We start from the raw sequence: 40852 nt of genomic DNA, 5'->3' as shown, positions 1-40852 counted from the left end.
TATTATAGCCTACGAAGACTAACCGACTAGTTTGTCATGCTGTTAAGCATCTCTTGAACAAGTGATACTTTCTTTATTAGAAGATTATACCACATAGAAACATAGTTTTTTGCACAGAGTTTCACGGAGTTTTTTGGAAGTGGATTGTGTTGAGGGAGATACACAGAGCGTTTCACTTATTATAGCCTACGAAGACTAACCGACTAGTTTGTCATGCTGTTAAGCATCTCTTTAGTTACGATGCATATGAAAAGAAAACGATTCAAATGATAACTTTGTCTTTGTTCTTGCTTTTGTTCTTGATTTTTTCTTAAAATTTTGGTTTTATTTATTTACTGACATTCAAATGGTTGGAAATAGGGTATGGAGGAAAGTGTATTTTTTTTACTTTTTTCTTTTGAAAACGTTTGCAGAAATAAAAAATCGTTCTATATTTGCACTCGCAATACGGAAGTAGTGCACGACTTATTGGAGAAATGGCAGAGTGGTCGAATGCGGCAGTCTTGAAAACTGTTGACTGTAACAGGTCCGGGGGTTCGAATCCCTCTTTCTCCGCAGGATAAAACCGATTCAGAAATGAATCGGTTTTTTTTATGGGTTGGATTGAGGGTGTGAAAAATTTGTTCGCAGTTTGCGAACTCTTTTTTTTATTGCTATTTGTTCCTACTATGTACTCTTTATCTACTTAGTATGTAGGGGGGAAGTTACTTTAGTGATTTACTTTATGTAACTTTTAATTTCTTCTTCCTCTAAACCCAAATATTCGCAAAATTCTTTAATAGTAACGACTTGATGTTTGGCTTTACCAAAATAATCTTTAATGTCGTTAATAATGTTTCGCGATTGTCTTTCGCTTTTACCTGTAATAAACATCACGTCTGTTGTGTTGATGCAAATTCGCTTCATCTAAATGGCTCTTAAAAATTGTTACTAATTCATTTCGATTTTTTCATAATTATTTATTTGAATTAGTTACGGTTGTATTTCATGAATACGTAGCTAAAATAAGCATTTTTATTGTAGAAAAAAAGTGCAAAAACGGAAGTTTTTGACAGTTTTATTCACAATCGGAAGTATTGGTTTTACTGGGGTTTAGGGGTTGTTTATCTTTGTGTAAGTATAATTTTAAAACCATATAGTAATGGCAAGAAACAGTAGTTTATTTAAGATTGAAGGTACATTAGATAATGTGACTTTCTACAAGAGTGCTGATGGGTACTTTGTGCGTACCAAAGGGGGTGTTAGCAAAAACAGAATTATGAATGACCCAGCGTTTGTGAGAACAAGGGAAAATGGCAGTGAGTTTGGCAGAAGTGCTAGCTCTGGTAAGCTGTTGCGTGATGCTGTGAGTAGCTTTGTGTTTAAGGCGAAAGATAGTAAGTTATCGAGTCGCTTGATGAAGGTTATGTCGGATATTAAGAATCAAGACTTAGTTTCGGCAAGGGGAGAACGTAATGTGGTAGAAGGTTTGTCTACTGCCACTGGTAAAGCGTATTTAAAGGGCTTTGATTTTAATAATCGTGCTACTATGCGAAGTGTATTTTTTAGTCCTTTTACTGTGGATGCTGCCACTGGTGTTATTACTATTGCGGATTTGAAACCGACTGAGCAAATTCGTTTTCCTGAGGGTGCTACGCATTTTAGTTTGCAAAGTGGGTTTGTGAACTTGGATTTTGAAACGGGTGCTTCAGATATTACGTATAGTACTGTTTCTAATCTTCCGATTGATGGGACTGTATCAACAATAACTTTAACTCCAAGTGGTGTGCCAATTGGAACTGGTCTTGAGTTTATGGTTTTGTTGATTGAGTTTTTTCAAGAAGTGAATGGTCAACAATATGCTTTAAATAATGGTGCTTATAATGTGCTAAATATTGTTGAGGTGGTGTAGTTTTTCGTTGTCTTGATTTGATAAAACCTATCTGGTGTTCAAAAATGTATGGTTTTTCTCCCTGCCGTTGGTGGGGAGTTTTTTTTTGTTTTAAGTTTCAGGTTTCAAGTTTCAAGTTTCAGGTTTTGGAACACAGATTGAAGAAAATTTATAAATTTTTAAAATCTTTCTTTGTTTTTAAAACACATATACATATAGATTTTTACACCGAGCTACACGAAGTTTTTTGAAGTGGATTGTGTTGAGTGAGCTGCACAGAGTCCGAAGCTTCGGACGTTTCACTTGGTATAGTTCACTTAAGACTACACGTATAGTTTGTCATGCTGTTAAGCATCTTTTGAACAAGTGATATTTTCTTTATTAGAAGTTTTACCACATAGAAACATAGTTTTTTGCACCGAGCTTCACAGAGTTTTTTTGAAGTGGATTGTGTTGAGAGAGATACACAGAGTCCGAAGCTTCGGACGTTGCACTTGGATGGGGACGCGGATGAAACGGGTCCGACTAGGTGGAGCGCTGGTGGTGACGGATTTTTTTATTGCCTTTTGCCTTCGATACTTCGACTTGCTCAGTAACCGATTAGGCAACGGTTTTGTTGACCATTGCCTTCGAGTGCCTCAGGCAACGGTTGGAGTGGTTTTAATGAAATACTGAATGAAATAAATAAGGACAGTTTTGTTGAAAAGGTGTGTTTTTGTTGATAACTTATAATTGTTTTTCAGTAAGTTGGGTCTTATTTTTGTGAATATAGTAAAAGCCATTGAAGGTTATTTATTAATTAAACGCCATGTTATATGAAGTTGTTTCTCCCTACAGATTTGCCTTTGGATAGGCATTTAAAAGAAAATCCTCCTTTTAAGGGATTTAGTAAAGATAAATTGGTTTATCTGATTCATTTGATTGTTTCTATACCTCAGTATCGAAAGGATATTGATTTAATAGATGGTTTTGTTCCTTTGTCTTCGAAAGCGCTACAAGAGGCTATTACAGATTATAAACGTTATCTTACTTATGGTATTGATAGCGGTTTGTTTGCTTCGGATAATTCGTATTTGAAGGGTAAAAAATGTATGGGTTATAAACTTTTATACAAGACCTCTGGTGGTTTGAAAGAGTACACGGTTTCGGATTTTGTTTTGAAGAAGCATTATGGTAATCATATTATAGAACAAAAGAAATCGATTCGTGGTTATGAATTTTTGGAGCGCTGGTTTTCTAATGGACTTTCTATTGATCGTGAAGCTGCTTTGGCTTTTTTGAAGGAAGAATTGGAATTGAAAACTGGGTATTTTGATTTGCGAGATAGTAAACCGATATACAATCCTTTTGCGACTGCTTCTGATGGTTCGAAAGGAACTTATGAATTGCATTATAAAGACCCATTGCTTCAATTTCAGCAAGGGAATTTGAGTTTGTTGAAAATGCAAGAGCAACAGTTTTCTTGTACGATAAGTGAGAACGGTCGCTTTCATAGTGTTTTGACGAATATGCGCAGTGTGTTGCGTAATTTTTTGACATTTAATGGTGAACGATTGGTTTCGATTGACGTTAAAAATAGTCAGCCGTATTTGATTAGTTTGTTGTTGCAAGCTCATTTTTGGCGCGGTAAAAATGGGTTCAAAAATTCTGACAAATCGACCTTTTGTGTTTCTGAAAGCAAAAAAAAGCCTCGATTTTCTGCTGTTATTAATTTAGAAGATACTTCAACTACAATTTATAATTTCAATTCAATAACTCTAGATTCATTAGCTATACATAAAGAGGTTACTTACTTTATGTTATTAGAAATCTCTAATACCCTAGTAAATACAAGCTTTGACACGTACATAGAAAATGTTTTAAAAGGTGGTTTTTATGAAACTTTACAAGAAGCTTTTAAGGAACAATTAGGTTACACTATTAAAGATAGAAAAGAGGTAAAATCGGCTGTTTTTCAATTGTTGTTTACGCCTAATCGTTTTTATGGACAAAAACAGGCAGAACCCAAGCGGTTGTTTGCTCAAATTTATCCTGAAGTGTATGCGGTGTTGAAAGCTATTAAAAAAAAGGATTCTACTCTTTTGCCTCGTTTGTTGCAACAAATTGAGAGCCATGTGATTTTGAAAGTAGTAGCAAAGCGTATGCAAAAGTTGCACCCTAAAGTTCCGATTTTTACGATTCATGATAGTATTGTGACAACCGCCTCGAACCAACTTTTAGTGGAACAAGTGATGCGCGATGCTTTTACCACTACTGTAGGTTTTAGCCCTACATTAGCCACTGAGTTTTTAGAACCTGATAAGGCAGCCCGTTATTTACAAAACTTGAGAGCAAAAGCGCAACAGTTGAGTGCTTAAACTTTTTTAGTTTGTTTACGGTTTTCCTCATTTTTATCTCAAACCCTTTATTTACTCTAGCTGGCGAAGGTACCCCTGTATTTTTACCTGGTTTGAAAATCAGGTATTTTTACGGGTTGTATACCACCTTTTTTTTTCTTATGTTTGGGGGAAATAGAATTTAGCAAATAAAAATATATGCAAGCAAAACCATTTTTAAAATGGGCTGGAGGCAAAACCCAGTTAATCACAGATATAGAAAAAGCTTTACCTAAAGAGTTCATTTCTCAAAAGTTTACCTATGTGGAGCCTTTTGTGGGAAGTGGAGCGGTTTTATTTTGGATATTGAATAATTTTCCAAATGTTGAAAAAGCAATAATTAATGATATCAATAGTGATCTAACTAACACTTATAAAGTAATTGCTTCAAAGACTAAAAACTTGATTTCTGTATTAGAACAATTTCAAGGTGAATTTCATGCGTTAGAAGTATTAGCTGATAAAAAGAAAGAATACTTTCATGCCAAACGTGAGTTGTTTAACACACGAGAAACCGATAAAGTTACTCAAGCTGCTTTATTTATCTTTTTAAACCGCACTTGCTTTAATGGTTTGTTTCGTGTAAATAAAAACAATGGTTTTAATGTACCAATGGGAAGTTATAAAAAACCAACCATTTGTGATAAGGAAAATCTTTTAGCGGTTAGCGAAGTGTTGCAACGTGTAGAAATTTTAACTGGCGATTACCAACAAACATTACAACACGCTGAAAAACCTGCTTTATTTTATTTTGATCCACCCTACAAACCGTTGAGTAATACCTCAAGTTTTAATTCGTATGCCAAAGAGGATTTTGGAGATGCAGAACAAATACGTTTGCGTGACTTTTGCAAAACATTAGATAATTTAGACCACAAATGGATTTTAAGCAACTCTGATGTTAAAGGAAAAGACATTAACGATAATTTCTTTGACGATTTGTATAATGAATTTAATATCAATCGTGTGTTTGCTACCCGAATGATTAATGCAAACCCAGAAAAAAGAGGTAAATTAACCGAATTATTAATTACAAATTATCAGCATGAACAAGCTTTGTCAATTGCTTAATTTAGAAAGCGACGATATTTTATTTACCCAAATTACTAGTAGTTTCAAAGAGAAAGGAATTTTGCTTTGGGACTATTTTGTTAATTGGGAGAAAGTAAATAAAAACATTAAACCGGTTGAGAAGGAATTGAACCTTTTAAATGTTTTGATTGGGAAAGAGGATGTAGAAACAGAAGTTTATAATTTAATCAAAGAATACCCTCAAGTTGTTAAAGCTTTTCCTTTTTTGATAGCCTTTAGAGATACAAAAGTTTCTATGCTTTCAGATGTTACTGAGTTTTTGTATAAAGATTATGATTTTAAGCATAGAGTTATTACAGATGAAGATTGTGAAGACTTAACTATTTTTTTTATGCAGTCTGGTCTTGGTGAATTAGTTAAAGACAAACGAGTTAAAAACCTTGTAGATTATGTTACTGGTGTAGAAGTTGGTTTAGACAGCAACGGAAGAAAAAACCGTGGTGGCACCATGATGGAAAACATTGTAGAAACCTTTGTGAAAAGTGCTTGTGAAGAATTAGGTTATGAATATATGGCACAAGCCAATGCCAAAAAGATAAAAACTCATTGGAACCTTGACATACAAGTAGACAAATCATCTCGTAATTTAGATTTTGCTATCAATATAAATGGAAAATTGTATTTTATTGAATGTAATTTTTATGGTGGTGGTGGTTCTAAACTAAAATCTACTGCAACTGAATATGTAAAAATGAACGAATACTGGAACGCACAAGGTATTACTTTTATATGGGTTACAGATGGTGCGGGTTGGAAATCTACATTAAAACCTTTAAGAGAGTATTTTGATAAATCTGATTATTTGTTGAATTTAGAAATGTTAAAAGATAGTGTTCTATTCAAAATCCTAAATGATGAGTAAATTTAAAGTAGATTTAACCACTGGTGATAAATTTTGGACACCTAAAGGATTAGGAGCCCTTGGGATGGACCCAAATAGGGCTTTATCAGAATTAGTTGCAAATTCACTCGACTGGCGTGTAGAAGGAAATCAAAAATCAGTCATACATGTAATTATTGATAATGAATCAATTGAAATTATTGATAATGGTGTTGGAATGACTGAAGATGAATTGCAAAATGGAATTAAAGTTTCAGTCGCAAATGATGATTTAAGACCTAGTTTACGAGTTAGAAAAGGAATGTTTGGTATGGGGATGAAAGTAGCTTGTCTCACATTAGGTTGGAAAATTACCATACGTACAAGGTCAATTAATGAATTTAATCAAGAGCATTCATTAGTATTAGATACTCGAAAATTTGAAAATGGTGATAAGGATTATAGAGATCATATTTTTGGAGATACAACTCCTTTCGATAGTAATTTATCATTAAGAGATTATTCAAATGGGACTTCGATAAAAATAGAAGACTTAACTTATAAATCTTTAACAGGTATTTCAATACGTGATTCCTTACAAGAAATCTTCAAGCCTGAACTGAATATTGAAAATATTGAGATAAAAGTTATTGATAAGAAAAGAAATGAAGAGTTTATTTGTCAAAAGGTTGAAACAAAAATTATTAACGATACAAAAATAGACCTTGATGAACTGAATCTTTACGTAATCAATGAAATTTCAAAAGAGAAAGCACAAATTAAAGGGTGGATAGCGCTAATGGAAGTTAGTCGTCCTGGAGGTGATTGGGGATTACATATATATAAAAACAATCAAATAATTGAACGTTTTCATCAATTACCAATGAGATTGGGAGGTCTGATGACTAAAAATCCTCACGCTGAAGTTTCAAGAACTTATGGTGAAATTCAACTTGATATGTGTCCACCAGCTTTTCATAAAGTTGGGTTCGATCACTCTAGTTCTGAATGGCAACAAGTTCAAAGCTTATTAAAGGAGCATATTAGCAAAATAATGGAGGCTTCTGTTGATTATAAAAAAAGTGACAAAGAGAAATCCGCGGAAGTTATTAAAAAAATACAAAAACATAAAAGAGCTGCAAAAAATGCAGCTGATAGATTAAAATTTCATATTGAAGATGAAAATAAACCAGATGATGCTTTCACCTTGAATGATGGGAGGTGGTTTACGATTGTACCTCCAATTTTTAAAGAGTTGAATGATGTTAATACTCCTTGGATGTATAATTATTCAACAAATTCATCTGAACTATCCATTATTATTAATACTTTATCCGCAGTTTATAAAAATGTTGAAAATCGAGGATTAGATGAAAATCTTTTAGTTTATATAACAAATTGGGCTATATCCGATTGTGTTCTATTTCTTTTGATGGATGAATTTGGCTACCAAAAAGGAGAAGCACTTCTTATTCGTAATGAGCTTTTAAATAGACTTTTTAAATAATCTGGTATGGAGGATAAACTAAATTTATTAGACCCAAACATACCACTATCAGAAAGATATGATAGTTATTTAGAATGGGAGACACAGAATTCAACAATAAGTATTCAGGTTATAGCTCAAAACCTAGGTATTAGAGAAGCGCATGTTGAAGTATATTTTGATTTAGGAAAATTAGATGAAGAAGAATTTAATACAATAGATGATTCAAAAATTCCCATTGATCATTTGTTTTTGATTATTAAAGAGGATAAACAGAAAAGAATAGAATTATATAATAATTACAAAATTATAGTTAATGACACAAAAGAGCCTATAAAGGCAATTAGAAACTATATTGACGGAGATAATGAACCTTTGTTTAAAAAAATGTTACATAATGTCTCTCCAAATGCATATTATTCAGTTTCTAGTTATTTAAAACAAAGAGATATCCAGAGTGGCACAATTATAAAAGGCTTTAGAGGTTGTTTAATTAACGTTGGGAATCGAGTAAAAAATGGTGATGTAATTTCAGACAAACAAATAGATTGGATTGTAAAAGCGATTGCTCATTCTGAAGTTGAGAGTTTAAATGTATTTTCAAATGATATTTTGAAAAATGATTTACCAGATGATTACGAAATTTTTCGAAAAATCATTACTGAAATATCAAAAATAAAATGACAAACATAAGTTTAATAAATTCAGATATTTTAAATTTTCCATTTAGTAGAAATGGAGATGATTATTATAGTTCAATTTGCCGATTATTTGAACAGTATTTAGAAATAATTAACGGGTTTAACGATGAATTTGGTTCAAAAATCAAGATTAATTTGCCAATAATTGAAAATGAAATAAAGCTTATAAAAGAAGCTCTTGAATTTTATTTAGTTGGAAAAACTAATCATGCATACCAAAAAATAAATGAATGTTTAGAATTGCTAAAATCAAAAAATCTTTTAGAAATAGGAGATATTAATGGAGATTTCTATAGAATAAGGACTGGAAGTAACATAAATTATTCCAAAAAAGATTTATTTCACATCCCATTTCAAATGAGAGAAAAAGTTGCTACCCAAAGGTATTCTATACCAGGTCTTCCATGTATTTACATGGCAGATTCTTTGTATACTGCTTGGGAAGAAATGAATAGACCGGACTTTAATAATATTCACGTTACAAGATTAAGTTTTAATACTAAAAATACTAAGCTATTATTTTTAAATACAACAACTCAAGAAATTAGAAATAGGTGTATAGTTGATGATAAAATTACAAAAGAAAATATTTTAATAAAATATCTATCATATTGGCCACTACTTGCAAGTTGTTCATTTGTGGTTTATAAAAGAGAAGAAACTTTTAAGCCAGAATATATATTACCACAAATGGTTTTACAATGGGTAATAGAAAATGACAATATTGATGGAATTCAATTTAAGTCAAATAGGATTAAATATGATGTTTCTAATATTGGTAGTTTTAATAATGTGGCAATTCCAGTAGTTAAAAATAAAGAAAAAGGGTATTGTGAAATTTTATCTAATAAAATTGAATTTACTGAACCACTTTCATGGTCTTTGTTAGACATATCAGAACCAAATATTAAAAATTTTTTAAATAAAGAAGATATAAAAGTTGATGACATAAGATCAGCTTCATACATAGAATTAATAAATGGAGAAAAAAGTGATTATTTCACTACTAAATTTGGAATAATGGAAACTAAGCTTAAATCAATGCCTATAAAAAAATTAACAAATGCTTAAACCATATTTCAAATCCGAAGACAAAAACTTTTATCTTTTACAAGGTGATTGCAAAGAACTTTTACCTCAATTTGAGCATAAGTTTAATATGGTTTTTGCCGATCCTCCTTATTTTTTATCCAACAATGGTTTGTCTATACAAAGTGGACAAATTGTTTCAGTAAATAAAGGTAATTGGGATAAATCGGAGGGGTTTGATTTTATCAATGATTTTAATCGTACTTGGTTAAAATTGGTAAGAGAAAAACTAAAAGATAATGGCACGATTTGGATAAGTGGTACGTATCATAATATTTTTTCAATAGGTCAGTTATTACAAGAATTAGATTTTAAAATCTTAAATGTAATCACTTGGGAAAAGAACAATCCACCACCTAATTTTTCATGTCGTTTTTTCACGCATTCAGCTGAATTGATTATTTGGGCGCGTAAAAAAGAAAAGGTACCCCATTACTACAACTATGAGTTAATGAAGCAACTTAATGGTAACAAACAAATGAAAGATGTTTGGAAGTTGCCTGCGATTGCTAAATGGGAAAAATCATGTGGCAAACATCCTACACAAAAACCATTGTCTGTTTTAACGCGTATTATTTTAGCTTCAACTAAACCAGGGGCATGGATTTTAGATCCATTTGCAGGAAGTTCCACTACTGGAATTGCAGCCAATCTTGCTAATAGAAGATTTCTAGGTATAGATATGGAAACAGAATTTCTTGAAGTGAGTAAAAACAGAAAATTGGAAATTGAAAATCCTAAAATAGCTTTAGAATACAAACAAAAAATAAGTGGTTTTGAAACTAAAAAGCAATTGGAGTCATATTTATTAGAAGAACCTAAAACAGAATATTCATTAGATTTAGAATTATGAATTTATATCAAGTCAATAAAAGTCAATTAAATATTTTAAAAGAAAAACCTTTTAAATTAGAACGCGAAATTCAGAACGTTTTTGAACAAAACTTAAATTTATTAACAGGCTTGGAGTTTGTAAAAAGTGAGTTTACTATCAAAGGGAAACGTATTGATACTTTAGCGTATGACACTCAATCTAATGCTTTCATTATAATAGAATATAAAAGAGATAAAAATGTTAGTGTGGTTGACCAAGGGTTTACTTATTTGAGTTTAATGCTAGAAAACAAAGCTGATTTTGTTTTGACATATAATGAAACGTTGAATAAAAATTTACATAGTAGTAAAGTAGATTGGTCTCAAACTAGAGTTGTTTTTGTTTCGCCAAGTTTTACAGAAAATCAACGATTGGCTACTAACTTCAAAGACATTGCCATTGAGTTATGGGAAATTAAGCGTTTTGAAAATGATATTATTAGCATTAATCCAATAAAGAAAACTAGGTCGGCAGAAAGTATCAAACCAGTAACTCAACAAAATGAAAAAATAAAGTCAGTAACTTCTGAAATTAAAGTATATACAGAAGAAGACCATTTGAATGGCGCTTCTGATGAAATGGTTGAATTATATGAGTCTTATAAAAATGCCATTTTAAACTTATTTGATGAGGTAGAAATTGTTCCTAAAAAGTTATACATCGCTTTTAAGAAAGATAAAAACATATCGGATATAGTTTTATTGAAAAAAGGGTTAAAAATCTTTATTAACTTGAAAAAAGGACAATTAGACGACCCAAAAGGATTGACTAAAGATGTATCAGAAACTGGGCATTGGGGTAATGGGGATTATGAATTGATTGTTTCAAATACTGATAATTTAGAATATGTTATGAGTTTGATTAAGCAAGTTGTTTAGATGAAGTTGTTTGAAGATACAGTTTATATTAGTGAAATTGTTCTACAAGTTAAAATAGGACAAAAGGCATATGAACGTTTAAAGTTTTCTGAAGATACTTTAGATGTATGGGCTTCAATTCAATCTATTTTAATTTCATCAGCAAATATTTCAAGAATTCTTTGGCCAAATAAAGAATACAATGATAGAGGCGTTAGACTTCGTAAAATGTTAAATATATCAGACGACAACATATTGCGTGACCGTACTTTTCGTAATCATTTTGAGCATTATGACGAACGAATTACAAAATGGTTTGAGGGAGGGGCAAATGGTGTTTTTATTGATTTAGCTATGAATCCTGATTTAAGTTTCTCCTCTCAAAATACTAAAAGAGGTTATAATACAATTGATGAGACAGTAGTATTTTGTGGTCAAAAATTCGATTTAAATAAGTTAAATATAGCAATGTTAGAAATTCTTGAAAAATGTAAACCCTACACAATTGTTTAGTAAAGTTTCGATTCTGTCGAGTCTTTTAATTTTTTATATGAAATAAATAATAAAACTATCACTAATGCAACTCCTTCATTTTGAAATAACCGAATCTGATGATATAAATACATTTATAACTTTTTGGTCTCAATTGTATTCCTATTCAAATGAAGCTATTTATAAAAAGAATATATCCCAAAAGGTGTTTGATGCCGAGAGTGTACAAGAACTTTTTAAATGGAAAAACGGTATGCGATTAAGTGATTTAAAACAAATATCTCTCAATATTAAAATTATAGATAAACTTGAAGTCATTAACTATTTAAAGTCAAAAGATGAATTTGAATTAGATTTGTTTAAATATGAATTTAAAAGTTTATCAGCGGTTTGGAAAATCTTTTTGTTGCACATTATTCAACCTCAAAAGTTTCCTATTTATGACCAGCACATTCATAGAACATTTTTGTTTATTCATAAAAAAGAGTTTTCAAATCTTTCTAATAACTCAATAAAAAATAAACAAAAGGAAGCTTTTTATTTTAATGAATATCTTCCTTTTATAGATGAAAATGAAATAAAAGATTTAAAGAAATTAGATGAAGCATTTTTTGCTTTTGGTCAATTTTTGAATACTAAAGATTATAAGAATTTATTTAGATAAATATTATGAGATACGTTTTAGCATTTTTCTTTCCTTGGTTGAGTTTGATACTTCAAGGGAAAATAGGTTCGGGTATTATTTGTTTGCTATTGCAACTTACTATCATTGGTTGGATTCCTGCTTTTATATGGGCTGTTACTGCTTTGAATAGAATGTATACAGATAAAGAACCAATAAGATTATAAAAGAATTAAAGAAAAGATAATAATGAGTTTTTTCAACAAACTATTCGGCAAAAAAGAACCCGAGTTTACACCTGATAATTCGGTTTTACTGCAATTGATACAAGCGTATCATCAACATCCTAGCTCAGAAAGTTATAGTAAAGTAATAGAGGAATTATATGGACCTCGTGCTTTTTTAGTGGTTCCTACTGATGGCGAACAATCAAAGTCGGATGAATGGAAGACACTTGAAAAGCGGACTTCGGTTGCTTTTACAACTGTTTTTGATGTAGAAGGCATGTTGGTTTTTGGTGTGTTTACTTCGGAAACTACTTTGAGTAAATGGACAGATAGAGAAACGGCTTTTATGGCTATGCCTGCTCGTGCTGTGTTGGAATTGGCTGAAACGCATAGCTTTGGTCGTGTTGTAATTGATAGTGACCAAGAGACTATGTTTGTATTGGAACGCAACAGAGAAAATATTTCTACTACTACAATACAGGAAGAAACAAAAGTGCAAGTTGGGTTTCCGCAACATCCCATTGATGGTGCTAATAAGAGTCAATTGCTAGCCGCTTTTAGTAAGAATAGCAATATTAAAGAGGTGTATCATTTTGTGATGCTTCGTAACCAGGAGTCGATTTATATATTAGCTTTTGTGTTGGAAAATTATTCTGAAAATGCTCGATTGGCGGTTATGGATTGCGTTAGCGATGGTATGAAAGGGTTTTCTTTAGACTTGCCATTGGAATCGATGTATATTGAAGAGTCGGATAGTTGGTATGAAACGGTTCAGAATTTTGGGGTGTTTTATGAGAGGTGATGGGTGATGGATGATAGGGTGATAGGGTGATTGGGTGATTGGGTGATTGGGTGATTGGGTGATAGGCTAATAGGGTGATTGGGAGAATGGGTGAAAGGGAAAAGGGAGGGTTTTACTGCTTGAAGCAAGAGCCTACTTAGTAGAGATTCCTATTCTGCGGAATGACAGCTTGTACTTCGTAAAGCGATTGCCTACTTTGTAGGAGATGCTGAAACGAGTTCAGCACGACAAAAAATGATTGTATGTTGAATGATTATTAAAGAATTATGAATGTGGTCTTTACTTCGTAAAGCGATACCGACTGTGTAGGACATGCTAAAATCGGAGATTAAACAAAGTTAAACGAGATTAATATGAGATGATTAAGAGATGATTAATGTTGAAGTTTAAAATAGTGAAATGCTCTATTTTTTATTTGTTCAATGCAATCAAAAACATCCACTCATTCCTATAATTTTTTTACTTTATGAGAAAGTTGTTGTTTTAGTAATTTGATTTTTAGTTAATTGGTAGTTGTTAAACCGAAACTAAAGTAAATTTATTAATGTAACACATTTGGCATCAATTTTGTATTTTTAGCCTGAAATAATACATATAAATATGAAAAAAATTATACTACTCTTCAGTATGTCTGTGGTATTTGCTATGAATACGTGGGCTCAGACATCCAATTTGGTTGTGTTTTCAGAGGATTTGAATCCGTTTTATTTGGTGGTGAATGGCATCAAGCAAAATGCAACGCCACAAACTAATGTTAAAGTTACCCAATTAAAAACGACTGATAATGCGGTAATGGTCATTTTTCAAGATAAAGCATTAGGAACAGTAAAACAAAATTTTTACTTTCCAGAAATGGGGGTAGAAGTTACTGCTAAAATTACTAAAACTTCGAAAGGTTATAAGTTACGTCATTTTGGTGAAGTGCCTTTAGAGGAAGCTACACCAAGTGCGAATCAATATACAACTAGTTTTCAAAATGTAGATGCAGTGGCTTCTCCTGAAACTGCTGTGGCTACCACTCCTATAACAACGCCTGTTGTAGAAACGCCTAAGCCAAAAGAAAGCACTCCTGTTGTGAATTCAACTCCTAAGAGTACTTCAAGTTCATCTACTGTTTCTTCTGGAGCGGTAAATATGAATTACAAATGGGTAGCAGGGAAAAAATATACATTTGTTGCCAATCAAACCGATAATGTATCGACATCGATGATGGGGATGAGCATGAAAGATCAGTTCAAAGGCACAACTAAGTTTTTAATGGCTATTAATGCAGTGGATACGAAAGGTAATGCTTCGGGTACGTTATATTTGTTGGATTACAAAGTGGTAGATTCTAAAGGGAGAGTATTGGCTTCTTTAGCGAATCTTCCTGCTACGGCTATTAAAAGTGATTTTAAAGTGGATGCCAAAGGGAATTTTACTTTTGTAAAGAAAATCACGTTGGTAACTACTGCACAAGGAAATGCTTTGGTATATGCGAATGCAACTGATAGTTCGATATCGGTAGGAGGACAAGCGGAGAATGTAAACGTAAATGTATATGCCGAATTTGATCCTAAAACAGGGGCATTGAAAGCAGGATATACTATTAAAGAAGCCCAACCGGTTAAACAAATTACCATTAAAGTGGATGAAAATACGGATGAGGTGGATGTATTGCCTTATGATTATCTTTCGTTATTAGCCTTGCCAGAAGGAGAGGTGAGACAAGGTGATTCTTTTAAGGTTACTACGGGAATTTATACAATAGATATTTTGGCAAAGAATATCAGCAATGGGGTAGCCCAGTTGAATTATAAAATGGGTACGGATAAAACGAAAAGTATTGCGGGTTCTTCGGCTACTGCGCAATCTCAAAATGCTTCTATGACAATGGATATGCCAAATATGGACCAAATGATGAGCGAAATGAGTGATGAAGATAAACGCGATATGGAGCTAACGAAGCAAATGATGCCTACGATGACCATGGATTTTGATTCTTTCTTTGATGGTAATGCTGGGATGTTTTCTGCTGTAAAAGGTGTTTTAACTACTAGCTATAATGCTATGGGATTGAAAATGGAAGTGGTGTCGAACTTGGAGATGAAAAGGTTGTAGGAACGGGTTACGGGTTACGGGTTACGAGTTTAGAGTTACGAGTTAAAAGTTAAAAGTTATGGGTTTCACTTTGTGAAGTCTGTAACTTTTTTTTATTGTAAAAACTCTGTTTGTTAGTTAACGAAATAATGATTTTTTGAGTAATATTTAAATGTGGAATTAGGAGTTTTAACAATATTTATTTAACAAAATAACTTAATTTATAAATTTTTCTTTTTTTTTAACAAAAAAAAATATATATTTATTTTTTATTTTTATTTCCCCCAAAGAATACAAAAGCTAAAATTAGTATAATCCTAATAACTCTTTCTTTATGTTAGAAAGCCTTTTTGTGTCCTCGATTGGTGTGATTGGTTTGATTACTCTTTTTAAAGTATTAATGCTTTACAAACCAAATAGTATTCATAATAAATATTTAATTGTTATTTTATCGCTTATAGTGTTGCGATTTTTAGTAATTGGTTTGTTTGGTTTATTTTTTCCTGATCATTCCGTAGATGTTTTGCATAATTTTAATAATGTTTTAATCATTGTAGTACCTCTTATTTTTTTGTATTTAAAAAACTTATTTTTTAATTCAAAAGAATTTCAATATGACGATTTTTTTCATTTGATATTGCCTCTCTTTTTTGTTTTACTTGATATTTCTGATAAAAGTCAAATTGAAACAAATTCTTTTGAAACACCTTCTTTTTTAGCTTTTTTCTTAGTTTATGTTTTAGCCTATATTGCTTTAGATTATCAACTTTTGAAAGTTAATTTATGGAGTAAAAATAGCTTAATTGATACCTCAAAAAATCATAATAAATTACTTAAAAAGTGGAGTCTTTCGCTTTTTGTCTTTCTTTTTTTAGTGGCTTTACGCATTGTTTTTTCCTTGTATGGAAATATTAAAGACATTACTTTTACTTTTTCTATTACTAATGTGTTGGTTTCGGCAATTATCTGGCTATTTTTATTTGCTATATTGTTATTGAATACCAATATTTTGAAAGGATTTAAAATTTTAAAGGAACATTAATTTGATTCTATTTTTGTTATAAATAACGAAAAGTAAAATTTAAATATAAAAAAAGCTCAAGTTGTCTTGAGCTTTTTTCTTAGAGTTTTACTATGATATTAGTAGTTTACATATTCAGTAATTTCTAAACCGTAACCAATCATCCCCACACGCTTGGTAGGAGCGGTACTGTTAGATAAAAGTTTGATTTTTGTAATATCTAAGTCGTGTAAAATTTGGGCTCCAATTCCAAAATCTTTGCTGTCCATTTTGATTTGAGGAGCTCTCATTTCACCTTGACTTTGAAGGATTTTTAATTCGGCTATTCGATCAAGTAATTCTAATGATTTTACTTCTTGATTGATAAATACGATAGCGCCTTTTTCGGCTTCGTTTATCGAACGGAAGATATCATCTAATTTTTTGTCGTTATCATGTGTTAAAGTTCCTAGAATATCATTATTTACTTGTGTGGTATTGATGCGTGTTAAAATGGGTTCGCCTGCATTCCAAGTTCCTTTTGTCAAAGCAATATGTACTTGTTTATTGGTCGTTTGTAAATAGGCACGCATTCTGAACGTTCCAAAACGTGTTTGAATATCAAAATCTTCTTTCTTTTGAATAAGACTATCGTGTTGCATACGGTAGGCTACCAATGCTTCAATAGAAACCAATTTTAGGTCGAATTTCTTAGCTACTTCTACCAATTGTGGTAAACGTGCCATGGTTCCGTCTTCGTTCATGATTTCGACAATAACTCCGGCAGGTTTAAAGCCGGCTAATCTTGCAAAGTCAATAGCTGCTTCTGTGTGTCCTGTTCTTCTTAAAACACCGCCTTGTTTCGCAATTAGTGGGAAAATATGTCCTGGACGTGCTAAATCAAATGGTTTTGTTTCTGGATCAATTAAAGCCTGAATCGTTTTTGCTCTATCGGAAGCAGAAATTCCCGTTGATACCCCATTTCCTTTTAAATCCACAGAAACAGTAAAAGCGGTTTCCATATGATCGGTATTGTTACGAACCATAGCATGAAGATCTAATTCTTTACAACGTGATTCGGTAAGTGGTGCACATATAAGTCCTCTACCGTGTGTTGCCATGAAATTAATCATTTCGGGAGTTACCTTTTCGGCAGCAGCAAGAAAGTCGCCTTCGTTTTCTCTATCTTCATCATCTACAACTATGATTACTTTTCCTTGACGGATGTCTTCAATAGCTTCTTCAATTGTGTTGAGTTGTATGTTATTTGACATGGGATTAGTTGTTGTCGTCGTTATTTTGAGTTATTTTATTAAAAAGTTTTTTAAACGGATCTGTTATCCAATCAAAATTAACCATAATGCCAATATCGTTTGTTGCACGATAGGTTAATATAACCGCAAAAGGTGTCATTAAAATAGATGCCATCCAAGCGCCCAAAAAAGGAGAGATGCTATCTTGTTGTGCCACTTTACGCCCGAAGGTATTGATGAAATGGAAACTAATGAAAATAAGAATGGCAAATACAATGGGTAAACCTAAACCACCTTTACGAATAATAGCTCCAAGAGGCGCTCCAATAAAAAACATTAATAAACAAGAGTAGGCTATTACAAATTTTTCATGAATGGCTAGCCAATGATCGTTAATGTTTTTAATTTTGTCTTCTAAGTCTACTTTACTACTTTGGATACTAAACTCAGTACTTGCAGCATTACTTTTTGCCATTTCTACAATTTGTTTGCGTTCTGCAGTAGTAAAAATGGATAATAAATCTTTTTTAGGTTGTGCATTTGCTACAGGAGCCGTTGGAGAAGCAACAGTTACCGTTACTTGATTTCTTTTTCTAAAAATATTATCGCTGCGCATTACCACATTGTCTGCATAAGACATTACATCTTTATTATAGCTTTTTTGTAGTGAATCTATGGTGTATTTTAATTCAAGTGCTGTAAGCATTTTTTCTGATGTAATGTTGCCTTCATCTATTTCTGTTTGATTTAATTTGGTTAAATCAATATTGACAACATACTTTTGAAAACTACTTTTAGCAAAGGGTAAACGACTGCGGTCTTCATAATTTTTTGGATGAATGTCTTCGTAATAATATCCATCGTATAATTCTAATTGTAAATAATTTGAATCCTCTTCACTGGTTAAAATTCCTCTTTTAGCTTTGATGATAGTATTAGCTCCTAATCCCATATTGACGTTTTTAACGTGCATGGTAACATCTTCTAAAAACTCACCATTATCACCTGATTTTTTATCGACTTTAATGTTTGATGTTCCTATAGTGTTAAATTGTCCTTCAGTGATAGCCATTGCTGGTTTTTGTTGAACAATATTTTTACGCAAGTTGATAAAACGAAATTGCGCATCAGGAATAACGTTGTTGGCAAAAAAGAATGATACAAAAGCTAAAATTCCGATAGTAATGGTTAGCATTTTCATGGCGCGTTGCAAGGAAATACCTGAAGATTTCATTGCAGCAAATTCATAATTTTCGGCAAAGCTACCAAATGTCATGATAGAAGCTAGTAATACCGAAAGTGGTAATACCATAGGAACAATCGTAGGAGCATAAAAAGAAAGAAACTTGACAATGGTAATGAAGTCTAGATCTTTTCCAGCTAGTTCGGCAATAAAAAGCCAAATTCCTTGTAAAACGAATATAAAAAACAAGATTACAAATACCGAAGTAAATGTAATCATGAAGGATTTAATAATGTATTTATCTAAGATTTTCACCCGAACGAAATTAGTCTAATTTATTGATGTAATAATTAGGATATTTTGACTTTGTAAAGGTAAAATGATTTTTCGATAAAGGTTGATTTGTTTTAAAAGAATTAACAGTTAAAGTCGTTTTTGTTCCGTTTTTGCCTATTTCCATAACTGTGTAGATGTGTTTTGTTTGAACATCGATACCTACTAAGATTTCTTTTCGTTGATCTTTGCTACTGTTAGGAATTAATTTTATGTATTGGATTTTTCTTCCTCTTACATCTTGAAGTATATCCCATGCATATTTATAACCCGTATTAAAAAAGGTTAACATCTTATTTGGTGTAATGGCATTTTCATCATTTTCATCAAAATTGGCTACTGTAATTTCTTCATCTTCTGGTACAATCGTATACACTTTTTTTCCGTCGAAAATTTTGGTTATGCCCATGAAATTTAAGTTGTATAAATTTCCTTGAAGTGCCACATTACCTTTACTTTCTTGGTTAATATTTTCTTTTGGATTGTTTAAAGTGTATTTAAAATCAATCACAATATTGTCATACGATTTTACTTTTTCAGAGACATCATCTAACAACTCTTTAGCTTTTTTAGCATCTTGAGCATGTAGTGAAAAACTGAAAAGTAGTGCAATTGCAACTTGTAAAAAACGTGTCATTTTAATTTGGATTTTATTCATTGTTTAAAAAGTGTTCCAGTGCTACTAAATCAGGTATTAAAACGGAACGGGCTTTACTACCTTCAAATGGACCAACAATACCAGCAGCTTCTAATTGGTCAATTAAACGACCGGCTCTATTGTAACCTAATTTTAATTTTCTTTGGATTAAAGAAGCGCTTCCTTGTTGAGCTGTTACAATTACTTCGGCTGCTTCTCTAAATAAAGAATCTCTTTCGGATATGTCTATATCAAGTTTTATGCCACTTTCTTCTCCAACATATTCTGGAAGTAGATAAGCTTCTGGATATGCTTTTTGTGAACCAATAAAATCACATATTTTATCTACTTCTGGTGTGTCAACAAAAGCACACTGTACACGAGTGATATCGTTTCCTTGTGTGTATAATAAATCGCCTCGTCCTATTAATTGATCTGCTCCTTGGCTGTCTAGAATAGTACGTGAGTCGATTTTTGAAGTTACACGGAAAGCAATTCTAGCTGGGAAATTTGCTTTAATAATACCTGTAATTACGTTTACTGATGGACGTTGTGTTGCAATAATTAAGTGGATTCCAATAGCACGTGCTAGCTGAGCTAAACGAGCAATAGGTGTTTCTACTTCTTTACCTGCTGTCATGATTAAATCGGCAAACTCATCCACTACTAATACGATATAAGGTAAAAAGCGATGACCGTTTTCTGGATTTAGTTTGCGGTTTCTGAATTTCTCATTGTATTCTTTAATGTTACGAACCATCGCGTCTTTCAATAACGAATAACGATTGTCCATTTCAATACACAGCGAGTTTAATGTGTTGATTACTTTTGTATTATCAGTAATAATAGCATCACCACCATCAGGAAGTTTTGCTAAATAATGACGTTCAATTTTATTGAATAAAGTTAATTCTACTTTCTTTGGGTCCACCAAAACAAATTTTACTTCTGCCGGATGTTTTTTGTAAAGTAAAGAAGTTAACACCGCATTCAAACCTACTGATTTTCCTTGCCCTGTAGCACCTGCCATTAATAAGTGTGGCATTTTGGCTAAGTCAACTACAAAGGTTTCATTAGAAATGGTTTTTCCTAAAGCAATAGGTAATTCCATTTCGGCTGTTTGAAACTTGGGTGAAGCAATTACGCTTTTCATCGAAACCATCGTTGGATTGTTGTTTGGAACTTCAATACCAATGGTTCCTTTACCAGGAATTGGCGCAATAATACGAATTCCTAAAGCGGCTAAAGACAATGCAATATCGTCTTCTAAATTCTTGATTTTTGAAATACGAATACCAGCATCAGGTACAATTTCGTATAAGGTTACGGTTGGTCCAACAGTAGCTTTAATTTGCGAAATTCCGATACTGTAATTTTTTAACGTATCAACAATTTTATTTTTGTTTTCTTCTAATTCGGCTTGGTTAATCGTTATGCCACCTGAAGAATATTCTTTTAATAAATCAATAGGAGGGAATTGGTAATTAGATAATTCTAACGTTGGGTCAAATAACCCAAAATCTTGTACCAATTTTGCGGCTAGGTTTTCTTCTACCACTTCCTCTTCTTCCACTTTTTCAATTACAAAAGCATCTTCATTTACGAAGTCTTCTTGTGGAATACTTCTGTCTTCAATTGAAAAATTAGTTATTTCAGGAGATTCTACTTTTGGTTTTGGATCTAAAGTTAATTCAGAAGCTGTAGCGATGGTAGGTTTTAATGCTTCTTTATTTACTTCAAAGGAAGAAGGATAGGTTTTGAGTTCGAAATTACCCATTTCTTCTTCGTCTTCCGTTAAAATGAAATCATCTTTAGCATTAGATGGAGAAGTTATAGGTAAATCAGTATTCACTTCGTCTTCTTCCGTATCATTTTCGCTTACAGGAATAATGGTATTGGCAGTTGCAATATCTTCATTTAATTCGTCTTGTGGTTTTTCAAAAACTTTAGTAAAACTTTCAGGAGAAATCTTAATCTTAAAGACTAAAAACAGTATAATTCCAAATAAAAGCACTAACAAAGTTCCTGTTTTACCAATATAATCTTGAATGTAAAGATTCATTTCATATCCTACAGTTCCACCTAATTGCGGTATGTAATCCCAGAAAAAGCCTAAGATTACTGAGATAAAAATAATTAAGTAGAAATCCCAGAAAAAACTTTTCTTTAGTTTAGATAATGCCATATCTAATACAAAATAGGCTCCAACTAAAAAAATAACTCTTACGAAAATAAATGAAGCGACACCAAAACCTTTATAAAGGAAAAAGTCAGCAAGAAAGGCTCCAAATTTCCCTAACCAGTTTTCTGCTTTTGCATTTCTGTTGGCTAATTCCGATACAATATTTTGATCGTTATTTCCGGTAATGAAATAAGATATGAAGGATAGTAATAAAGCAATTGAAAAGAAAATCAATACAATACCAAAAATAAATTTCTGCTGACGACTTATACGCCAAGAGAATTTCTCTTTGGATTCAGTAGGGTTATTAACGGAATCTTTACTTGTTTTTTTGGCCATGTAAACAAATCAATTTTTACAAAAGTAGCTAAATTAAAACAAATATGGAAAATAAATAATACAACCTATAGCAATAGCGGTTAGGGCTGCAAAAAAAACAGCTCCGGCTGCAATATCTTTGATAAAACCAATACGTTCATGAAAATCGGGATGTACGAAATCTGCAATTTTTTCTACTGCGGTATTTAGTCCTTCAATTCCTAGAACGAGACCAAAAACTAAAATTTGCATCATCCATTCAAAACGGCTAATGCCAAAATAAAAGCCTGCGAATGTCATTAGTACAGCTAAAGAAGATTGTACCATAACACTATGTTCAGTAGTAATTAATTTTATTGCACCTTTAATGGCAAATCCGATACTTTTTAATCGACCAGTAAAAAGGGTTTCGTCTTTTTCGAATTTCATCTTATTCATTTGAATTAAAAAAAACTGTCCTAAAGAAGATAGTTTTATTTAGGACAGTTTTGTGTTTTTATAATACTGCTAATGCAGCTTCGTAATTTGGCTCGTCAGCAATTTCTTTTACTTGCTCAGTATGTAAAATAATTCCGTTTTCATCTAAAACTATTACAACACGTGAGTGTAAACCAGCTAAAGGGCCATCTAAAATTTCTAAGCCGTAGTTTTTTCCAAAACTTCCGTCTTTAAAATCAGAGAGATTAATAACATTATCCAAACCTTCTGCGCCACAAAAACGTTTTTGAGCAAAAGGTAAATCTCTTGAAATGCATAATACTTTTGTGTTTGCTAAAGCACTTGCTTTTTCATTGAATTTTCTAACAGAAGCTGCACAAGTTCCGGTATCAACACTTGGAAAAATGTTTAATACTACTTTTGAACCTGTAAAGTCAGCTAAAGTTGCTGTACCTAAATCGGTTTTTACTAAACTAAAATCAATAGCTTTTGAGCCAATTGCTGGCAATTCGCCATTTGTGTGAACTGGATTTCCTCCTAATGTAATTGATGCCATACCTGTTTTTTTTGAGAAACAAAAGTAAAGAATAATTGGTTAAAGTGTACCTTATTGTTTGCTTAATATTATTTTTTTCTTTTTCTAAAACCACGATTTTACTTTCTGCGTAAATGTCAATGTAAAACTTAAAAAAAATAATATGAAAACAAACAAATTTTTTGCTACAGCTTTAGTAGCTTTCGGATTATTAGTAGGTACCACATCGTTTGCTCAAACAAAAGAGAAAACAGTTGAAGTAGGAGGAGCTCCTATGTATCCAAGTAAGAATATAGTTGAAAATGCGGTTAATTCGAAAGATCACACCACATTAGTAGCTGCTGTTAAAGCTGCAGGATTAGTAGATGTTTTAATGTCTGATGGACCATTCACCGTTTTTGCCCCAACAAATGCTGCGTTTGCGAAATTACCTGCTGGAACAGTTGATACTTTATTGAAACCAGAAAATTTAAAAATGTTACAAACCATTTTAACTTATCATGTAGTTGCTGGTAAAATGAATGCTAAAGACATTGATGCAGCTATAAAGAAAGGAAATGGAAAAGCTACATTAAAAACAGTTAGCGGTGGAACGTTAACGGCTTGGATGAAAGGTAAAGATCTTTACCTTACTGACGAAAATGGGAATAGTGCTAAAGTGACTATTGCTGATGTAAACCAAAAAAATGGAGTTATTCACGTAATTGATACCGTTGTTACCCCTAAGTCATAATCTTTAAAGTTTAGTTTAATTGGTTAGATAAAAGCTCTGAATGAAAATTCAGAGCTTTTTTTAGTTTAATTTATTATTTTTGTATGTAATTGTTTTAGGATTTATAAATAAAATGTTTTCCATTTATGAAGGATATCAACTCTAGAAACTTTTTTAATCTCTTTTTTTATAATTCTTTAATTTTTGTGTTAATTTCTAATGCAATTTCAGGAATGGTTTTTATTTATTGCCTGCCATTTAGAGAGACAACAGAAAACTGGAAATTTATTTTTTCTTTGATTGGATTTTCAATGTTTTTTTTATTACTTATCATATTGATTGTTTTTAAATTTCTATTTAGAAATAGATAAATTAAGCCTCCAAGTTCTGGAGGCTTAATTGTTTAAAAAAATAACAATATATTTTCATTTTACTAGCCAATTCTTAAAATCAAAGAAGTTTTGTGGCGCTACACCATGACCCACAGGGTATTCATGATATTCGACTTCTAAACCTAAATTTTCTAAAGCAGGTTTAGCTTTTCTTGCCCATTCTACTGGAATGACCTGGTCAACCGAACCATGAGAAACAAAGAATTTTAAATGTGAAATAGCTTTCGTGTCGATAGTTTCTGGTAGGATTTCTTGATTTAAATACCCACTCAAAGCTACTACTTTAGCTACTTTTTCTGGATACGTTAGGGCAGTGGCATAACTTAAAATGGCACCCTGACTGAAACCAATTAACGTTACATTTTTTGTATCGATTGGATATTGTTTTACTACTTCCTCAATAAAACTAGCAATTAGTTCTACCGATTGTTTGGCTTGTACGTTATCCGAAAATTTATTCTCGTCTGCATCAAAATGAATCGCATACCAAGCGTGTCCGTAAGGTTGCAAATCATAAGGCGCACGAACTGAAATCACATAATGGTCCTTAGGTAATTCACTGGCGAATGAAAATAAATCTTCTTCGTTACTTCCATAACCATGAAGTAATATCAATAAAGGATTTTTATCGTGTTTGATTTTTGGTTCTTGAACTAAATAGTATAAATTCATTTCTAGTAAATAGGTTAAAAGTTTAAGTGTTTAAAAGGTTAAAAGGGTTTAGAAACTTTTAAAAAGTTTTTGATAAAACTCACCTAAAAAAGGAACTGGTTTTTGTTCTCCATTTAAAGCGTTCATAAAACCAAATAACCACAAAATGAAAATAAAAGTCCAAAAAGAAGCGGTAATCATCCAACTATCAAAATAACCTACAGGGTATCCCAATAAAAAGAAAGTTAGAAAAATTCCTAATGCCTGACGAATGTGGAAACTTGCAAAAGGATTCTTCGTTTCGTTGTTCATAAATATCGCTATTATGGTTCCAATGATGGTCAAATAGCTAACTATTGCCGTTTGTTTTCCTTGTTCGATTTCGTTCATGATGTAAAAGTTATGAGTTTAAAATCAATTGTCCGTTATTGTAAATTCCGATGGCTTTTCCTTTCATTTTTTGTCCTAAAAAAGCCGAATTTTTAGATTTTGACAAGATGTTTTCTTTTCCAAATATCCAATTATCTTCAGTAGTGAAAAGCGAAATATCAGCTTTATTTTTAGTTGCTATTGAAGAATTTTCTAATTTGAAAACTAGTTTATTAGCATTTAATTTTTCAACTACAACTTCAAGTGGTAAAATGGTTAACAAAGCACCAAAAGCACTCTCTAATCCGATGGTTCCGTCTTTAGCCAAATCAAATTCTAATTTTTTGTGTTCGATATCTAACGGGTTATGGTCTGAAGTGATGCAATCAATGGTTCCATCTAAAACTGCTTCTACTAATGCTTTTCTTGTAGCTTCTTCACGCAATGGAGGCAATACTTTGTATCTAGTGTCAAATCCCATTAACATTTCGTCGTTTAAGACTAAATTGTGAACGGCAACACTACAAGTTACTTGTAATCCTTTCGCTTTTGCTTCTTTGATTAATTTGATGCTTCCTTGAGTAGAAATGGTTGGGATATGTAATTTTCCGCCTGTGTATTCTAATAAAAATAAGTTACGTGCCACTTGCAATTCTTCTGCTAAAGCAGGGATTCCTTTCATACCTAATTTCGTACTTATTACGCCTTCATTTGCAATACCAACTCCTTTTAACGTGCTGTCTTGACAAAAAGCAAGCACCATACCGTCGAAATCTTGTACGTATTGCAAGGCAATTTTTTGAAGATTGGCATTTTGTAACGCTTTTTTATAATCCCCAAAAGCGATTGCTCCAGCGTTTTTCATATCGAATAATTCCGCTAAATCTGTGCCTTCGCTTCCTTTGGTTAAGGCTCCGATTGGATATAAAGTTGTTGCTTGATTTTTAGCTCTGTCCAATACAAATCGCACTTGCGCTTGATTGTCGATAGTTGGGTTTGAATTGGGTTGTAAGACTACCGCAGTAAATCCGCTTTTAGCAGCTACTTTTAATCCGTTTTCAATAGTTTCGCGGTCTTCGTACCCTGGCTCTCCGAAGGAAACTGAGCTGTCCATCCAACCTTTAGAAACGTGTAAATTCGGAATATTTACAACTTCAAAACCTGAAGTAGCAGTGATTTCTTTTTCTATTTGTGTTATCGTACCGTTTTCAATTTTAATGTCCATCACTTGGTTGTGAAACGGACTTGAAGCGTCGATGATTTTGGCTTGTTTTAGAATAACTTGCGTCATTTTACAAATTTTTGGATTAGTAGTTCTGTTATTAAAAATAGTAGTGTTGCGATGATAAACCATTTCCAAACTTCGTTGCTTGTGCGTTCGGATGCAATGTCGTTTAGAACGGTGGCTATGTTGTTTACTTTCGTGAAATTTTCAAAATTGGCAGTTGTAACATGCGTTAAATCGCTTTCTGTTCTTGGATAGTTGAAGCTAATTTTCTTTAGCGAATTGTTTGCTTTGATAACATCAAAATTTCCTGCTTCTTCTGGATAATCGCCAAATGACAGTTTGCATTTTGTATTCAAAATTTGTTGCATTGGAATGAAACTGTAGCCTTCTTTTTGAACCGAAACCACTTCGTCTTTTGCTAAAATAGTTTCTAAAATCAGGTTTTCGTTTTCACCAATAGTATAAGCGTTAATTCCTGTTTTTCCTTGATTTTGTCCCATATTGTAAAAGGTTGGAACAATTAATGGTGCATTTTGGAAGTTACTATTCTGTTTGTTTACGGGTGCTGAGAAAGCGTAAAAAGTTCCCAATCGATTCGTAGTCGAACCCACGAAAACAGAATTGTCTTCGTATTGTAAAATGTTCGTAATTCCTGATAAAGTGAAGCTTTCTTTCACATTTGGATATTGAAAATTGCTCACTTTTTTCTCAAAAACCGTTTGGTATAATGGATGATTAAAATTGATTTTTGTGATTTGTTTTCCTGAAGTTGAAAGTTGGGAATAGCTCAATCCACCAAAGTTTTTTACGAAAGCATTTAATAGAGATGGCGTGTTTTTTGCATTTGGAATCAAAACAATATTGCCGCCTTTTTCATAAAACGATTTTAAAGTTGTTCCTAAAGCCACTGGTAAATCTTCCAATTCATTCAATACAATTGCATCTTGATTTTCAATTTGATTGTAATCTAAAGTTGCTAATTCCGTGCTTTGAAAATTAAATTCATCAGCAGTAAAAATGCGACTTAAGAAATTGTTTTTATCTGAGTTTCCGATAGCGATTACATTTGCTTTTTCAGGTTTGGAAATGCTTAAATAGTAATCGTTATCGTAGCTTAAGCTATTATCTTCAATACTAATATTTCCGTGGAAATCGTTTTTTGGAATGGTGATTGCAATTTCTGTCTTTTGATTTTCAAATTTTGCGATGGTTTTTGCAATGGCTTTATTGTTACTGAAAACAGAAAGCGGCACTTCATTTTCGGTTTCTCCAAAAGCTTGAAGTGTGATTTTCAATTCATAAAATTGATCCAAAACTTGAGAAATCACTACTTTATCAATGCTGATGTTGGTTTTGTTTTGCGCTTCGGGTTGGATGAAATACACTACGTTATTTTCTGCTAATTCCAAGGCTTTTTTGCTTTCGGATTGAATTGCATCAGTAATGATAACGTAATCTTTTTTGGTGTTTTTCTTTTTGGTTTCTACTTGATTGATCAAATAATCCAATTGAAATGGCATTGCGGAATATTTCAAATTCTGTAATTCTTTTTGAATGGATTTGATATCGGTGTCCCAAAAAACTTCGGAATTCGTAAGTAATGAGAATTGTTGGTTTTCGGGTAATTCTTCTAATAAATCTTGAATGCTACGTTTGAGTAATTCGCCTTTAGCTCCTTTGGCTTGCATCGAAAACGAGTTGTCTAATAAAATAATGAGTTCGTTTCCTTTGTTTGTGGTGTCTTTGGCGTCAAAAAAAGGTTGGGCAAAAGCGATAATTAAGCAAGCTAACAGCAATAGGCGAGTAGCTAACAACAGCCATTTCTTGATTTTAGAACTTTTTCGGGTTTGAATTTGAAGTTCTTTAAGCAGCTTTACGTTGGTAAAATATTCTTTTTTAAAACGACGTAATTGAAATAAATGCACCAAAATTGGTATGACCAACAGAAAAAGGAAATAGAGAATTTCTGGATGTTTGAACTGCATTTATTATTAGAATTTGTCAAAAGTACGAAATTCCATTTAGATTACTATAGATATTGGAGTCATTTTTTTGGAACGCGGATGACACGGATTGAAGAAATTTACACGGATTTATTATGTGATATACTTTCTTCTAATTTTTTAATTTCTTGTATTTCAGATTTCAAATAAACAAATTTTGTTTTTATTTTTTTGTAATCAAATTCAATTCGATTGTTTTTTGTAAAAATGTTTTTCTTGATATTCATGAAGTTTGATATTTCATTACTGTCAAAAGAAATTTCACCTTTCTTCAGCATAGGATTAGTATGCTTAATTCTAATAGTTTCTTTACAAATTTCAATACTATCAATAAATAAAGGGTTTGCCCAAAACTTGTTTTTAATTTCTAGATAAATTAAAGCTAATGAAAATCCAAGAACACTGAATGTATGCCGAGCATCAAGTAAATAAAAGTATACCAATAAAAGTACTAATATGATTATTATAAATGATAAAGAATTAATAATAATTTTTATATTCCTATTCATAATTTATTTAAAAATTGATTGCCATACTTTGTTTTTTACTGCTTACTCAAAACTGAACACTGACCACTAAAATATTATCTCTTCTTTTTCTTCTCCGCGCGTTTTCTTTCCACAGCTCGGTTTCTGGATTCTGTTTTTCTTGGAGTTCGTTTTCCTGGACCGCCAAGGTTGACTTTTTTGTTTTTGTCTTTCTTTTGATGGAAAGCATCGCCTCCTTCTTTTTTAGGGGTTTTTAGTAAGAACTTCATTTTTTTCTTTTCCTTTTCAAAGTCTAAATAGCGTTCTTCTATTTTTAAATCTTCTGGAATAGGAAGTTCTTTAATTTCGGTATTCATTAATAATTCTACCTCAATTTTCGGTTCCACTTCGCTTGGCGAAATCAAACTTATGGCAACACCCGTTTTGTCAGCACGACCCGTTCTACCAATACGGTGCATGTATTTTTCAGGTTCTTCTGTAAATTGTAAGTTGATAACGTGTGTAATATCCGAAATATCCAAACCACGTGCCATGATATCCGTAGTAACCAAACCTCTTAATTCGCCTGCCTGAAATGCTGCCATCGTATTCAAACGATAGTTTTGTGATTTGTTTGAGTGAATTACTCCAAATTGCTCTGGAAATTCGCTTTCTAAGGTTTCAGAAACTAGTTCTACGATACGTTTGTTGTTCACGAAAATCAAAACACGATCCATTCCTTCCGTTTCGCCAATTAAGTGTTTTAGTAGATTTAATTTCGTTAAGAAATTTGGAACTTGATATACAATTTGCTCGATTTGTTCTAATGGTGTTCCGCTTGGCGCTAAGGAAACTTCTTCAGGAAAATCGAAGTATTCGTCTAACATTTCATCTACTTCCTCGGTCATGGTTGCCGAGAATAAGATGTTTTGTTTTTTGCCACGCATCATGGTTAAAATGGAAGTCAATTGCGCACGGAAACCTAAGTTTAAGATTTCATCGAACTCATCAATCACTAATTTTTGTAATGAATCGAAACGTAAAACACCGTCAAGCGCTAAATCCATAACACGACCTGGCGTTCCAACTAAAATATCGACACCTTCTGCTAATGCTTTTCTTTGTGTATTGATATTAACGCCACCATAAATGCCAAGCGTTCGCACACTCATATATTTGGTCAGTTTTTCAACTTCTTCTGCTACTTGAACTACTAATTCACGTGTTGGAACTAAAATAACCACTCTTGGTGATTCGTTATTTTGAAATTTCCATTGTTTTAGGATTGGTAACAAGTAAGCGAAGGTTTTACCTGTTCCGGTTTGTGCAATTCCCATTACGTCTCTTCCTGATAGAATTACAGAGTGCGATTTTTCTTGAATAGGCGTAGCGTGCACAAAACCTAGTTCGTCTAATGCTTTTTGTAGTGATTTTGGTAAATCGAATTCTAAGAAAGTTTTCATATGAGTAAATAAAATTGTTGACAAAGGTACATAAACTTTTTGGAATGGTATTTGTGACTTTAGTAAGCAAATAAATGGTATTGAAACCTTATTTTATTAGTACTTTCCATAATAAAGCAATAATTTAGCCCAAGTTTAGTTTTACATTCTTATGAAGCAGTATCTTACTTTTTTTTTAATTTTTAGTTGTTTGGTGATTTCCTGGAAAGGAAATGCACAGACTATTGAAAAAGAAGGTGATAGTATTTCAATTTATCAAAACATTAATGATTTTTCAAAACGAAATAAGTTTTCAAGATTTGTTTACAAGCTACTTTTTAGAGAATCTGCATTGCAACCCGTTTCTTTAACTCCTTTTGATCCAAAAAAGAAGGAAAAAGTGATAACCAAAACACAAGAAGGAAAAATTATTCGAAATATAATTATTGAAACCTTAGATCCTTTTGGTTATTCTGTAACTAACGAAAAGAAGGTGCCAAAGAAGAAGTTAGAAAACTTTGGAAATGCTGTTCATCTTAAAACGAAAGAAATTACTATTCGTAACTTAATGCTTTTCAAGAAGAACGATAAGTTAGATGCTAAACTTCTTCTTGAATCGGAACGTTTAATAAGAAGTCAACGCTACGTGCGAGAGGTTACTATTGTGCCAGTTGATATTCCAAATAGTAAAGATTCTATAGATGTAAAAATTCGTGTTTTAGATTCATGGACGTTGATTCCTACTGGAAGTTTATCGTCGAGTGAAAGTAGTGTTAAACTAACAGAGCGAAATATTTTTGGTTTTGGACATCAGATTAGTGGAAATATTAAGAATCGTTTTGATACAAAAGAAAGAGCGGTATATGCCCAATATTCTATAAATAACATTAAAAATACTTATATCCGTTTGGATTTAGATTATGCTAATGATTTTAATAATGACAGTAAAAGAAGTATTAATATCAATCGTCCTTTTTATTCGGTAATTGCAAAAAACGCGGGCGGTTTTTATTTTGAAAATCGATTACTTACCGAACAATTTCCTTATGACGACAATATAAGAGCTGAGAAAATCGCTTATAATTTTCAAGAATATTGGTATGGAAGAGCTTTTAAAATTTCAAGAAAAAGTAATCCAGAACGACATTTTACCAATTTAATTTTGGGAATTACTTACAATCAAAAGGATTTTAGTAAAACTCCTGAATTGTATTTAGACCCGACCTTCTATTTTTCTAATGAGAAGAATTGGATTGGAATGATTGGTGTTTCTAGACAGAAATTCTATCAAGATAAATTTGTTTTCAATTACAATATTATTGAGGATATTCCATATGGAGAAAATATTGCATTAATTGTGGGACATCAAGAAAAAAACAGCAATTCTCGAATGTACACAGGGGTAAGTGTTTCATATGGAAAGAAATGTGAATTTGGTTATGCAAGTGGATTTGCCGAATGGGGAAGTTTTTATGATGCTGGTTTTACAGAACAAACGACTTTTAAACTAGGATTTAATTATTTTAGTCCGCTTATGACATGGGGTAAATGGCATTTTAGACAATTTGTGAAACCCACTTATGTTTGGGGTAATAACAGAGATGAATCGTTTAAAGATCGATTGAGTTTATTAGAATCAGATGGATTGCCAGGATTTAATAATCGTTTAAATGGAACTCAAAAATGGACGCTTTCTTTTCAAACCCAGTCGTATATTCCGGGGAGTTGGTATGGTTTCCGTTTTAGTCCTTATTTTAATATGACACTTGGTTCATTGGCCAATGAAAAAGCTTTGTTCTCAAGTAAAGTATATTCGAAATTTAGTATTGGTGCTTTAATTAATAATGACTTTTTGGTATTTAATAGTTTTCAAATTTCGTTCTCGTATTATCCTACTATTCCTTTTGAAGGTGATGGTATTAATAAGTTTAATTCATTTGAAAATACTAATTTATCACTTTACGATTTCCAATTATCCAAACCAGCATATATTCGATATGAATAGTTTTTGGTTTGAGGTTTCGAGTTTCAAGTTTTTGGAACACAGATTTAAAAAATGTGAGTAATCTTTAAAATCTTTTATAATCTTGATTCAATTTAACGATTTATTTATTTTTCCTTATAAGGCTTATTTGTTTTAAATTTTGTTTCAATTTTCAATTTTCAGGTTGAACTTAAATCGTCATTGAGAATAGTTTGGTTTCTGGAGCTTTTCGGATTAAGCGTAAATCAAAAGCCATACAGATATTTCTAACAAAAGGTTTTCCTTTTTCGGTTACGGTAATGGTATCATCTTGAATTATTAATAGTCCGTCGTCTTGCATTTCTTCTAAACTAGCCAATACCGATGGTAATTCGGGGAAATTTAATGCTTCATCTTTCCAAGAAGTCGTAAATTGACACATTAAATTTAAAATATGTCTTCTGATAATTAAATCTTCAGGGGTTAAAATATGGCCTCTAAAAATTGGCAATTGATCTTCTGCTAAATGGGTGTAATAATCTTCAATAGTTTTTTCGTTTTGTGCAAAACTGTACCAACTATCACTAATAGATGAAACACCTAATCCAATCATCAATTGGGTTTTTGAAGCGGTATATCCCATAAAATTTCGATGTAAGGTTCCTTTTTTAAACGAATTGTACATGCTGTCATTTTCTAATGCAAAGTGATCCATTCCAATTTCGTGATATCCGTTTTTTGCCAATTGTTTTTTGCCTTCTTCATACAACATGCGTTTTTCATCGTCTTTAGGCAAATCTTCATCTTTAAAACCACGTTGACCGTTTCCTTTAATCCATGGTACGTGTGCATAACTGTAAAAAGCCAAACGGTCTGGGAATAATGATTTGGTTTTATCAATGGTATCTTTAACATCGGCCAATGTTTGAAATGGTAATCCGAAGATTAAATCGTGACCTATAGAAGTATATCCAATTTCTTTTGCCCAAAATGAAACTTTCGCCACATTATGAAACGGTTGTATTCTATGAATGGCTTCTTGTACTTTTGGTGAGTAATCTTGAACCCCAAAACTCACTCTTCTGAAACCTAAATCATATAATTTTTGAAGGTGTTGTTTAGTGGTATTATTTGGATGTCCTTCAAAACTAAATTCGTATTTCTCAGCTTTTGTAGCGTACTGAAAAATACCATTAATTAGGCGCTCTAAATTTTCGGGAGAAAAAAACGTTGGAGTTCCCCCGCCTAAGTGAATTTCTTTGATGATAGGTTTTCTTGGGAATAAATCGCAATACAACTTCCATTCTTTAATCACTGCAGTTATGTAAGGATCTTCTACTTCATGACGTTTTGTAATGCGCTTGTTACAGCCACAAAACGTACATAAACTTTCGCAAAACGGAAGGTGAATATACAAGCTTATACCTTCTGAAGTATTTGATTCTTTAAAAGATTGTAATAAGGTTCGTTTCCAATCTTCTATATGAAATTTTTCTTCTTCCCAGTAGGGAACAGTAGGGTAACTCGTATAGCGTGGTCCTGGAACGTTATATTTTTGGACAATTGAGACTGACATAACAATAGATTTTTAGCACAGTACAAACTTATAGCGCTAAAAAAAAATAAAAAATGATATTTGTCATATTTGATTTATGTAACAAATATTACAGATAAAAAATGGGGTGTTTTGTATCTTTGAAATAGAAAAAATGTTAGATTATGAATGCAAAATTTAATGATATTATAAATAGTAATGATTTGGTTTTAGTTGACTTCTATGCTGATTGGTGTGGGCCATGTAAAATGATGTCACCCATATTGCAAGAAGTAAAATTAAGTTTGAAAGATGCGGTTAAAATAATAAAAGTAAATGTAGATCAGCATCAAGATTTGGCTAATCATTTTATGGTGAGAGGAGTACCCACCTTAATGTTATTTAAAACGGGAAAAATGTTATGGCGACAATCGGGAGTGTTGAGCGCTAGAGATTTAACTACCATAATTAGTAATCATTTGAATTAATTTTTTTGTATATTTATGAACGAAAAACAAACAAAAACAGAAATAATGAAACTAAAAGTATTGAGTTTGGTAATCCTATTTTTCGGATTGACTTCTTGTTTGAAGAATCAAGCAGATGGTGTTCAAGTGTTAGATGTAGCCAAATATGAGAAAAAAATGGCTCAGCCCGATGTGCAATTGATTGATGTACGTACTCCAGAAGAATTTAACGAGGGTCATTTACAAAATGCTATAAATATTGATATTACTGCTGATGATTTTGATGCAAAAGTAGCAAGTTTAGATAAAGAAAAACCCGTTATGGTATATTGTAAATTAGGAGGAAGAAGTTCTAAAGCAGCTACGCGATTAAAAGAATTAGGATTTAAAAATATTTCCGATTTAGAAGGTGGAATTACCAATTGGACAAATGAGAACAAACCCACTGTAAAATAAACTTAATACTTTAAATTATGAAAAGAAATGTAGGTACAGGCGACCGCTTTTTACGTGTTATGATTGGAGTAATTGCTTTAATTTTAGGTCTTTCAGGTATGTTAGAAGGAACTATGAAATGGGTGGCATTAGGTGTTGGAGCTCTTATGGTTTTTACGGCTTCGGTTCAGTTTTGTCTACTATATACAATTCTTGGAGTTAATACTTGTAAAGTAAAAACTAAAAAATAATTTTAAAAACAAATCTATTTAAGTATGGTTTACTTCGGTGAATTATACTTTTTTTATTTTATAGTATATGATAACATGGCATGATTTTGAAAAGGTTGAAATGCGTGTGGGAACTATCTTAGAAGTGCAAGATTTTCCAAAAGCGAATAAACCTGCGTATCAATTAACAATTGATTTTGGTTCTGAATTAGGAATAAAAAAGTCTTCGGCACAAATAACTAAACGTTATAAAAAAGAAGAGTTACTAGGAAAACAAATTATTGCTGTAGTCAATTTTCCTAAAAAACAAATTGCCGATTTTATGAGCGAATGCTTAGTTTTAGGTTCTGTGGGTAAAGAGAACGATATTGTTTTGCTAACCTCTGATATTTTGGTTGAAAATGGGTTGCGAATAGGGTAAAAAAAAACCCAAACTCATAAGGAATTTGGGATTTATTTTCTTTTTGAAAATTAAATATCGTCGAAATCAATATTTGTAAAACTTTCAGCTGATTTTACTTCGTCTGAAGTGTCAGCATAATTTTCTCTTTTGAAATCTTTTTGGTGTCTTTCTGAAATTACTTCTTCCCCTTTTTGGTCTAATACAAAATCCGTCATTTCATCTAAAATTTCTCTGAAAGCAGCGAAATCTTCTTTGTACAAATAAATTTTGTGTTTTTTAAAGTGAAATGAACCATCTTCTTCTGTAAACTTTTTACTTTCAGTAATGGTAATGTAGTAATCATCTGCTTTTGTAGCTCTTACATCAAAGAAATACGTTCTTCTTCCTGCGCGCAATACTTTAGAAAAAATATCCTCTTTTTCTAACATGTCATTTTCTCTCATAATCCTACTGTCAATTAATTAGTGTTATAGCGTCTCAAAAATCTAAAAAAAAATCGGATTAAACAAAAGTTTAGTCAATTTCTTTTTCCGAAAGTTGTTTTAAATATAACTCTTTATAATAACCATCAAGCTCTAATAGTTGAGAATGAGTACCTTGCTCTTTGATTTTTCCTTCTTCTAAAATAATAATCCAATCTGCATTTTTGGCAGAAGAAACTCGGTGACTCACAATTATAGTTGTTTTGTCTTTGCAATAGTCTAATAAATTGTTCAAAATTGTTTCTTCGGTTTCGGTATCTACGGCGCTCAAACAATCATCTAAAAGTAGCACAGGTGCATTTTTAATTAAAGCACGAGCAATTGAAACACGTTGCTTTTGCCCACCCGATAATGTAATGCCTCGTTCGCCTAAAATGGTTTCGTATTGCTGATTGAAATTCATAATGTTATCATGAACTACGGCTTTTTTTGCCGCTTCCATTACTTCTTCATCAGTTGCATTTTCATTACCAAATTTAATGTTATTCTTTATGCTATCGGAAAACAAGAAAGCATCTTGTGGCACCACGCTAATTTGATCGCGTAAATCGAATAAATTCAAGTTTTTAATATCTTTATTATCAATAAAAATAGTTCCAGAAGTAGTATCATACAAACGACTAATTAAGGTTAAAAGTGTTGACTTTCCTGAACCTGTCTTTCCTAAAATAGCTAAAGTTTTCCCTTTCTTAACCTCAAACGAAATGTTATCTAAAGCTTTAATTTTTGTGTCTTCGTATTCAAAAGAAACTTTGTCAAACTTAATTGCACCTTCAATTGTTGTGTGACTACTAACTGTATTTTTAATTTCAGGTTCTTCTTTTAGGAATTCATTGATCCGCTTTTGCGATGCTTCTGCTTCTTGAACCAATGAAGAAACCCAACCCAATGAAGCTACTGGCCAAGTCAACATGTTGATGTATAAAATGAATTGGGCAATAACTCCAATACTTGCGATTTCGGGGTCGTTATTGATGTACATAGAACCTCCAACGTAAACCACAACCAAGTTACTCAATCCAATAAGCAAAATCATCAACGGACCAAAAAGGGAGTTTACTTTTGCTAAATCCATTGCTTTTGCTCTACTTTCATTACTTAAATCGGTGAATTCTTTTTGTTTTTTGCCCTCAATAGCATACGCTTTAATTACTCGAATTCCCGAAAAAATTTCTTGTGTAAAAGAAGAAAGTGTTGATAAATTCTTTTGAAATTCGCCACTTCTTTTATGAATCATCGAACTAATTTTGAAAATACTGTATGATAAAAGCGGTAAGGGTAATAGTGAATACAAAGTTAGCTTAGGCGAAATATTGTACATATAAATCACCACAATTGTAAAACGCATTAAAGTATTCAACGAATACATTACGGCTGGACCAACATACATTCTGACTTTTCCAACATCTTCGCTAATACGATTCATCAAATCTCCTGTACGATTGCGTTTGTAGAAACTTTGAGTTAAGGTTTGATAGTGATTGAAAATTTCGTTCTTCAAATCAAATTCTACATGGCGCGACATTACAATTAAGGTTTGACGCATCAAGAATGTGAAAAATCCAGCGATTATGGTGGTTCCTAAAATCAGTAAAATGTTGTGAAATAATGATTTTTGGAAGCTAAGTAGGTCACCATCAGGACTTTTAACATAATCTTCAATTACTTTAATTGAGTTTCCAATTAACTCTGGAGTGAATAAAGAGAAGATTTGGGCTACAATTGTAATAAATATTCCTAGTAGGAAACGATATTTGTATTTGACAAAGTATTTGTTTAAATATTGTAATTCTTTCATAGTATTCTTTGGTGTGATAACATTTCCTTATCAAATTAATTAAAAAGACAACTAATTGATAATGAACGATTATCGTATTTTTTAGCTTTTCATTGCTAAATTATTAAAATAAATATAATTTTTTGAATCATTTTAAAATTATTCGTAATATTGTAATTAAATATTGAATAATTTTCAACTCAACTCAAATCGCATGACAGCAGAATTATTAAAAGCAAATGAGCTTCATAAAGTAGATCCAGTTTTTGGTCAGGTATCTTTTGATGGTCATGAACAAGTTGTATTTTGTCACGACAAAGATACAGGATTAAAAGCAATTATTGGAATTCATAACACAGTTTTAGGACCTGCATTAGGAGGAACTAGAATGTGGAATTATACAAACGAATGGGAAGCGTTAAACGACGTTTTACGTTTGTCTCGTGGAATGACTTTCAAAAACTCAATTTCAGGATTAAATTTAGGTGGAGGTAAAGCCGTTATCATTGGTGATGCAAAAACTCAAAAAACACCTGAATTAATGCGTCGTTTTGGACAATTTGTAGATTCATTATCAGGAAAATATATTACTGCTGAAGACGTAGGAATGGAAACCAAAGACATGGATACAGTAAATGAAGTAACAAAACACGTTGCTGGTATTTCTGTTGAAAGAGGTGGTTCTGGAAATCCTTCTCCTGTAACAGCTTACGGAGTTTTCATGGGAATGAAAGCAGCTGCTAAATACAAATTTGGTTCTGATAATTTAGAAGGAAAAAGTGTTTTAGTACAAGGGATTGGTCACGTAGGTGAAGTATTAGTGCAACACTTAACTGAAAGCGGTGCAATCGTTACGATTACGGATATCAACGAAGATAGAGTACATCAAGTAGGAGCGAAGTATGGAGCTAAAATTTTTACAGGTGCTGATTTATACAGTGCTGATGTAGATATTTACGCACCTTGTGCTTTAGGAGCTACTATTAATGATGCTACTATCAACAATATTAAAGCTTCTATCATTGCTGGAGCAGCAAATAACCAATTAGCTAACGAAGCAGTTCACGGAAAAATGTTAAAAGAAAAAGGTATTTTATATGCTCCTGATTTCTTAATCAATGCTGGTGGTGTTATCAATGTGTATTCTGAATTAGTAAAATGGACGAATGCTCAGGTGATGGAAAAAACTGAAAACATCTATAACACAGCATTAGAGATTTTCAAATTTGCAGATGATAACAACATCACTACGCATCAAGCGGCTTTCTCAATGGCGCAAAAACGTATTGATGATGCAAAAAATGAATTAAAGAAGTAATTCGTTTTAAATAAAATTGTATTTTTGCAGAGCGAAAGAGGCAACTCTTTCGCTCTCTTAATTTTATAAAGTTCTTAATTAGTATGTTAAACAGAAGACATATCCGAGTAAAAGTGATGCAGAGTATTTATGCCATGCACCAACATCAATCTGATAATTTGGATAAAGAAGAAAAATTCCTTTTTCAAAGTATCGAAAATACCCAAAATTTGTATCTTTTATTACTTTCTGCCCTTATAGAAATTAAAAGGAAAGAAGAAGAATACATTGATTTGGCTTCTAAAAAACATTTAGCTACTAAAGAAGAGCGTAATCCTAATTTAAAATTCATCAACAATAAAGTTTTGGTTTTATTATCAGAATCGGAAGCATTGGAAACTGCTTTAGATGATAATAATATCAACAACTGGAAATTAAATGATGATATTATTTTAGGTTTGATTGATTCGATTAAAGAAAGTGAGTTGTATCAAAATTATATGCAAAAGCCTGTTGGCAGTTTTGAAGATGACAAAAATTTTATTGTTGATTTATATACCCAAGTAATTGCACCAAGCGATCGTTTATATGATTATTTAGAAGATTATAAATTAACTTGGTTAGACGATTTACCAGCAATAAATACTTTAATTGTAAAACAAATCAAACAATTAAAAGGGGCGCAAGATACTTTAGTAATTCCAAAAGTCTATAAAGACGAAGATGATAAAGATTTTGTAAAAGACTTGTTTAGAAAAACGGTTTTAAATGAAGTAGAATTATCTAAAGAATATATTGATAAAACGCCTAATTGGGATGTAGAACGTATTGCTGAAATCGATACGATTATCTTAAAAATGGCAATTTGTGAGTTGTTGAAATTCCCTTCAATTCCTACGAAAGTAACAATTAACGAATATTTAGAAATAGCAAAAGAATATTCTACACCAAAAAGTAGTATTTTTATCAACGGAATTTTAGATAACTTGGTAAAAGAATTTACTCAAGACGGAAAATTAAAAAAATCAGGTAGAGGTTTATTATAAATTTTAAAAATATGATAAGAAAATCAGTTAGTTTATTCGTTCTTTCATTAGCTGTATTATCAACGGCTTGTAAACAAGGAAGTGCAGCAGATAAAATTACAGATGCTGATATGAAAACCATTGAGGCTGAAAAAGCATTAATTGGTAAATTACCCATAGTTGAATTAGACAAAGAAATTCATGATTTTGGTACTATCAAAGAAGGAGATGTAGTAGAAACTGAATTTATAGTAAAAAATACAGGTGAATCAGATTTAATTATTGCTGATGCCAAAGGAAGTTGTGGTTGTACGGTTCCTCAACCGCCAAAAGATCCAATTAAACCAGGTGATTCTGCTCCTATAAAAGTGTCTTTTGATTCTAAAAATAAACCAGGAGAACAAGAAAAAACAGTGACTTTAACCACTAATACGGCTAATGGTCATGAAACGTTCAAAATTAAAGCAAATGTAACACCAGCTGCTAAATAGTAGCTAAATAATAAATAAATATGAATCCAAGTTTAGCGATACAAATCGTATTAATGATTGCAGTGTTTTATTTTTTATTAATAAGACCGCAACAGCAAAGAGCCAAAAAAGAAAAAGCATTTGAAACCGGATTAAAAGTGGGGGATAGAATTATCACCAAAGCTGGAATTCACGGTAAAATTGCAGAAATGAATGATGATACAGTTGTAGTGGAAACTA

At 32.0% G+C, this 40852-nt stretch carries 41 protein-coding genes and 1 tRNA gene (1 of these 42 running past the window's edge); 26 read left to right on the top strand and 16 right to left on the bottom strand.

Going from position 1 to position 40852, the window contains the following annotated elements; translation table 11 throughout:
- The first annotated feature begins 470 nt into the window (after positions 1-470).
- A tRNA-Ser gene (locus V7P59_RS10350) sits at positions 471-555 on the top strand.
- Positions 556-717: 162 nt separating this feature from the next.
- Here the strand turns inward: V7P59_RS10350 and V7P59_RS10345 are convergent.
- Positions 718-906 carry a hypothetical protein gene (locus tag V7P59_RS10345; RefSeq protein WP_333810087.1) on the bottom strand — a complete coding sequence of 63 codons (189 nt, stop codon included), beginning with the start codon at positions 904-906 and terminating at the stop codon, positions 718-720.
- Between the two features lie 235 nt (positions 907-1141).
- On the opposite strand from V7P59_RS10345, the gene V7P59_RS10340 reads away from it, so the two are divergent.
- From V7P59_RS10340 to V7P59_RS10270, 15 genes are all read left to right on the top strand, one after another.
- Entirely contained in the window at positions 1142-1891 is a 750-nt protein-coding gene (locus tag V7P59_RS10340; protein WP_333810086.1) for a hypothetical protein, read from the top strand.
- 794 nt (positions 1892-2685) lie between these two features.
- Entirely contained in the window at positions 2686-4227 is a 1542-nt protein-coding gene (locus V7P59_RS10335; protein WP_333810085.1) for a hypothetical protein, read from the top strand.
- A gap of 177 nt (positions 4228-4404) precedes the next feature.
- Positions 4405-5316 carry a DNA adenine methylase gene (locus V7P59_RS10330; RefSeq protein ID WP_333810084.1) on the top strand — a complete coding sequence of 304 codons (912 nt, stop codon included), beginning with the start codon at positions 4405-4407 and terminating at the stop codon, positions 5314-5316.
- The gene (locus V7P59_RS10325; RefSeq protein ID WP_333810083.1) at positions 5291-6199 is read left to right on the top strand and encodes a type II restriction endonuclease; all 909 of its coding nucleotides are present in this window, start codon (positions 5291-5293) and stop codon (positions 6197-6199) included. Before V7P59_RS10330 ends, V7P59_RS10325 begins: the two co-directional genes overlap by 26 nt.
- A complete protein-coding gene (locus tag V7P59_RS10320) occupies positions 6192-7664 on the top strand; it encodes an ATP-binding protein (RefSeq protein WP_333810082.1) in 1473 nt (490 codons plus the stop codon). Before V7P59_RS10325 ends, V7P59_RS10320 begins: the two co-directional genes overlap by 8 nt.
- A 6-nt stretch (positions 7665-7670) precedes the next feature.
- Positions 7671-8327: a hypothetical protein gene (locus V7P59_RS10315; RefSeq protein WP_333810081.1), complete on the top strand. Its 657-nt coding sequence runs from the start codon at positions 7671-7673 to the stop codon at positions 8325-8327.
- Complete coding sequence (locus V7P59_RS10310; RefSeq protein WP_333810080.1) at positions 8324-9415, top strand: hypothetical protein; 1092 nt, start codon at positions 8324-8326, stop codon at positions 9413-9415. The genes V7P59_RS10315 and V7P59_RS10310 overlap by 4 nt, the downstream gene beginning before the upstream one ends.
- The gene (locus tag V7P59_RS10305; RefSeq protein ID WP_333810079.1) at positions 9408-10286 is read left to right on the top strand and encodes a DNA-methyltransferase; all 879 of its coding nucleotides are present in this window, start codon (positions 9408-9410) and stop codon (positions 10284-10286) included. Before V7P59_RS10310 ends, V7P59_RS10305 begins: the two co-directional genes overlap by 8 nt.
- On the top strand, positions 10283-11185 hold the full coding sequence (locus V7P59_RS10300; RefSeq protein WP_333810078.1) for a DUF5655 domain-containing protein: 903 nt from the start codon (positions 10283-10285) through the stop codon (positions 11183-11185). The genes V7P59_RS10305 and V7P59_RS10300 overlap by 4 nt, the downstream gene beginning before the upstream one ends.
- Positions 11186-11677, top strand: a complete 492-nt coding sequence (locus V7P59_RS10295; RefSeq protein WP_333810077.1) for a hypothetical protein — start codon at positions 11186-11188, stop codon at positions 11675-11677.
- 64 nt (positions 11678-11741) lie between these two features.
- Entirely contained in the window at positions 11742-12320 is a 579-nt protein-coding gene (locus V7P59_RS10290) for a hypothetical protein (protein WP_333810076.1), read from the top strand.
- Positions 12321-12325: 5 nt separating this feature from the next.
- Complete coding sequence (locus tag V7P59_RS10285) at positions 12326-12505, top strand: YqaE/Pmp3 family membrane protein (protein WP_333810075.1); 180 nt, start codon at positions 12326-12328, stop codon at positions 12503-12505.
- Positions 12506-12527: 22 nt separating this feature from the next.
- Positions 12528-13307: an SseB family protein gene (locus V7P59_RS10280; protein WP_333810074.1), complete on the top strand. Its 780-nt coding sequence runs from the start codon at positions 12528-12530 to the stop codon at positions 13305-13307.
- A 600-nt stretch (positions 13308-13907) separates the two neighbouring features.
- Positions 13908-15407 (top strand): hypothetical protein, encoded by a 1500-nt coding sequence (locus V7P59_RS10275; RefSeq protein WP_333810073.1) that lies wholly within the window; start codon positions 13908-13910, stop codon positions 15405-15407.
- A 313-nt stretch (positions 15408-15720) separates the two neighbouring features.
- Complete coding sequence (locus V7P59_RS10270; protein ID WP_333810072.1) at positions 15721-16428, top strand: hypothetical protein; 708 nt, start codon at positions 15721-15723, stop codon at positions 16426-16428.
- Positions 16429-16526: 98 nt separating this feature from the next.
- Here the strand turns inward: V7P59_RS10270 and ribB are convergent, their stop codons facing one another.
- The 6 genes from ribB to tpx all read right to left on the bottom strand — a co-directional run bounded on the left by ribB (position 16527) and on the right by tpx (position 23286).
- A complete protein-coding gene (gene ribB, locus V7P59_RS10265) occupies positions 16527-17660 on the bottom strand; it encodes a 3,4-dihydroxy-2-butanone-4-phosphate synthase (RefSeq protein ID WP_333810071.1) in 1134 nt (377 codons plus the stop codon).
- A 4-nt stretch (positions 17661-17664) separates the two neighbouring features.
- Entirely contained in the window at positions 17665-19101 is a 1437-nt protein-coding gene (locus V7P59_RS10260) for an LptF/LptG family permease (protein WP_442902420.1), read from the bottom strand.
- A 46-nt stretch (positions 19102-19147) separates the two neighbouring features.
- A complete protein-coding gene (locus tag V7P59_RS10255) occupies positions 19148-19813 on the bottom strand; it encodes a LolA family protein (protein ID WP_333810069.1) in 666 nt (221 codons plus the stop codon).
- Positions 19806-22313, bottom strand: a complete 2508-nt coding sequence (locus V7P59_RS10250; protein WP_333810068.1) for a DNA translocase FtsK — start codon at positions 22311-22313, stop codon at positions 19806-19808. The genes V7P59_RS10255 and V7P59_RS10250 overlap by 8 nt, the downstream gene beginning before the upstream one ends.
- A 33-nt stretch (positions 22314-22346) precedes the next feature.
- The gene (locus tag V7P59_RS10245; protein WP_333810067.1) at positions 22347-22721 is read right to left on the bottom strand and encodes a diacylglycerol kinase; all 375 of its coding nucleotides are present in this window, start codon (positions 22719-22721) and stop codon (positions 22347-22349) included.
- A gap of 67 nt (positions 22722-22788) precedes the next feature.
- Positions 22789-23286, bottom strand: coding sequence for a thiol peroxidase (gene tpx / locus V7P59_RS10240; RefSeq protein ID WP_333810066.1), 498 nt, complete (start codon positions 23284-23286; stop codon positions 22789-22791).
- A gap of 142 nt (positions 23287-23428) precedes the next feature.
- On the opposite strand from tpx, the gene V7P59_RS10235 reads away from it, so the two are divergent.
- On the top strand, positions 23429-23998 hold the full coding sequence (locus V7P59_RS10235) for a fasciclin domain-containing protein (RefSeq protein WP_333810065.1): 570 nt from the start codon (positions 23429-23431) through the stop codon (positions 23996-23998).
- 404 nt (positions 23999-24402) lie between these two features.
- Here the strand turns inward: V7P59_RS10235 and V7P59_RS10230 are convergent, their stop codons facing one another.
- The 6 genes from V7P59_RS10230 to V7P59_RS10205 all read right to left on the bottom strand — a co-directional run bounded on the left by V7P59_RS10230 (position 24403) and on the right by V7P59_RS10205 (position 30550).
- Positions 24403-25041, bottom strand: coding sequence for an alpha/beta hydrolase (locus V7P59_RS10230; protein ID WP_333810064.1), 639 nt, complete (start codon positions 25039-25041; stop codon positions 24403-24405).
- A 48-nt stretch (positions 25042-25089) separates the two neighbouring features.
- Positions 25090-25410, bottom strand: a complete 321-nt coding sequence (locus V7P59_RS10225) for a DUF4870 domain-containing protein (RefSeq protein WP_333810063.1) — start codon at positions 25408-25410, stop codon at positions 25090-25092.
- A gap of 10 nt (positions 25411-25420) precedes the next feature.
- On the bottom strand, positions 25421-26680 hold the full coding sequence (locus V7P59_RS10220) for a dihydroorotase (protein WP_333810062.1): 1260 nt from the start codon (positions 26678-26680) through the stop codon (positions 25421-25423).
- A complete protein-coding gene (locus V7P59_RS10215) occupies positions 26677-28602 on the bottom strand; it encodes a BatA and WFA domain-containing protein (RefSeq protein ID WP_333810061.1) in 1926 nt (641 codons plus the stop codon). The genes V7P59_RS10220 and V7P59_RS10215 overlap by 4 nt, the downstream gene beginning before the upstream one ends.
- A gap of 98 nt (positions 28603-28700) precedes the next feature.
- Positions 28701-29129: a hypothetical protein gene (locus V7P59_RS10210; protein ID WP_333810060.1), complete on the bottom strand. Its 429-nt coding sequence runs from the start codon at positions 29127-29129 to the stop codon at positions 28701-28703.
- A 74-nt stretch (positions 29130-29203) separates the two neighbouring features.
- Positions 29204-30550, bottom strand: a complete 1347-nt coding sequence (locus tag V7P59_RS10205; RefSeq protein WP_333810059.1) for a DEAD/DEAH box helicase — start codon at positions 30548-30550, stop codon at positions 29204-29206.
- A gap of 190 nt (positions 30551-30740) precedes the next feature.
- Between V7P59_RS10205 and V7P59_RS10200 the strand changes: the two genes are divergently transcribed.
- On the top strand, positions 30741-32534 hold the full coding sequence (locus V7P59_RS10200; protein ID WP_333810058.1) for a hypothetical protein: 1794 nt from the start codon (positions 30741-30743) through the stop codon (positions 32532-32534).
- 169 nt (positions 32535-32703) lie between these two features.
- On the opposite strand, the gene hemN is transcribed toward V7P59_RS10200, so the two are convergent.
- A complete protein-coding gene (hemN, locus tag V7P59_RS10195) occupies positions 32704-34068 on the bottom strand; it encodes an oxygen-independent coproporphyrinogen III oxidase (RefSeq protein WP_333810057.1) in 1365 nt (454 codons plus the stop codon).
- Positions 34069-34211: 143 nt separating this feature from the next.
- Here hemN and trxA point away from each other — a divergent pair, with 143 nt between their 5' ends.
- The 4 genes from trxA to V7P59_RS10175 all read left to right on the top strand — a co-directional run bounded on the left by trxA (position 34212) and on the right by V7P59_RS10175 (position 35579).
- Complete coding sequence (gene trxA, locus V7P59_RS10190) at positions 34212-34514, top strand: thioredoxin (RefSeq protein WP_333810056.1); 303 nt, start codon at positions 34212-34214, stop codon at positions 34512-34514.
- A 45-nt stretch (positions 34515-34559) separates the two neighbouring features.
- On the top strand, positions 34560-34949 hold the full coding sequence (locus V7P59_RS10185) for a rhodanese-like domain-containing protein (RefSeq protein ID WP_333810055.1): 390 nt from the start codon (positions 34560-34562) through the stop codon (positions 34947-34949).
- A 17-nt stretch (positions 34950-34966) separates the two neighbouring features.
- Positions 34967-35179, top strand: coding sequence for a YgaP family membrane protein (locus V7P59_RS10180; protein WP_333810054.1), 213 nt, complete (start codon positions 34967-34969; stop codon positions 35177-35179).
- Between the two features lie 67 nt (positions 35180-35246).
- Positions 35247-35579 carry a tRNA-binding protein gene (locus tag V7P59_RS10175; protein WP_333810053.1) on the top strand — a complete coding sequence of 111 codons (333 nt, stop codon included), beginning with the start codon at positions 35247-35249 and terminating at the stop codon, positions 35577-35579.
- A gap of 50 nt (positions 35580-35629) precedes the next feature.
- On the opposite strand, the gene V7P59_RS10170 is transcribed toward V7P59_RS10175, so the two are convergent.
- Together V7P59_RS10170 and V7P59_RS10165 are read right to left on the bottom strand one after the other, a co-directional pair.
- Positions 35630-36004: a PUR family DNA/RNA-binding protein gene (locus V7P59_RS10170; protein ID WP_333810052.1), complete on the bottom strand. Its 375-nt coding sequence runs from the start codon at positions 36002-36004 to the stop codon at positions 35630-35632.
- 70 nt (positions 36005-36074) lie between these two features.
- On the bottom strand, positions 36075-37841 hold the full coding sequence (locus V7P59_RS10165) for an ABC transporter ATP-binding protein (RefSeq protein WP_333810051.1): 1767 nt from the start codon (positions 37839-37841) through the stop codon (positions 36075-36077).
- A 193-nt stretch (positions 37842-38034) separates the two neighbouring features.
- Between V7P59_RS10165 and V7P59_RS10160 the strand changes: the two genes are divergently transcribed.
- The 4 genes from V7P59_RS10160 to yajC form a co-directional block, all read left to right on the top strand.
- Entirely contained in the window at positions 38035-39138 is a 1104-nt protein-coding gene (locus V7P59_RS10160; RefSeq protein ID WP_333810050.1) for a Glu/Leu/Phe/Val dehydrogenase dimerization domain-containing protein, read from the top strand.
- A gap of 83 nt (positions 39139-39221) precedes the next feature.
- Positions 39222-40163, top strand: coding sequence for a transcription antitermination factor NusB (nusB, locus tag V7P59_RS10155; RefSeq protein WP_333810049.1), 942 nt, complete (start codon positions 39222-39224; stop codon positions 40161-40163).
- Positions 40164-40174: 11 nt separating this feature from the next.
- The gene (locus V7P59_RS10150) at positions 40175-40633 is read left to right on the top strand and encodes a DUF1573 domain-containing protein (RefSeq protein WP_333810048.1); all 459 of its coding nucleotides are present in this window, start codon (positions 40175-40177) and stop codon (positions 40631-40633) included.
- Between the two features lie 20 nt (positions 40634-40653).
- Positions 40654-40852, top strand: partial view of a preprotein translocase subunit YajC gene (gene yajC, locus V7P59_RS10145; RefSeq protein WP_333810047.1) — the 5' portion only. It continues 71 nt past the right edge of the window; only the first 199 of its 270 coding nucleotides appear in the window; the start codon lies at positions 40654-40656; its stop codon lies off the right edge, out of view.

It is taken from the genome of Flavobacterium sp., from assembly GCF_036782315.1.
Taxonomy (GTDB): Bacteria; Bacteroidota; Bacteroidia; order Flavobacteriales; family Flavobacteriaceae; genus Flavobacterium.
This window is presented reverse-complemented; position numbering and strand designations above follow the sequence as displayed.

Excerpts from the sequence above, each read along its gene's own strand:
- V7P59_RS10345 (WP_333810087.1), bottom strand. The coding sequence starts at position 906 with ATGAAGCGAATTTGCATCAACACAACAGACGTGATGTTTATTACAGGT.
- V7P59_RS10340 (WP_333810086.1), top strand. The coding sequence starts at position 1,142 with ATGGCAAGAAACAGTAGTTTATTTAAGATTGAAGGTACATTAGATAAT.
- V7P59_RS10335 (WP_333810085.1), top strand. The coding sequence starts at position 2,686 with ATGAAGTTGTTTCTCCCTACAGATTTGCCTTTGGATAGGCATTTAAAA.
- V7P59_RS10330 (WP_333810084.1), top strand. The coding sequence starts at position 4,405 with ATGCAAGCAAAACCATTTTTAAAATGGGCTGGAGGCAAAACCCAGTTA.
- V7P59_RS10325 (WP_333810083.1), top strand. The coding sequence starts at position 5,291 with ATGAACAAGCTTTGTCAATTGCTTAATTTAGAAAGCGACGATATTTTA.
- V7P59_RS10320 (WP_333810082.1), top strand. The coding sequence starts at position 6,192 with ATGAGTAAATTTAAAGTAGATTTAACCACTGGTGATAAATTTTGGACA.
- V7P59_RS10315 (WP_333810081.1), top strand. The coding sequence starts at position 7,671 with ATGGAGGATAAACTAAATTTATTAGACCCAAACATACCACTATCAGAA.
- V7P59_RS10310 (WP_333810080.1), top strand. The coding sequence starts at position 8,324 with ATGACAAACATAAGTTTAATAAATTCAGATATTTTAAATTTTCCATTT.
- V7P59_RS10305 (WP_333810079.1), top strand. The coding sequence starts at position 9,408 with ATGCTTAAACCATATTTCAAATCCGAAGACAAAAACTTTTATCTTTTA.
- V7P59_RS10300 (WP_333810078.1), top strand. The coding sequence starts at position 10,283 with ATGAATTTATATCAAGTCAATAAAAGTCAATTAAATATTTTAAAAGAA.
- V7P59_RS10295 (WP_333810077.1), top strand. The coding sequence starts at position 11,186 with ATGAAGTTGTTTGAAGATACAGTTTATATTAGTGAAATTGTTCTACAA.
- V7P59_RS10290 (WP_333810076.1), top strand. The coding sequence starts at position 11,742 with ATGCAACTCCTTCATTTTGAAATAACCGAATCTGATGATATAAATACA.
- V7P59_RS10285 (WP_333810075.1), top strand. The coding sequence starts at position 12,326 with ATGAGATACGTTTTAGCATTTTTCTTTCCTTGGTTGAGTTTGATACTT.
- V7P59_RS10280 (WP_333810074.1), top strand. The coding sequence starts at position 12,528 with ATGAGTTTTTTCAACAAACTATTCGGCAAAAAAGAACCCGAGTTTACA.
- V7P59_RS10275 (WP_333810073.1), top strand. The coding sequence starts at position 13,908 with ATGAAAAAAATTATACTACTCTTCAGTATGTCTGTGGTATTTGCTATG.
- V7P59_RS10270 (WP_333810072.1), top strand. The coding sequence starts at position 15,721 with ATGTTAGAAAGCCTTTTTGTGTCCTCGATTGGTGTGATTGGTTTGATT.
- ribB (WP_333810071.1), bottom strand. The coding sequence starts at position 17,660 with ATGTCAAATAACATACAACTCAACACAATTGAAGAAGCTATTGAAGAC.
- V7P59_RS10260 (WP_442902420.1), bottom strand. The coding sequence starts at position 19,101 with ATGATTACATTTACTTCGGTATTTGTAATCTTGTTTTTTATATTCGTT.
- V7P59_RS10255 (WP_333810069.1), bottom strand. The coding sequence starts at position 19,813 with ATGAATAAAATCCAAATTAAAATGACACGTTTTTTACAAGTTGCAATT.
- V7P59_RS10250 (WP_333810068.1), bottom strand. The coding sequence starts at position 22,313 with ATGGCCAAAAAAACAAGTAAAGATTCCGTTAATAACCCTACTGAATCC.
- V7P59_RS10245 (WP_333810067.1), bottom strand. The coding sequence starts at position 22,721 with ATGAAATTCGAAAAAGACGAAACCCTTTTTACTGGTCGATTAAAAAGT.
- tpx (WP_333810066.1), bottom strand. The coding sequence starts at position 23,286 with ATGGCATCAATTACATTAGGAGGAAATCCAGTTCACACAAATGGCGAA.
- V7P59_RS10235 (WP_333810065.1), top strand. The coding sequence starts at position 23,429 with ATGAAAACAAACAAATTTTTTGCTACAGCTTTAGTAGCTTTCGGATTA.
- V7P59_RS10230 (WP_333810064.1), bottom strand. The coding sequence starts at position 25,041 with ATGAATTTATACTATTTAGTTCAAGAACCAAAAATCAAACACGATAAA.
- V7P59_RS10225 (WP_333810063.1), bottom strand. The coding sequence starts at position 25,410 with ATGAACGAAATCGAACAAGGAAAACAAACGGCAATAGTTAGCTATTTG.
- V7P59_RS10220 (WP_333810062.1), bottom strand. The coding sequence starts at position 26,680 with ATGACGCAAGTTATTCTAAAACAAGCCAAAATCATCGACGCTTCAAGT.
- V7P59_RS10215 (WP_333810061.1), bottom strand. The coding sequence starts at position 28,602 with ATGCAGTTCAAACATCCAGAAATTCTCTATTTCCTTTTTCTGTTGGTC.
- V7P59_RS10210 (WP_333810060.1), bottom strand. The coding sequence starts at position 29,129 with ATGAATAGGAATATAAAAATTATTATTAATTCTTTATCATTTATAATA.
- V7P59_RS10205 (WP_333810059.1), bottom strand. The coding sequence starts at position 30,550 with ATGAAAACTTTCTTAGAATTCGATTTACCAAAATCACTACAAAAAGCA.
- hemN (WP_333810057.1), bottom strand. The coding sequence starts at position 34,068 with ATGTCAGTCTCAATTGTCCAAAAATATAACGTTCCAGGACCACGCTAT.
- trxA (WP_333810056.1), top strand. The coding sequence starts at position 34,212 with ATGAATGCAAAATTTAATGATATTATAAATAGTAATGATTTGGTTTTA.
- V7P59_RS10185 (WP_333810055.1), top strand. The coding sequence starts at position 34,560 with ATGAAACTAAAAGTATTGAGTTTGGTAATCCTATTTTTCGGATTGACT.
- V7P59_RS10180 (WP_333810054.1), top strand. The coding sequence starts at position 34,967 with ATGAAAAGAAATGTAGGTACAGGCGACCGCTTTTTACGTGTTATGATT.
- V7P59_RS10175 (WP_333810053.1), top strand. The coding sequence starts at position 35,247 with ATGATAACATGGCATGATTTTGAAAAGGTTGAAATGCGTGTGGGAACT.
- V7P59_RS10170 (WP_333810052.1), bottom strand. The coding sequence starts at position 36,004 with ATGAGAGAAAATGACATGTTAGAAAAAGAGGATATTTTTTCTAAAGTA.
- V7P59_RS10165 (WP_333810051.1), bottom strand. The coding sequence starts at position 37,841 with ATGAAAGAATTACAATATTTAAACAAATACTTTGTCAAATACAAATAT.
- V7P59_RS10160 (WP_333810050.1), top strand. The coding sequence starts at position 38,035 with ATGACAGCAGAATTATTAAAAGCAAATGAGCTTCATAAAGTAGATCCA.
- nusB (WP_333810049.1), top strand. The coding sequence starts at position 39,222 with ATGTTAAACAGAAGACATATCCGAGTAAAAGTGATGCAGAGTATTTAT.
- V7P59_RS10150 (WP_333810048.1), top strand. The coding sequence starts at position 40,175 with ATGATAAGAAAATCAGTTAGTTTATTCGTTCTTTCATTAGCTGTATTA.